At 72.2% G+C, this 56,457-nt stretch carries 50 protein-coding genes and 2 pseudogenes (1 of these 52 only partly in view); 28 read left to right on the top strand and 24 right to left on the bottom strand.

The window, feature by feature from the left end:
• Positions 1-60: 60 nt before the first annotated feature.
• A complete protein-coding gene (locus ACIPJI_RS12855; protein ID WP_402246596.1) occupies positions 61-870 on the top strand; it encodes an SAM-dependent methyltransferase in 810 nt (269 codons plus the stop codon).
• Between the two features lie 149 nt (positions 871-1,019).
• Here the strand turns inward: ACIPJI_RS12855 and ACIPJI_RS12850 are convergent, their stop codons facing one another.
• The gene (locus ACIPJI_RS12850) at positions 1,020-1,922 is read right to left on the bottom strand and encodes a helix-turn-helix transcriptional regulator (protein ID WP_307704678.1); all 903 of its coding nucleotides are present in this window, start codon (positions 1,920-1,922) and stop codon (positions 1,020-1,022) included.
• A 90-nt stretch (positions 1,923-2,012) separates the two neighbouring features.
• Entirely contained in the window at positions 2,013-2,252 is a 240-nt protein-coding gene (locus tag ACIPJI_RS12845; protein ID WP_307704679.1) for a DUF397 domain-containing protein, read from the bottom strand.
• A gap of 150 nt (positions 2,253-2,402) precedes the next feature.
• Between ACIPJI_RS12845 and ACIPJI_RS12840 the strand changes: the two are divergent.
• Positions 2,403-2,819 (top strand): annotated as a pseudogene (locus tag ACIPJI_RS12840) (ATP-binding protein); the annotation flags it as partial.
• A 225-nt stretch (positions 2,820-3,044) separates the two neighbouring features.
• Here ACIPJI_RS12840 and ACIPJI_RS12835 read toward each other — a convergent pair.
• Together ACIPJI_RS12835 and ACIPJI_RS12830 are read right to left on the bottom strand one after the other, a co-directional pair.
• On the bottom strand, positions 3,045-5,462 hold the full coding sequence (locus ACIPJI_RS12835; protein ID WP_356621774.1) for a glycosyl hydrolase family 65 protein: 2,418 nt from the start codon (positions 5,460-5,462) through the stop codon (positions 3,045-3,047).
• Positions 5,463-5,464: 2 nt separating this feature from the next.
• Positions 5,465-6,304, bottom strand: coding sequence for an HAD family hydrolase (locus ACIPJI_RS12830; protein WP_402246100.1), 840 nt, complete (start codon positions 6,302-6,304; stop codon positions 5,465-5,467).
• 384 nt (positions 6,305-6,688) lie between these two features.
• On the opposite strand from ACIPJI_RS12830, the gene ACIPJI_RS12825 reads away from it, so the two are divergent.
• Positions 6,689-8,017, top strand: coding sequence for a PP2C family protein-serine/threonine phosphatase (locus tag ACIPJI_RS12825; RefSeq protein WP_402246099.1), 1,329 nt, complete (start codon positions 6,689-6,691; stop codon positions 8,015-8,017).
• Between the two features lie 57 nt (positions 8,018-8,074).
• Here the strand turns inward: ACIPJI_RS12825 and ACIPJI_RS12820 are convergent, their stop codons facing one another.
• From ACIPJI_RS12820 to ACIPJI_RS12785, 8 genes are all read right to left on the bottom strand, one after another.
• Positions 8,075-9,898, bottom strand: a complete 1,824-nt coding sequence (locus ACIPJI_RS12820; RefSeq protein WP_402246097.1) for a SpoIIE family protein phosphatase — start codon at positions 9,896-9,898, stop codon at positions 8,075-8,077.
• 225 nt (positions 9,899-10,123) lie between these two features.
• On the bottom strand, positions 10,124-11,839 hold the full coding sequence (gene ptsP, locus ACIPJI_RS12815; protein WP_356621778.1) for a phosphoenolpyruvate--protein phosphotransferase: 1,716 nt from the start codon (positions 11,837-11,839) through the stop codon (positions 10,124-10,126).
• Complete coding sequence (locus ACIPJI_RS12810; RefSeq protein WP_189473000.1) at positions 11,836-12,114, bottom strand: HPr family phosphocarrier protein; 279 nt, start codon at positions 12,112-12,114, stop codon at positions 11,836-11,838. Before ACIPJI_RS12810 ends, ptsP begins: the two co-directional genes overlap by 4 nt.
• Before the next feature lie 250 nt (positions 12,115-12,364).
• Positions 12,365-14,377 carry a fructose-specific PTS transporter subunit EIIC gene (locus ACIPJI_RS12805; protein ID WP_402246094.1) on the bottom strand — a complete coding sequence of 671 codons (2,013 nt, stop codon included), beginning with the start codon at positions 14,375-14,377 and terminating at the stop codon, positions 12,365-12,367.
• Between the two features lie 130 nt (positions 14,378-14,507).
• Positions 14,508-15,455 carry a 1-phosphofructokinase gene (gene pfkB / locus ACIPJI_RS12800; protein ID WP_356621780.1) on the bottom strand — a complete coding sequence of 316 codons (948 nt, stop codon included), beginning with the start codon at positions 15,453-15,455 and terminating at the stop codon, positions 14,508-14,510.
• A complete protein-coding gene (locus tag ACIPJI_RS12795) occupies positions 15,452-16,213 on the bottom strand; it encodes a DeoR/GlpR family DNA-binding transcription regulator (protein WP_307704689.1) in 762 nt (253 codons plus the stop codon). The genes pfkB and ACIPJI_RS12795 overlap by 4 nt, the downstream gene beginning before the upstream one ends.
• A gap of 114 nt (positions 16,214-16,327) precedes the next feature.
• The gene (locus tag ACIPJI_RS12790) at positions 16,328-17,062 is read right to left on the bottom strand and encodes a polysaccharide deacetylase family protein (RefSeq protein WP_356621781.1); all 735 of its coding nucleotides are present in this window, start codon (positions 17,060-17,062) and stop codon (positions 16,328-16,330) included.
• A gap of 5 nt (positions 17,063-17,067) precedes the next feature.
• Positions 17,068-17,928: a DMT family transporter gene (locus ACIPJI_RS12785; protein WP_402246092.1), complete on the bottom strand. Its 861-nt coding sequence runs from the start codon at positions 17,926-17,928 to the stop codon at positions 17,068-17,070.
• 318 nt (positions 17,929-18,246) lie between these two features.
• Here ACIPJI_RS12785 and ACIPJI_RS12780 point away from each other — a divergent pair, with 318 nt between their 5' ends.
• The gene (locus ACIPJI_RS12780) at positions 18,247-19,359 is read left to right on the top strand and encodes a glycosyltransferase (protein ID WP_402246090.1); all 1,113 of its coding nucleotides are present in this window, start codon (positions 18,247-18,249) and stop codon (positions 19,357-19,359) included.
• 92 nt (positions 19,360-19,451) lie between these two features.
• Here ACIPJI_RS12780 and ACIPJI_RS12775 read toward each other — a convergent pair whose 3' ends face one another.
• Genes ACIPJI_RS12775 through ACIPJI_RS12765 form a run of 3 tightly spaced genes read right to left on the bottom strand, consistent with a single transcriptional unit; the run spans position 19,452 to position 23,199 of the window.
• Positions 19,452-20,189, bottom strand: a complete 738-nt coding sequence (locus ACIPJI_RS12775; RefSeq protein ID WP_356621784.1) for an SDR family NAD(P)-dependent oxidoreductase — start codon at positions 20,187-20,189, stop codon at positions 19,452-19,454.
• 35 nt (positions 20,190-20,224) lie between these two features.
• Positions 20,225-20,716: a hypothetical protein gene (locus tag ACIPJI_RS12770; RefSeq protein ID WP_356621785.1), complete on the bottom strand. Its 492-nt coding sequence runs from the start codon at positions 20,714-20,716 to the stop codon at positions 20,225-20,227.
• Positions 20,713-23,199 (bottom strand): molybdopterin oxidoreductase family protein, encoded by a 2,487-nt coding sequence (locus tag ACIPJI_RS12765; RefSeq protein WP_402246087.1) that lies wholly within the window; start codon positions 23,197-23,199, stop codon positions 20,713-20,715. The genes ACIPJI_RS12770 and ACIPJI_RS12765 overlap by 4 nt, the downstream gene beginning before the upstream one ends.
• 278 nt (positions 23,200-23,477) lie before the next feature.
• Between ACIPJI_RS12765 and ctaD the strand changes: the two genes are divergently transcribed.
• The 6 genes from ctaD (at position 23,478) to ACIPJI_RS12735 (ending at position 29,187) form a co-directional block, all read left to right on the top strand.
• Positions 23,478-25,238, top strand: a complete 1,761-nt coding sequence (gene ctaD / locus ACIPJI_RS12760) for a cytochrome c oxidase subunit I (protein WP_402246085.1) — start codon at positions 23,478-23,480, stop codon at positions 25,236-25,238.
• A complete protein-coding gene (locus ACIPJI_RS12755) occupies positions 25,235-25,597 on the top strand; it encodes a hypothetical protein (protein WP_356621788.1) in 363 nt (120 codons plus the stop codon). Before ctaD ends, ACIPJI_RS12755 begins: the two co-directional genes overlap by 4 nt.
• A gap of 53 nt (positions 25,598-25,650) precedes the next feature.
• Complete coding sequence (locus tag ACIPJI_RS12750) at positions 25,651-26,532, top strand: oxygenase MpaB family protein (RefSeq protein WP_356621789.1); 882 nt, start codon at positions 25,651-25,653, stop codon at positions 26,530-26,532.
• A gap of 141 nt (positions 26,533-26,673) precedes the next feature.
• Positions 26,674-27,498 (top strand): PP2C family protein-serine/threonine phosphatase, encoded by an 825-nt coding sequence (locus tag ACIPJI_RS12745; protein ID WP_402246083.1) that lies wholly within the window; start codon positions 26,674-26,676, stop codon positions 27,496-27,498.
• 103 nt (positions 27,499-27,601) lie between these two features.
• Positions 27,602-28,648, top strand: coding sequence for an MASE1 domain-containing protein (locus tag ACIPJI_RS12740; protein ID WP_402246081.1), 1,047 nt, complete (start codon positions 27,602-27,604; stop codon positions 28,646-28,648).
• 56 nt (positions 28,649-28,704) lie between these two features.
• Positions 28,705-29,187: a nucleoside deaminase gene (locus ACIPJI_RS12735; protein ID WP_356621820.1), complete on the top strand. Its 483-nt coding sequence runs from the start codon at positions 28,705-28,707 to the stop codon at positions 29,185-29,187.
• A gap of 219 nt (positions 29,188-29,406) precedes the next feature.
• Here the strand turns inward: ACIPJI_RS12735 and ACIPJI_RS12730 are convergent, their stop codons facing one another.
• Together ACIPJI_RS12730 and ACIPJI_RS12725 are read right to left on the bottom strand one after the other, a co-directional pair.
• Positions 29,407-29,913 (bottom strand): transglycosylase SLT domain-containing protein, encoded by a 507-nt coding sequence (locus ACIPJI_RS12730; protein ID WP_402246594.1) that lies wholly within the window; start codon positions 29,911-29,913, stop codon positions 29,407-29,409.
• A 999-nt stretch (positions 29,914-30,912) separates the two neighbouring features.
• Entirely contained in the window at positions 30,913-31,533 is a 621-nt protein-coding gene (locus tag ACIPJI_RS12725) for an L-threonylcarbamoyladenylate synthase (protein ID WP_402246079.1), read from the bottom strand.
• A 202-nt stretch (positions 31,534-31,735) separates the two neighbouring features.
• On the opposite strand from ACIPJI_RS12725, the gene ACIPJI_RS12720 reads away from it, so the two are divergent.
• A complete protein-coding gene (locus ACIPJI_RS12720) occupies positions 31,736-32,272 on the top strand; it encodes a Dps family protein (protein WP_307710239.1) in 537 nt (178 codons plus the stop codon).
• 76 nt (positions 32,273-32,348) lie between these two features.
• Here ACIPJI_RS12720 and ACIPJI_RS12715 read toward each other — a convergent pair whose 3' ends face one another.
• The 4 genes from ACIPJI_RS12715 to ACIPJI_RS12700 are packed head-to-tail and all read right to left on the bottom strand — an operon-like array spanning position 32,349 to position 37,436.
• Positions 32,349-33,134, bottom strand: a complete 786-nt coding sequence (locus ACIPJI_RS12715) for a dipeptide/oligopeptide/nickel ABC transporter ATP-binding protein (RefSeq protein ID WP_356621793.1) — start codon at positions 33,132-33,134, stop codon at positions 32,349-32,351.
• On the bottom strand, positions 33,131-34,165 hold the full coding sequence (locus ACIPJI_RS12710) for an ABC transporter ATP-binding protein (protein ID WP_402246077.1): 1,035 nt from the start codon (positions 34,163-34,165) through the stop codon (positions 33,131-33,133). The genes ACIPJI_RS12715 and ACIPJI_RS12710 overlap by 4 nt, the downstream gene beginning before the upstream one ends.
• Complete coding sequence (locus ACIPJI_RS12705) at positions 34,162-35,940, bottom strand: ABC transporter permease subunit (protein ID WP_402246075.1); 1,779 nt, start codon at positions 35,938-35,940, stop codon at positions 34,162-34,164. Before ACIPJI_RS12705 ends, ACIPJI_RS12710 begins: the two co-directional genes overlap by 4 nt.
• The gene (locus ACIPJI_RS12700; RefSeq protein ID WP_402246073.1) at positions 35,937-37,436 is read right to left on the bottom strand and encodes an ABC transporter substrate-binding protein; all 1,500 of its coding nucleotides are present in this window, start codon (positions 37,434-37,436) and stop codon (positions 35,937-35,939) included. The genes ACIPJI_RS12705 and ACIPJI_RS12700 overlap by 4 nt, the downstream gene beginning before the upstream one ends.
• Before the next feature lie 254 nt (positions 37,437-37,690).
• Here ACIPJI_RS12700 and ACIPJI_RS12695 point away from each other — a divergent pair, with 254 nt between their 5' ends.
• Complete coding sequence (locus tag ACIPJI_RS12695; protein ID WP_356621797.1) at positions 37,691-37,852, top strand: hypothetical protein; 162 nt, start codon at positions 37,691-37,693, stop codon at positions 37,850-37,852.
• A 241-nt stretch (positions 37,853-38,093) separates the two neighbouring features.
• Here the strand turns inward: ACIPJI_RS12695 and ACIPJI_RS12690 are convergent, their stop codons facing one another.
• Positions 38,094-39,437 carry an MFS transporter gene (locus tag ACIPJI_RS12690; RefSeq protein WP_402246591.1) on the bottom strand — a complete coding sequence of 448 codons (1,344 nt, stop codon included), beginning with the start codon at positions 39,435-39,437 and terminating at the stop codon, positions 38,094-38,096.
• A gap of 76 nt (positions 39,438-39,513) precedes the next feature.
• Here ACIPJI_RS12690 and ACIPJI_RS12685 point away from each other — a divergent pair, with 76 nt between their 5' ends.
• Together ACIPJI_RS12685 and ACIPJI_RS12680 are read left to right on the top strand one after the other, a co-directional pair.
• Positions 39,514-40,047 carry a winged helix-turn-helix domain-containing protein gene (locus ACIPJI_RS12685; RefSeq protein ID WP_356621799.1) on the top strand — a complete coding sequence of 178 codons (534 nt, stop codon included), beginning with the start codon at positions 39,514-39,516 and terminating at the stop codon, positions 40,045-40,047.
• A 209-nt stretch (positions 40,048-40,256) separates the two neighbouring features.
• A complete protein-coding gene (locus tag ACIPJI_RS12680) occupies positions 40,257-40,379 on the top strand; it encodes a hypothetical protein (protein ID WP_402246070.1) in 123 nt (40 codons plus the stop codon).
• A 225-nt stretch (positions 40,380-40,604) separates the two neighbouring features.
• Here ACIPJI_RS12680 and ACIPJI_RS12675 read toward each other — a convergent pair whose 3' ends face one another.
• Positions 40,605-41,168: a TetR/AcrR family transcriptional regulator gene (locus tag ACIPJI_RS12675; RefSeq protein WP_356621801.1), complete on the bottom strand. Its 564-nt coding sequence runs from the start codon at positions 41,166-41,168 to the stop codon at positions 40,605-40,607.
• A 96-nt stretch (positions 41,169-41,264) separates the two neighbouring features.
• Between ACIPJI_RS12675 and ACIPJI_RS12670 the strand changes: the two genes are divergently transcribed.
• From ACIPJI_RS12670 to ACIPJI_RS12615, 12 genes and pseudogenes are all read left to right on the top strand, one after another.
• Positions 41,265-41,879 (top strand): DUF2867 domain-containing protein, encoded by a 615-nt coding sequence (locus ACIPJI_RS12670; protein ID WP_356621802.1) that lies wholly within the window; start codon positions 41,265-41,267, stop codon positions 41,877-41,879.
• 6 nt (positions 41,880-41,885) lie between these two features.
• Positions 41,886-42,341 (top strand): hypothetical protein, encoded by a 456-nt coding sequence (locus ACIPJI_RS12665; RefSeq protein WP_356621803.1) that lies wholly within the window; start codon positions 41,886-41,888, stop codon positions 42,339-42,341.
• A gap of 22 nt (positions 42,342-42,363) precedes the next feature.
• Positions 42,364-42,645 (top strand): annotated as a pseudogene (locus ACIPJI_RS12660) (fumarylacetoacetate hydrolase family protein); the annotation flags it as partial.
• A gap of 271 nt (positions 42,646-42,916) precedes the next feature.
• Positions 42,917-43,444: a hypothetical protein gene (locus ACIPJI_RS12655; RefSeq protein ID WP_402246068.1), complete on the top strand. Its 528-nt coding sequence runs from the start codon at positions 42,917-42,919 to the stop codon at positions 43,442-43,444.
• A gap of 394 nt (positions 43,445-43,838) precedes the next feature.
• Complete coding sequence (locus ACIPJI_RS12650; protein ID WP_402246066.1) at positions 43,839-45,971, top strand: hypothetical protein; 2,133 nt, start codon at positions 43,839-43,841, stop codon at positions 45,969-45,971.
• Positions 45,972-46,059: 88 nt separating this feature from the next.
• On the top strand, positions 46,060-47,607 hold the full coding sequence (gene pelF, locus ACIPJI_RS12645; RefSeq protein WP_402246064.1) for a GT4 family glycosyltransferase PelF: 1,548 nt from the start codon (positions 46,060-46,062) through the stop codon (positions 47,605-47,607).
• The gene (locus ACIPJI_RS12640; protein ID WP_402246062.1) at positions 47,604-49,010 is read left to right on the top strand and encodes a hypothetical protein; all 1,407 of its coding nucleotides are present in this window, start codon (positions 47,604-47,606) and stop codon (positions 49,008-49,010) included. Before pelF ends, ACIPJI_RS12640 begins: the two co-directional genes overlap by 4 nt.
• Positions 49,011-49,118: 108 nt before the next feature.
• The gene (locus ACIPJI_RS12635; protein WP_307704715.1) at positions 49,119-50,120 is read left to right on the top strand and encodes a GDP-mannose 4,6-dehydratase; all 1,002 of its coding nucleotides are present in this window, start codon (positions 49,119-49,121) and stop codon (positions 50,118-50,120) included.
• A gap of 33 nt (positions 50,121-50,153) precedes the next feature.
• Positions 50,154-50,867: a sugar phosphate nucleotidyltransferase gene (locus tag ACIPJI_RS12630; RefSeq protein ID WP_307704716.1), complete on the top strand. Its 714-nt coding sequence runs from the start codon at positions 50,154-50,156 to the stop codon at positions 50,865-50,867.
• A gap of 6 nt (positions 50,868-50,873) precedes the next feature.
• Positions 50,874-51,791, top strand: coding sequence for an NAD-dependent epimerase/dehydratase family protein (locus ACIPJI_RS12625; RefSeq protein WP_402246058.1), 918 nt, complete (start codon positions 50,874-50,876; stop codon positions 51,789-51,791).
• Positions 51,788-52,450: a spherulation-specific family 4 protein gene (locus tag ACIPJI_RS12620; protein WP_307704718.1), complete on the top strand. Its 663-nt coding sequence runs from the start codon at positions 51,788-51,790 to the stop codon at positions 52,448-52,450. Before ACIPJI_RS12625 ends, ACIPJI_RS12620 begins: the two co-directional genes overlap by 4 nt.
• Positions 52,447-53,244 carry an endo alpha-1,4 polygalactosaminidase gene (locus tag ACIPJI_RS12615; RefSeq protein WP_356621812.1) on the top strand — a complete coding sequence of 266 codons (798 nt, stop codon included), beginning with the start codon at positions 52,447-52,449 and terminating at the stop codon, positions 53,242-53,244. The genes ACIPJI_RS12620 and ACIPJI_RS12615 overlap by 4 nt, the downstream gene beginning before the upstream one ends.
• Before the next feature lie 32 nt (positions 53,245-53,276).
• Here ACIPJI_RS12615 and betA read toward each other — a convergent pair whose 3' ends face one another.
• Positions 53,277-54,935, bottom strand: a complete 1,659-nt coding sequence (gene betA / locus ACIPJI_RS12610) for a choline dehydrogenase (RefSeq protein WP_402246056.1) — start codon at positions 54,933-54,935, stop codon at positions 53,277-53,279.
• Positions 54,936-55,294: 359 nt separating this feature from the next.
• Between betA and dhaK the strand changes: the two genes are divergently transcribed.
• Both dhaK and dhaL read left to right on the top strand, forming a co-directional pair.
• On the top strand, positions 55,295-56,287 hold the full coding sequence (dhaK, locus tag ACIPJI_RS12605; protein ID WP_402246054.1) for a dihydroxyacetone kinase subunit DhaK: 993 nt from the start codon (positions 55,295-55,297) through the stop codon (positions 56,285-56,287).
• A gap of 53 nt (positions 56,288-56,340) precedes the next feature.
• Positions 56,341-56,457, top strand: the 5' portion of a protein-coding gene (dhaL, locus tag ACIPJI_RS12600) for a dihydroxyacetone kinase subunit DhaL (RefSeq protein ID WP_402246052.1). It continues 510 nt past the right edge of the window; 117 of the gene's 627 nt are visible here — the first part of the coding sequence; the start codon lies at positions 56,341-56,343; its stop codon lies off the right edge, out of view.

Here is a 56,457-nt window from a genome sequence, read left to right as displayed (position 1 = left end):
CGTCTCCCTAGCATGTGGATCCCACAGAACCGGATCTCCATCAACGCGGGTGAGGACTGGATGCAGAGTTCGTGGCGCCCCGACGCCATCGACACCAAAGTGCCCAGCGTGGCACGTATGTACGACTACTTCCTGGGGGGCGACGACAACTACCAGTCGGACCGCGACGCTTGCGAAGAACTTCTGAAGCAGGTCCCCAGCACGAAGACACTCGCCGTCAACAACCGCCGCTTCCTGCGGCGTGTCGTGCGGATGCTGGCGGCCGATTACGGCATCCGCCAGTTCATCGACCACGGATCCGGTCTGCCGACCCAGGACAACGTCCACCAGGTCGCGCAGTCGGTCGATCCCGCGTCCAGGGTCGTCTACGTCGACAACGACCCCATCGTGCTCGCGCACGGCCGGGCCCTGCTCGACGAGAACGACCGCACCACGGTCATCCAGGCCGACATGCGCGACACCGACAGCATTTTCGGCCACGAGGAGACCCGGCGGCTGATCGATTTCAGCCAGCCTGTCGCGGCTCTCTTCGTGTCGGTGATGCACTGCATCCCGGACGAGGACGATCCGGCCGGTCTGGTGCGGCGGGTCGCGGAGCGACTGGCGCCGGGCAGTTTCCTGGTCGTCTGCCAACTGGTGAGCGACCGGCCGGAGATCCGCAAGTTCGTCACCGAATTCATGGCGCAGGCCACCGACAACCACTGGGGCAGGGTCCGCGAGGAGCACGAGGTCGCCGCCTACCTCGACGGCATGGAGATCCTGGAGCCCGGGCTGGTGGAGGTCTCCACCTGGCGTCCTGACAACGATCTGGCGCCGGTGCAGCAGACCGACGAGTGGATCGAGTGGGGCGGGGTCGCGCGCATCCCGTAGCGCCACGGCAGTACGCGCGAGCGGCTGCCCGGCGAGCCGGCTCGAGGGAGCGGCTCGCCGGGCCGGCCGCTGTCGTCGTGGCGGCGCGGGCTTCGAAGGCGCGCACACCGCAGGGCAGATCACGGACTCGGGGCCCGACGCCCCGGCGCTCAAAGACTCTTGATGCGCTCCTGGAGCAGTTCCAGTGACTGCTTGGGAGTGAGGGCGCACGCGCCGAGCCGGTCGAGCATGTCGCGGTACTGCTCGACGGCCTGCGGCTTCTGGGAGAAGGTGCTGTCGGTCAGGTGCTCGATGTAGACCGCGTCCTTCAGGTCGCTCAGCGCGAAACGCAGATAGGTCACGCCCGTACCGACGCCGACGGAGGCCGTCACCTCCAGCGGCGCGACCTGCAGGGTCACCCGTGGCCGCTCCATCATCCCGACGAGGTGCAGCAGTTGCTCGCGCATCACATGCGTCCCGCCCACCGTACGCATCAGCACGGACTCGTCGATCACGGCCCACAGGCGCGGTGCCTCCGGTGTGTCGAGCTGTCGCTGGCGTTCCTTACGCAGCTCGACCCGGCGCCGCACATCGTGGGTCAGGAGGTGCCCCGGCCCTGACCGGACGACGGCCTCGGCGTACGCGGCGGTCTGGAGCAGACCGGGCACGTAGAACGGCTCGTACGTACGGATCGTCGCCGCGGCGCCCTCCAGGGCGACCAGTGGCTCGAAGAAGTCCGAGAGCACGTCGCTGAACGAGCGCCACCAGTCGCTCTGGCGGGACTGCGTCACCAGCCGCATGAACTCGTCGACCTGCTCCTGCGCCCCCACGCCGTACAGATTCAGCAGCGCCATCGCGTCGGCCGGCTTGCAGCCGTGGCGGCCCAGTTCGATCCGGCTGGTCTTGGAACGCGAGAAACCCAGCCGGGCGTCGACGTCCGCAGGGTCCAGTCCGGCGTTCACCCGCAGTTGGCGCAATTTGCCACCCAGGATCAGCCTGAGGGCGGTCGGGTTGTTCTCGACCGCTCCCAGCGGCCGGACGAACAACGACGGACTCGGTTCGACTGCAGCCATCAGGCGCTCCTGCGGAGAAATAGGGACGACGACAGTATCCAGCACTCGCGCGGCGAGGCCATGGGGAAGTCGCCCACTCACCGACTGTTTTCAGCCGATTACCGCGTCGAAACCACCCTCACGGGCTCCCGCCACGAACCCCGCGAACTCGTCGCGTGTGCAGACGAGCGCCGGCCCGTGCGGGTCACGTGAGTTCCGGATCGCGATCCGGCCTCCCGGCAGCGCCGCCATCTCCACGCAGTTCCCCGTGGCGTTGCTGTGACTGCTCTTGATCCACGTCACCGACTCCAGCGCACTGGCCTGCATTCCGTTGACGAACTCCACGCCCATCAACTCCTCACTGCTCGCACACGTTTGGCCCGGATCCCACCGATGCAATCCCATCTGCAATTGCATCCGCCGGTCGGCTCGACAATACTCGCCCTGCGTCCGCTGTCGAACGGCAAAGCCCGCAGGGAGACATGACCAGTGACGACTCACATGCCGGCGCTCCCGGGAACCGATGTACGGCACGGGTTCGGGAGTGGTCTGACGCAATCTGGCGTGAAACGCCCGCCCGGCATGCTCTCCGACGCGCCGGAGTGCGCTCCGGAGGAAGCTGTCGTTCCCGGCGGCTTCTCCGCATGCGGGCTGGACGGCCGCCCGAGGAACGCGGGGCAGGCGAGGAAGTTCGCCGCGAGTACCCTCCACAACTGGGCCCTGCGGCCCCTGGTGGCGGACGTCGAGCTGATCGTCAGCGAGCTCGTCGGCAACGCCGTGCGGCACGCCCTTCCGCCCGCCGCGCCGCGCACCGACGAGTACCCGGTCTGGCTCGGTCTCTTCCGCTACAGCAGCCACCTCGTCTGCGCGGTGACCGACCCCAGTCCGGCGCCGCCGCGCCTGGGTGATCCCGGCCCGGACGCCTCGGGTGGCCGCGGCCTGTTCCTGGTCAACTCGCTGAGTGACAGCTGGTCCTGGCGGCTGACACTCCCGCGGGCAAGACAGTCTGGGCGTGCCTGCCCCTGCCGGGACAGCAGGACCCCACCTGAGTCGCGACCGCCGACGGCCCCCGCCGGTCGGCGCAGAGGTCCGCAAGGGCGAGAGCCCCGTGCGTCCCGTTCGGGCGAGGGCCGGTCGGGGCGATCAGGGCGAGGGCCGGTACCCGTCGTCGGGCAGCATCAGCAGCCGGGAGCCGCCCGGCTCGACCGACACCGCCCGGTCCGGGAGCCGCACCTCGATCGGTCCCCCGTCCGAGGCCGGCACGCCGATGTGCAGTTCTCCCGGCCGCATCCGCACCCGCACCCCCCAGTGGCCGTGGTAGCGGACGGAGAAGCCGTACTCGGCGAGCTGCGGCGAATGCACGGGGTCGAACCACAGCGCCCCGCCACGGGTCTCCATCCCGGTCAGACCACGCTGCACCAGGTCGAGCGTGCCCGCCATCGCCCCGAGGTGGATGCCTTCCTCCGTGGTGCCGCCCTGAAGATCGGCGATGTCGCCCTCCAGTGCCTCCTTGACGTAGGTCCACGCGTCCTCGCGCCGTTGGCGCGCCAGCAGCCAGCCGTGGACCAGGCCACTGAGGGTGGAGCCGTGACTGGTGCGCTTCAGGTAGTAGTCGACGGTCCGGTGCCAGGTCTCGTCGTCGAGTTCGTAGCCCAACCTCCGGAAGAGGCCGCTCAGTTCGGCCGGTGAAAAGAGGTAGCCGAGCATCAGGACGTCGGCCTGCTTGGATGCCTGGTAGCGGTTGACGGTGTCGTTCTCGGCCTCCAGCACCCGGTCGAGGCGGCGGATGTCCCCGTGCCGGGCGCGCAGGCCGTCCCAGTCGAGCTCCTCCAGGTCGCCGTAGCCGTGGAACTGGCTGATGACACCGTCATGGAACGGCACGTACATCCGGCGCGACACCTCCTCCCAGCGGGCGAGCTCCCCGCGGTCGAGACCGATGCGCTCGTACAGCTCACGGCGGCGCGGCTCCGGCAGTTCGCGCACCACCTCGAGGGCGCGGGCCAGCACCCACACGGCGGTGACATTCGTGTACGCGTTGTCGTCGAGCCCCGGCAGGCAGGAGCCCGGGTACGCCTCGTGGTACTCGTCAGGACCGACCACGCCACGGATGCGGTAGCGCTCCAACTGCTCGTCGTACTGCGCGGATCCGGCCCAGAACCGCGCGATCTGGGTGAGCATCTCCGCGCCCTTGGTGTGCAGGAACTCCGCGTCGCCGCTCGCCTCGCAGTACTGCCACACGTTGTACGCGATGGCGGACCCGACATGGTGCTGGAGGCGGGAGTGGTCCGGCAGCCAGCGGCCGGACCGGGGATTGAGGTGCAGCTCCTGCGTCTCCTCGCGGCCGTCGCTGCCGCTCTGCCACGGGTACATGGCGCCGGTGTGGCCGGCGCCGCGGGCCAGCACGCGGGCCTGTTCCAGCCTGCGGTACCGGTACATGAGCAGAGCCCGGGAGACCTCGGGGAAGTGCAGGTTCAGATACGGCAGGACGAACAGCTCGTCCCAGAAGATGTGGCCGCGGTACGCCTCGCCGTGCAGACCGCGGGCCGGCACACCGACGTCGAGGTCGGCCGTGTGCGGCGACAGCGTCTGCAGCACATGGAAGAGGTGCAACCGCAGAATGCTGCCCGCCTCCCCCGGCACGTCCAGCTCACCCCTGCGCCACAGCTGCCGCCACGCCGTCCGGTGCGACTCCAGCAGCGCCTCGAAGCCCGGCGCCCGGCCGACCCGGCCGAGGGCCGCGTGCAGCGGGTCGCTGATCGCGGCGTCCCTCGAGGTGTGCAGCGCGACGGTCTTGTCGACCGTACGGGTGACACCTCCCGGGAGCGTCAGCCTCAGCAACTGCACGGCCCGCAGCGGTTCATGGGCGGTTCGGGCCCGTTCCTCGTCGGTGGGCTCGTCGGCGACCGTGCGGGCCGCCATACCGATCCGGATGTCGGAGGTGGTGGTGCGGCAGCGCAGCCACATCGTGTCGGGCTCGCCGTCACCGGCGTTGACGTGGACGAGATGACTGCCGTTGAGCTCCCGGTAGCGTGCCACGCCGCTGTTGGTCACCGCCCCGTCGAGCGCGGCCTCGACCTCGATGTCGCCGGACCAGCCTTCTGCGGTGAACTGGGTGCGCAGCACGGCGAGGTGGGGATCGGCCATGTGGACCAGCCGCAGCTGACGCACGGTGAGGGAACGGCCGTCCTCTGCCACGTAGCGCATGGTGCGCTCGAGGGTGCCGGCCCGCAGATCGAGGCTCTGGCGGTGTTCGGCCAGCGCCGTGCTGTCCGGGGTGAACCAGGCCGCGTCGCCGGCGACGCGGTACAGACGGAAGCGCAGGGGCAGCCAGTTGGGCAGGTTGACCATGTCCTCGTTCTCGACCTGACGGCCGGCGACGGTCGAGGTGAGACGGTTGTAGCAGCCCGCCGCGTACGTGCCCGGGTAGTGAATCTCGTCGGCGGTGCACTCGGGGGCGGCTCCCCGTGTGGCGAAGTAGCCGTTGCCGAGTGTGCACAGCGCCTCGCGCAGGCGCTCGCGCGCGGGGTTGTATCCCTCGTACGTCCAGATCCACTCGTGCATGGTCAGTCCTCCGGGGGCACTGGGGGCTCGGGGGCGGCCGGGGCTGTGTGAGGTTTTGCGGGGACGTCCGGTCCGCCGGACCGGTCCGGGCCGGCGGGGAGCAGTTCGGCGAGGTCCCGTACGACGAGGTCCGCGCCGTGCTCGAGCAGGGCGTCGCCCGTCCCCGGGCCCCCCGTACGGTCCACGCCGATCACGAGGGCGAAGCCGCCGCGTCTGCCCGCCTCGACGCCGGCCAGGGCGTCCTCCACGACGGCCGCCCGCCCCGGGGGGACGCCGAGCCGCCGGGCCGCTTCGAGGAACAACGCGGGCTCCGGCTTGCCCGGCAGCCGCAGGCGGGCCGCCTCCGCGCCGTCGATCAGGACATCGAAACAGGGCAGGACCCCGGCCCGGGTGATCAGTTCCCGAGCGTGGCGGGACGCCGACACCGCCGCCAGGGGAACGGCACGGTCGCGCAGCATCCGCAGCAGTCGTGCGGTGCCCGGGTAGGCGTCGATGCCCTGCTCGCGCAGCCGCTGGGTGAAGAGCCGCTCCTTGTACGCGGCGACGGCGCCCACCGTGTCCGTGCCCGGCGCGTCGTCAGGGCTCCCCGTGGGCAGCCGCAGCCCGCGCGAGGCCAGGAACGCCGCGGCCCCGTCCTGGCGTGAGCGGCCGTCGACGTGGCGCAGATAGTCGTCCCGGACGTCGAAGGGCCGGCGGGCCGCCGGGTCGTCCGGCGGGTGGGCCCGCAGGCAGGCGTCGAAGGCCGTCTTCCAGGCTGCGGCGTGGATCCGGGCGGAGTCGGTGATGACGCCGTCCGTGTCGAGGACGACGGCGTCGACACCGCGCCAGCGGGGGCCGGTCACGGCCGCGGGTCCGGGTCGCCGGCCCGGGCGGACGGTGCGGGGCCCACGTGTACGTCCATGTCTGTCCTCCCTGCTCAGTGGCCCCGTGGGCGCGGGCCGCACTCGCTGCCCGGTGAAGGGAGCCATGCGATTCAGGATGGCCGCGTACCCCGTGCTCTGCGCGCTGAAGCCTGTGGCGTGCATGTGCTCGCGGGACGGTTCCGGACGCGCCGTGACGACGGGCGGCCGCCGCAGCCCTGTTCCGGGGCGCCCATGGGCGGCCGACCCCGCCGTGGGCGCCGGGAAGGTCCGTGTCTCCCCCGCCGCCATGAGTCGCCCCCGGGCGGATGGGTACCCGCCGCAGGAAGAGCGGCCCGCCACGAAACCCGGGCGAAGGGCTTTTCGATGGCACAACGAGTTCCGGACGGTCCGGAGGACCCGCACTCCCCTGCTCCCGCCCTCCCGTCCCCGCAGGGCGACTACCTGGACCAGATCCAGGACGGCCTCCAGCAGGTCGCGCACGCGCACGGACGCGTGCGGGAACTGCTGGGCGCGGTGCTCGCGATCAGCAAGGAACTGGAGCTCGACTCCGTGCTGCGCACCATCAACGAGACCGCCCGGCAGCTGGCGCATGCCCGCTACGCCGCGCTCGGTGTGCTGGACGACGCCGGTGAGTTCACCGAGCTGATCACCTCCGGTTTCGGCCGCGACCAGTTCGCCGCCCTCGGCGACCGGTTGCCGCACGCAACCGGCCTGCTCGGCGAACTGGTGCGCGATCCGCACCCGCTGCGCGTCGATCGTGTGGCGGAACATCCGCACGCGATCGGCTTCCCGCAGGGCCACCCGGCGATGACCAGCCTGCTGGGGGTGCCGATCCGCGTGCGCGACAAGCTCTACGGCACGCTCTACCTGGCCGACCGGAGCAGCGGCGAGCCGTTCACGGACGACGACGAGAACATCGTTGTGGCGCTGGCCGGGGCCGCCGGTGTGGCCATCGAGAACGCCCGCCTGTACGACCGGTTGAGGCACGCCACGGAGGACTTCCAGCGCAGGCTGCTGCCCCGGATGCCCCGTCGTGGGGACCTCGAGCTCGAGGCCAGGTACCAGCCCTCCACCGAAGCGCCGCGGATCGGCGGCGACTGGTACGACCTGGTCCGGCTGCCGGGCCGCGTGCCGTGCCTGATGGTCGGGGACGTGATGGGCCACGGCCTCGAAGCGGCCACGGTGATGAGCCAGATCAGCAACATGTTGCGGGTGATCGCGTTCGAGGAGGAGGAGCCGCCGAGCCGCATCCTGCGCCGGCTCGACGAGGTCCTGCACGAACTGCACGGCGGCCCGATGGCCACTGTCATCATCGCAAGGCTCGAGCCCAGCGCCCACGGCAAGCGGCTGTGCTGGTCCAGTGCGGGCCACCTGCCGCCGCTGCTGGTCACACCGGACCACCGGGCCCGCTACCTGGAGACGGACACCGGCCTGCCGCTGGGCGTCGATCCGGCGATGGACCGCGAGGACCAGGCGGAGATACTTCCGCCCGGCAGCACACTGCTGCTGCACACGGACGGGCTGGTCGAGCACCCCCGCCGGTCCATCGACGAGGGGATGGACGACGCCACCGGCATCGCCGCGGTGCGCGCCTCCGCTCCGCTGTCCGAGCTGTGCGACGCGCTCCTCGCCCACGGCCACGACGCGTTCCACGACGATGTCGCCCTCCTCGCGGCGCGCCTGGCCTCCTGACGCGGGCCCGCTCCGCCTCGGACGCGGACCGCCCGGTGATCCCGGCGGCGCCATGGGTCAGGACGTGTCCCGTACCTCGGTGTCCTCCACCTGGGACCCGGGTGCGGCGCGGTTGGGCGCGGCCGGGCTGTGCGAGTGCTGTCGCGGCGGCGGCTCGCCGTCCCGGCCCTCTCCCCACTCCGGGATGCGCAGGGCGAGGAGGGCGACGTCGTCGCCGCTGGGCGCCATGCGGGCGAGGAGTTCGTCGCAGAAGTCCTCGACGTCCCGGTGGGCGAGTTCGGCGGCGTGACGGCGGAGCTGGGCGAGTCCTCCGTCGATGGAACGGGTCCGGCTCTCGACCAGGCCGTCGGTGTAGAGCAGCAGGGTGGAGCGCGCTGGGAGCTTCTCGCGGGCGTCGGGCCACCCCAGGCCCAGATGCAGCGCGGAGTCCATGCCGAGGAGGGGTCCGTGGCCCGCTTCGAGGTAACGGGCGTGTCCGTCGTAGGTCACCAGGAGCGGCGGCGGATGGCCGGCGTTGACCCAGTGCAGCTGCCACGGCCCTCCCTCCTGGCCCTCGATCCGGGCGAAGACGGCGGTCGCCATCGGGGCATCGCTTGTGTTCGTCATCGCCTCGTCGAGGCGTCGCATGATGAGGCTGGGCGGCTCCTGCCGGTCCCAGGCCAGGGCACGGAGCATGTTGCGTACCTCGGCCATGTGGGCAGCGGCCTTGAGGTCGTGGCCCACGACGTCGCCGATGACCATCGTCGTGACGCCGTCGGCGAGGAGGAAGGCGTCGTACCAGTCGCCCCCGATTTCGGCGGCGCTCTCCGCGGGCTGGTAGCGGGCGGCCATCTGAAGGTGGTCGACCTGGGGCAGCGGCGTGAGGAGCTGACGCTGCATGGTCTCCGCCAGCTGCCGTTGCTGGTCGAACAGCTGGGCATTGTCCAGCACCAGGCCGGCCCGGCGGCCGATGTCGGCCAGCACCAGCAGGTCGGCCTCCGTGCAGGGCCGGCGTTCACCGCTGCGCGCCACGGTGAGCGCCCCGAACACCTGGCGCGTGGTGCTCAGCGGCACCACCACCGCCGAGTGCCCGCCGAGCCGGTCGAACAGGTCCCGGTGCGCCCGCGCGAGCGGCGCCTGCGGGGTGAGGTCCTCGGCTTCCAGCCGCAGGGGCCGGCCGCCCCGCATCACACGGGCGAGGGCCGACGCGGAGGGTGTTTCGGTCAACGGCGGCAACGGCCCCAGCAGCGTGTCCTCCCCGCCGTCGTCCTCCCCTCCCTGGTCCCCGCTCCGCACGACGATCCGGCGCAGATCGTCGGCCTGAGGGTGCGTACGAAGATCGACCGCCGCCCAGTCGCCCAGCTCCGGCACCAGCAGACGCACCAGCCGGTGCAGCATTTTCGGGACGTCCAGGGTGGAGCTGAGCACCGCGGAGATCTCCGCGACGATCGTCAGCCGCTCGGTGAGCTCCTCCAGTGCCATGAGGTGCGTCGCCTGCTGGTCGGCGGCACGCCGGTGCAGGCTGAAGTCGTGGAAGACGATCACCGCGCCCTCCACCTTCCCCTGCCGTACCAGGGGCGTGGCGGCCCAGATGATCGGGACGGTCGTGCCGTCGGCCCGCAGGTAGAACTCGTCGCTCCCCTCTGCGGGGCTGCCGGTCTTCAGTACGGAAAGGACACGGCACTCGTCCCGGGAGAGCGTCCTGCCGTCGGCCTGCCGGTGCAGCAGGTCGTGGAGGTCCTCACCGAGCATCTGCGCGGTGTCGCGGTCGAGGAGTCGGTCGGCCCACGGGTTCGAGGCAGTGAGCCGCCCCGAGGTGTCGGTGATGAACAGCCCGGCACCCACGCTCTCGAACACGGCACGCAGGAAGCCGAGCTCCAGCGGCCGGTCAGCGCCGTTCACGCCCCACCATCCCCGGGTCGCCCGTTCCTCCTGCGCCGCACCGGCGCGGGCGCGTCCTCGACGGCCCTCTCGTCATGCTCGCATCCGTGGCGGCAGTGCGCTGCTCCACCGCCCGGGCCGGGCGGGGAGGCCGCGGGGACCGTTCCCGCCGGGCCGGGACCGGGACGCACCGGGGCTGCCCGTGTCCGGCGGACAGGCCGCCCTGCCCGCCGGACACGGGCAGGGCTACGTGAGGGCCTCTCGCACCGCGCCCTCCCGCACGGCCGTGCGTGCCGCCGTCGCGTCCGTGGCCGCCAGTGCCAGTCCGGCGAGCCGCCGGCAGTCGTCCAGGGTGTGCGCCGCCAGAGTGGCGCGGACGTCGCCCAGGCAGCTCGGCGCGACCGAAAGGCTGCTCACGCCCAGACCGACGAGGACCAGGGCGAGCAGCGGGTCGGCCGCGGCTTCGCCGCAGACCCCCACCGGGCGGTCGCAGGCCGCTCCCGCCCCGGCGGCCGTCCGCACCAGTTCGAGCAGGGCCGGCTGCCAGGGGTCCAGGAATTCGGCCAGCGTGCCCAGGGTGCGGTCGGCTGCGAACGCGTACTGGGCCAGGTCGTTCGTGCCGATGCTGAGGAAGTCGCACTGCCGGGCAAGGTCTGTCGCCCGCAGGGCCGCGGCCGGGACCTCGACCATGGCACCCGCGGTCCGCAGTCCGTGGGCCCGCACCCGTGCCGTGAAGGCCGCCGCCTCACCGGGCACGGAGACCATGGGCGCCATCACCCATACGTCGGCCTCCGTGTCCTGCGCCGCCGCGGCGATCGCGGCCAGCTGCGTCTCGAGCAGCTCCGGGTCACGGCGCGAGGTCCGCAGGCCGCGCACACCGAGGGCGGGGTTCTGCTCGTCGGCCGCGGTGACGAACGGAAGCGGCTTGTCGGCCCCCGCGTCCAGGGTCCGTACGACGACCCGGCGCCCGGCGAAGGCGTCGAAGACCACCCGGTAGGCGTCGGTCTGCTCCTCCGCGGTGGGGGCCTGCTCGCGGTCGAGGTAGAGGAACTCGGTACGGAACAGCCCCACGCCCTCGCTGTCGGACGCCGCGGCCACGTTCAGTTCTTGCAAGGCGCCCAGGTTGACCAGCAGTTTGACCGCGTGCCCGTCGGCCGTCCGGCCGGGGCCGCTGACCCGGGCCGCGGCCTGTCGACGTCGTTCGTCGCGCGCGGCGGCCTCGGCGACGGTGTCCGGGTCAGGGTCGGTCACGACCGTGCCGGCCGCGCCGTCGACGAGCACGGGCGTGCCGTCGGTCAGCTCCGCGGCGGCGGCGCAGCCGACGACGGCCGGCAGGCCGAGGATCTTCGCGAGGATGGCGGTGTGGCTGGTGGGGCCGCCGCGTTCGGTGACCAGGGCGAGGACCTCGGCCGGGTCGAGGAGGGCGGTGTCGGCGGGCGCGAGATCGTCCGCGACGAGGATGTACGGGTGGCCGGGGTCCGGCAGGCCGGGCGTCGCGAGGCCCTGTACCGCCGCGACCGACCGGTTGCGGAGATCGTCGAGATCGGCGACGCGTTCGGCGAAGTAACCGCCGGCCGCCTCGAGCGACGTGCGGAAGGCGCGGAACGCCTTGTCGAGCGCGTGGGCCGCGTCGGCCCCGCCGGCCACGAGTTCGCCGACCTGGTCGGCGAGCGTCGGGTCGGCGGCCATCAGCGCCTGGGCGGAGAGTACCTGCGCCGCGTCGCCGCCGACGGCGGCCGCCCGCTCCTCCAGGTCCGCGGCGACGCGTGCCAGCGCGGCCCGGGCCGCTGCCGCCTCGGCCGGTACGTCGGCCGGATCCACGGTGCGCGGCGGCGGCAGTACCGACGGCTGGGCCATCCGGGCGACGGGCCCGGCGGCGCTGCCGCCACCGACGCCGATGCCGTCCAGCACCCCGGTGACCGCGGTCGCGGGTGCGGCGGAGGTCGTCGTGCCGGTCGTCACCGCTGCTCCTGGGCGTCGAGGTCGGCGGCGACGAGCGTGGCCAGTTCCTCGATGGCGGCCTCGGCGCCGTCGCCTTCGGCGGACAGCACCAGGGGTTCACCGTGCTTGGCGCCGAGTGCGAGCACCGACAGCAGGCTGCGGGCGTCGACCGGTGCGCCTCCGTCGCGGGCCACGGTCACCCTGACGGGCTGGCGGGCGGCGGCCTGGACGAAGACCGAGGCGGGCCGGGCGTGGAGTCCGGAGCGGGAGCCGATGACGACAGTGCGCTGGGGCATGGGGATGACACTCCTACGGGATGGGGTACGAGGGCTGCCGGTGGGGGTGTGTGTCCGCCGTGGAAAGGCACAACGCTGGGCCGGTGGGCGGTTCCTGGGCCGGGACGGGTCCGGGTGTCCGTGCGGATCTGGCCGGGACCTGTCCCCGGACCGGTCCGGATGGGCCGGTCCTGAGGGGGCGGTCCGGTCCCGCCGTCCGGGCCTGCTGGGAACCGTTCCGGCAGGCCCGGGACGGACCGGGCCAGGGGTTTCAGGCGGCGGCCGGGACCTTGGGGTCCGCGGCCTCGGTGACGGCCGGGGGCGTGGCCGCCGGGCCGGCCGGCTTGCGGCGGCTCTTGAGGAGGACCACCAGGGCGGCGGTGACCACGGTGCCGGCGGCGATGGCCAGCAGGTACAGCAGCGGCCGGCCGATCAGCGGTACGACGAAGATGCCGCCGTGCGGGGCCCGCAGCGTGGCGTCGAACGCCATCGACAGTGCGCCGGTGACCGCGCCGCCGGCCATCGCGGACGGAATGACCCGCAGCGGGTCGGCCGCGGCGAACGGGATCGCACCCTCGCTGATGAACGAGGCGCCGAGGACCCAGGCCGCCTTGCCGTTGTCCTGCTCCGCCTTGGTGAACAGCTTCGCGCGCACGGTCGTCGCGAGGGCCATGCCGAGCGGCGGGACCATTCCGGCGGCCATCACGGCGGCCATGACCTTGAGGCTGCCGTCGGTGGGGGTCGCGAGGCCGCCCACCGCGAAGGCGTAGGCCACCTTGTTGACCGGGCCGCCGAGGTCGAAGCACATCATCAGGCCGAGCAGGACGCCGAGCAGCACGGCGTTTCCGCCGGACAGGCCGCTCAGCCAGTCGGTCATGGCCTTCTGGAGCGAGGCGATCGGCTTGCCGACGACGATGAACATCAGGAATCCGACGACGGCGGCGGAGACCGGCGGGATCACGACCACCGGCATCACACCGCGCAGCACGGTCGGCACGTGGACCCGCTGGATCGCCATCACCACCGCGCCCGCGATGAGACCGGCGGCGAGTCCGCCGAGGAAGCCCGCGTTGACGGTGACGGCGATGGCGCCGCCCACGATGCCGGGTACGAGTCCGGGCCGGTCGACCATGCCGTACGCGATGTATCCGGCGAGGACGGGAACCAGGAAGCCGAACGCGGCGCCGCCGACCTGGAAGAGCAGGGCGGCCCAGCTGGCGGCCTCCGTCCACACGAAGTGCTCGGCGACCGAGGGGGCGCTGTTGATCTCGTACCCGCCGATGGCGAAGGCCAGGGCGATGAGGAGACCGCCCGCGGCGACGAACGGCACCATGTAACTGACGCCGGTCATCAGCCAAGTGCGCAGGCGGATGCCGAAGTGGTCGCCCGGCGCACCGGAGTCCATGGGCGCGGTGGTGGTGGCCAAAGCGGTGGTCTCGCCCCGCTCGGCCTTCGCCCGCACCTCCGCGACGAGTTCGGAGGGCCGGTTGACGGCCGCCTTCACGCCGACGTCGACGGTGGGCTTGCCGGCGAACCGGCCCCGCTCCCTGACCTCCACGTCGTGGGCGAGGATCACGCCGTCGGCCGCCGCGATCACGGCCGGGTCGAGGCGGGTGAAGCCGGCCGAGCCCTGGGTCTCGACGACGACTTCGACGCCTTCGGCCTCGCCCGCCTGGCGGAGCGCCTCGGCGGCCATGTAGGTGTGGGCGATGCCCGTGGGGCAGGAGGTGACGGCCACGATCCGGAAGGGAGCGGCGGCGGACGCCGGGGCCGACGGTGCGTGGGCCTCCACCGGGGCCGCGCTCTGCGCACCGGCCGCAGGGGCTTCCTCGGGGGCCGGGGCCTCCTCGCCGCGGATCAGGGCCGCGACCGCCGCCGGGTCGTGCTCGGCGCGCAGCGCGGTGGTGAACCGGGCGTCCATGAGCCGCCGGGCCAGGGCGGACAGAATCGTCAGATGGTCGTCGTCGGCTCCCGCCGGCGCGGCTATCAGGAAGATCAGGTCGGCGGGCCCGTCCGGAGCGCCGAAGTCGATTCCCCGGGCGCTGCGACCGAAGGCGAGGGTCGGGGCGGTGACATGCTCGCTGCGGCAGTGCGGAATGCCGATGCCGCCGTCGAGGCCGGTCGGCATCTGCGCCTCGCGGGCCGCCACGTCGGCGAGGAAGCCGTCGAGGTCGGTGACGCGGCCGGCCGCGACCATCCGCTCTGCGAGGGACCGCGCGGCGGCCTGCTTGGTCTCGGCGGCCAGGTCGACGTCGACCAGTTCTGCGGTGATCAACTCACTCATCACGCGGCTCCTTGCTCGCGAACCGCCCGAGGGCGGTGGTGGGACGTGGGTGGGCGGACCCCGGCGCCGACACGGCCGCAGGGCAGCGCGCCGGTACGAGGGGGACGGTGGGCCCGCCCGGGACGGACGGTCATGACGCCGACTCCCCGAGGACGCGGTCGAGGGGGACGGAAGCGGTGACCGTCACCGCTTCGGGGTCCAGGTCGGCCGGTGACGGCATGACGCTGCCCGGCAGTTGTACGGCGGCGGTGCCGTGGGCCACGGCGGCCGCCAGGGCGGCGGGGCCACCGCCGCCCGCGGTGAGGAAGCCGGCGAGGGAGGCGTCCCCGGCTCCGACGTTGCTGCGGACGGCGTCGGCGGGGGCGTGGCCGAACCAGACACCGGTGTCGTCGACGAGCAGCTGGCCGTCCGCTCCCAGGCTGGCGAGCACCGCACGGGCGCCCCGGTCGCGCAGTTCCTCCGCCGCCTTGACGGCGTCGCCGACGGTGGCGAGAGGGCGGCCGACCGCTTCCGCGAGTTCCTCCGCATTGGGTTTGACCACGTCGGGCCGCTCCCGCAGGGCTGCGGTGAGGGCGGCTCCGGAAGTGTCGAGGGCGACACGGGCCCCGGCCCGGTGGGTCCGGGCCACGAGTTCGGCGTACCACTCGGGACGCAGGCCGCGCGGCAGGCTCCCGCAGCAGGCGATCCAGTCCGCCTCCGCCGAGCGGGTGCGGACGGTCTCCAGCAGCGCCTCAGCCTCCGCCGGTGCGAGGTCGGGTCCGGCCGCGTTGACCTTGGTGAGGGTGCCGTCACGCTCGACGAGCGTGATGTTGACCCGGGTGGAACCGGTCACGGGGACGCCGGCGGCCTCGATGCCGTGCTCGCCGAGCAGCCGGTCGAGCAGCGCGCCCTCCGGCCCGCCGAGCGGTACGACGGCGACCGTGCGGTGGCCTGCGGCGGCCACCGCACGGGAGACGTTGACGCCCTTGCCGCCGGGGTCGACCCGGTCCACGGTCGCGCGCAGCACGGCTCCGCGGTCCAGGGACGGCAGTTCGTAGGTGCGGTCCAGGCTCGGGTTGGGAGTGACGGTGAGGATCATGCGCGGACGACCTCCGTGCCCTGCTGCTCGATGGAGCGGGCGTCTTCGGGGCTCAGGCCCGTGTCGGTGATCAGCAGGTCCACGTTCGCCAGGTCACCGAAGCGGGCGAAGTGCTGCTGCCCGAACTTGGTCGAGTCCGCCAGGAGGACGACCCGGCGTGCCGCGGCGATCGCGGCCTGCTTGACGGCCGCCTCCGCGAGGTCGGGGGTGGTCAGGCCGCCCTCGATGTCGAAGCCGTTGGTGGCGAGGAAGACGACGTCGGCCTGGATCTCGCCGTAGGCGCGCAGGGCCCAGGCGTCGACGGCGGCACGGGTGCGGTGCCGGACCCGCCCGCCGACGAGATGGAGAGCGATGCCCGGGTGGTCGGCAAGGCGGGCGGCGACGGGCAGCGCGTGGGTGACGACCGTCAGCTGGGACTCCACCGGGATGCCGGCCGCCAGTCGTGCGGACGTGGTGCCCGCGTCCAGGATCACGCTGCCGTCCACGGGCAGCTCACCCAGCGCGGCCCGCGCGATCCGTTCCTTCTCGTCGGCGGCGACCGCGTCGCGCTCCGCGAGGTCGGGCTCGAAGTCGAGGTTGCCGGCGGGGATGGCGCCGCCGTGCACACGCCGCACCAGCCCCGCCCGGTCGAGGGCCTTGAGGTCGCGCCGCACGGTTTCCGCGGTGACCTGGAACTCCTCGGCGAGGGACAGCACATCCACCCGACCGCTTTCGCGGGCCAGGCGCATGATCTCTTGCTGACGCTCCGCTGCGAACATGTGGTTTTACATCCGTTTCCATGACCGAGCCTGTGGTTTTCCCCGATGCTACGCACGAACCACGGGGAAGTAAACAGATTCGGGCATGCAAGCGGACAGAAACAGGCCCGAGGGTCAGCGCGTGGGCAGGCCGTGGTCGCGGAGCCGGCCGACGGACAGGCCGCGGACCCGGCAGTCCTCCACGACCGGGGCGAGCGCTCCCAGGGCCGCTCGCCACGAGCCGCGAGCGCTCATCGCGTCGGAGTCGTGCAGCAGCACCGTCGCCCCTCCCCTCAGCGTCCTGCCCAGCTCCGCGCGTACGCTCCCGGGCGTCGCCGCGGCCGTCCAGTCGCGGCCCCAGGAGGTCCACAGCACCGGGCGCAGCGCGTTGGCCCTGGCCGCGTACCACCGTCCGCCGGTAAGGATCCCGTACGCGGGCCGGTACCAGAGGGGCCGATCGCCGGAGACCTCCGTGACCAGGTCCGCCGTCCGCGCCAGGTCCCGTACGTCCCGCGACGGCCGCGGGTACCACGGCCTCTCGTGGCACCAGCCGTGCACGGCCAGTTCATGGCCCTCCGCTGCCATGCGCCTGCCCAGTCGGGGGTGCTGTGCGAGCCGGCTGCCGAGCACGAAGAAGGTCGCCCGTACGGAGAGTTCGTCCAGGGCCCGCAGGAAATGCGGCGTGGTGCCGGGGTCGGGGCCGTCGTCGAACGTCAGCGCCACCCGGTCCTGATGCCCCCGCCCGTCGAGGACCGGGGCGAGGGCGCCGCGTACACCGGGGAGCCAGGTCGCCGCGGGCCCGATGTGCGCGCCGGCCGCGAGGAGCGCCGCGCCCGTCACCGCAAGCGCGGCGGTGGATCCACTGTTCATGGGCATCACCATTTCCCTGTACCCTCCGCGCTCTCCGGGTCCTCCGCCAGGAGCGGGGACCGGGCCAGTTCCACACAGCCGCCGATCAGCAGCCCGAGGGCCACCACTTCCAGCGGCGTACGCCACCCGAGGTGCACGCTCTCCTGGAACAGCACCACCCCCAGCACCACGCTCAGCAGCGCGTCACCGAGTGTCAGAGCGGGCTGCGAGGCGGCCAGCGAGCCCGCCCGGAGCGTCACCTGGAGCAGCAGGAAGCTGCCGAGGCCGACGGCCATGGCCGCGTACAACTGCCATGTCGCGAACACCGCGCCGACACCCTCCGGCAGCCTGCCCAGCGCGTCCTTCATCAGGACGGCGGTGCAGGAGAAACCGATCGCCGTCGCGGTGCCCAGCACGGCCGCGCGGGGGGCGGACGGAAGCCGGAGCGAGACCGCGACGAGCACGGCGACCGCTGCGGCGAGCGAGAGCCCTGCCCATGCCCAGTGCGCGGTCGGTACCGTATCCCGGCCGCCGGACGGGGCGGCCAGTGCGAGGAAGCCGCCCAGGCCGACCGCCATCGCCACGAAGGCCACCCGGGTCCGCGGGTCGGGTCGACGCCGGAAGGCGATGCCTCCGACCACCAGGGTGAACAGCAGCTCCGTGCTCATCACCGGTTGCACCACGGCGAGCGGCCCGGTCGCCAGCGCCAGTGCCTGGAGGGCCCCCGACAGGACGAGCATCGCCGCGCCCCACACCCACCCCGGCCGGCGCAGCAGCGCCATGGCTGTGGCACCGGCGAGGTCCGCGAGGGCCCGTCTCTGCAGCACCGAGGCCGCGGCGTTGGCGAGCGCGGCAAGCAGCGCGAGGCAGACGGACAGTGCCGTCATCGCGCCAGGTCCCGCCCCTGCGCCGGGCGGTCCCCCCGCCCCCTGCTGTCCGCTGGGCCCCGCACGGGGATCGAAGCGGCGTGGGACCGACGGAACATGCGGACCTCCCGGATCACGGACCGAGCGGGTCCAGCCTGTCGAGTAACGGGTCCAGCCTGTCGGGGAACGGCCCGGGCGCCGCCCGACAGCAGGCGCCGCGGTCGCCGGTTCACTCGATCGGTCCCCCCGGCCCCCTTCCCGGGCACCGGCGGCTCCGGTCCGGGGCCACCATGGACCGGACGGATCTGTCCGGCGCACGCGTGCCGAGGAGGTGGCCCCATGGGTGGGCGCTTCATGGTGCTCAGCGCGGGCATGGGGGCCGGCCACGACGCGGTCGCCGGTGAAATGGCGCGCAGGCTCGCCGCGGCGGGCCACGAGGTGCTGGTGCGTGACGTACTGACACTCCTGCCGCCCGGCGCCGGGCGGGCTCTGCGGTCGTCCTACCGGTTCTCCGTACGGCACGTTCCGGGCCTCTACGCGGGCGTCCACGCGCTGTTCCTCGAGCAGCGCAGCGGCGCGGGCCGTCCGCCGTCCCGGCGCGGCACGGTCACGGACGTGGCCCCGCTGGCCACGCTGGCGGAGGGCCGGCTGAGGGCGCTCGTCCGCGACCGGCGCCCCGACGCCGTGGTCTCGACCTTCCATCTGGCCGGTCAGATCACCGGCCGACTGCGCGAACGCGGCACCCTGGCGGTCCCGAGCGCCGTGTTCGTCACCGACTTCGCCGTCCACCGCGGCTGGCTCCATCCCGGCAACGACCTGTACCTGTGCGTCACGCAGACGTGCGCGGAGGCGGTACACGCGGCGACCGGCCGGCCGGCGGGCGCCCCCGGGCCGGTGGTGCCGCCGGAGTTCGGCCGTCCGGCCGCCCAGGACCCGCCCGGCTGGGCCGACGGCCGGCCCCCCGTGCTGATCTGCACCGGCGCCTGGGGCGTGGGGTCGGGGCTGACGCGCACCGCGGAGGTGCTCGCGCGCCACGGCTGCCTCCCCGTACTGCTGTGCGGCCGCGACGAACGGCTGCGCCGCCGGGCGGCCGCGGTACCGGGCGCGGTCGCCCTCGGCTGGGTGGACGATCTGCCGGAACTGATGGCCCACTCACGGCTGTTGATCGACAACGCGGCCGGCCAGACAGCGGTACAGGCACTCGCCGCGGGCGTCCCCGTCATCGGCTACCGGCCGATCGCCGGCCACGGCGTCAAAGGTGTGCTCGCGATGGCGGCTGAGGGCGTGACGGCGTGGGCGGACGGCATCGGCGAACTACTGGCCCGTGTGGACGAGTTGGTCGCGCCGGGTCCCGTGAGGGACGGCCAGGTCGCACGCGCCGCGGCCTTGTTCCGTGACGACGCGGCACGCCTCGTCGCCGCCCTGCCCGGCGGCGGTCCGCCGGGCGCCTGAGGCCACTCGGCCGGCGGCGGACCGCGCCGGCTCAGCCGAAACGCTCGGCCGGGCCCGGGCCGCGGCCACCGCGGTGGCGACAGCCCGACGGCTCAGCCGAAGCGCTCTGCCAGGCGCCGGAAGACGAGGGGCACCGCTCCGTGGATACGCGCCGGCAGCCGCAACCACCGCGGCAGGAAGATCTCGGCCCGGTGCCGCCGCATCACCGCACGCCAGACCGCTTCGGCCACCTGCTCCGGGGTGAGGAGCTTCAGTCCGGTGCGGCGAGGCGGGGTTCCGCGCCGTTCGAAGAACGGCGTGTCGACGATGCCTGGCAGCACCAGGGAGATCGTCACGCCCGTCCCTCTCAGTTCGTACGCGAGACTGTCGGCGAACGTGCCCAGCGCCGCCTTGGCCGCCGAGTACACCGCCTCGTCGCCGACGCCCACCGCACCGGCGATGGAACCGAGCAGCACGATCCGTCCCCTGCCCCGCTCGACCATCTGCGGCAGGAGGTGACGCACCAGGTGCACGACGGACGCCAGGTCGACTGCCAGCACCTCGTCGATCGCCGAAGCCGGTATGGCGGTGAACGGCCCTGCCCAGCCGACGCCGGCCGCCGCCACCAGGACGTCCACCCGGCCGGCGGATCCGATGGCCTCAGCGGCGATCCGGTCGGCGCTCGCCGGGTCGCTCAGGTCGGCCCGCAGCGGGGTTCCGCCCGTGCGCGCCGCCACGTGGTCCAGTCGCTCGGCGTCGCGTCCGTGCAGGAGCAGCCGCCAGCCGGGGGCGGCGGCGAAGCGGGTCGCGACGGCGGCCCCGATCCCGGAGGACGCACCGGTGATCAGCATCACCGGCCCTTTCGCTGTTCCCTGTCCTTCCGCCATCACAGGCTCGTCAGCAGTTGCGGCGAGATGTTCTTGATCATGGTGTTGGTCCAGCGCATCTGCCGGAGCGTCTGCGGGTGGCACGAAGAGACGAGCTCGAGCAGCCGGGTGTCCTTCGATGCCTGCGCCACCTGCGCGAGCATCTCCCAGTAGAGCGAGTTCTCGGCGGCGTCCAGGTGTAGATCGCGCAGGTCGCGCAGGAGCAGCAGGCCGGGCTCCGGCCGGTGGCCGACGGCCTGCGCAGCCTTCTCCCGCATCATCGTCAGCAGTCCGGGCGAGGGCTTCGCCGGGGAGTCGTCGAGTTCGAGCCCGTGGGCGCGGCCGGTCACGGCCAGGCGTTCGACGTGTTCCCGGGACCATCCCGCGAGGTCCTTGGCGACGTGGTGGACCTCGTGCTCCGTGCTGTGCCGGTCTGCCACGGTGAGCAGTTCCTCCGCCAGGTGCCGCTCGCCGTGGTGGAGGACGCGCAGGGTGAGGCTGATGCCGTTCACTGCCGGCTCCCTTCCCGCGAGGGCACGTCGTCCGTCGTCTGCCGCACGCGGGCGTCGGGGCCGCCTTCCGTGGCGGGGACGCCGGCGTCACGGCCCGGCTCGGAGGCGGTGGTCGTGGGGGCGGGTGAGTGTAGCCCGGCGCCCTTCTCCACGAGGGTGAGCGTCGCGGCGGCGGTCTTGAACAGTGGCTGCTTGGAGGCCGCGTCCCAGTCGGTGACGGTGGTCTCGTTCGCGGCCCGGCCCGGGACCGTGGCATTGGGGCCGAAGCCGGCGGGGGTGTCCCAGTAGCCGTAGTGGAAGGGAACGAACAGCGTTCCCCGCCGCAGTCCGGTGACGCGCAGCCGCCCCCGCAGGGAACCGCGCGGGGAGCCGACCTCGACGAGGTCGCCCTCCGCGAGGTCGCGTGCGGCGGCGTCGGCCTCGGAGATCTCCACCCACACATCCGGTGCTGCCGCGTTCAGTTGCGGTGTGCGGCCGGTCTTGGTGCGGGTGTGGAAGTGGTAGACGGTGCGACCGGTCGTCAGCTGGAACGGGTACTCCTCGCTCGGCGCCTCGTGCAGAGGCAGGAACTCGGCGGCCTTGAGCATGGCCTTTCCGTCCGGGTTGAGCGAGCGGTACTCGACGACGCCGGACGACGCGCCGGTCACCAGGTCCTTGCCGTAGGACTCGCAGCGGTCGGGGTGCGCCCAGCTGATCCCGTCGGTGTACAGATGCGGCGTGCCGGAGGGATCGTCCTCGGTGCAGGGCCACTGGATACCGCTGCCGCCACGCAGCAGGCCGTACGAAAGACCGGTGTAGTCACAGGGCCGGCCGGCGCTGCAGCGCTTCCACGCCTCGAACGCCGACTCGGGGTCGCGCCAGGGGATCAGCGGGCCGCCGTCCTTGTCGCGGAAGTCCATACGGGCGGCGTAGTCGAGGAAGATGTCCAGGTCGGGCCTTGCCTCCCCGGGCGGTTCCACGGCCTTGTCGGACAGGTGCACCGTGCGGTCCGCGTTGGTGAAGGTGCCGGTCTTCTCGCCCCAGGTCGCCGCCGGCAGGACGATGTCGGCCAGTTGGGCGGTCTCGGTCAGGAACAGGTCCTGCACGACCACGAACAGCCGTTCGCCGGAGAGGATCGAGCGGATCCGTGAGAGCTCGGGCAGTGAGACGGCCGGGTTGGTGCCGCTGATCCACAGCATCCGGATGGAGCCCTGCTCGGCGTAGCGGAACATCTGCATGGCGTGGGTGGGCGGTGCGTAGTGCGGGATCGTGGCCGGTTCGACGTTCCACACCCTGGCCAGGTCGGCCACGTGCTCGTCGTTCTCCCAGTTCCGGAATCCCGGCAGGTCTCCGTCGGCGCCGCACTCCCGGGTGTTCTGGGCGGTGGGCTGCCCGTTCATCTGCAGCACGCCGGCGCCCGGCCGTCCGAGCATCCCGCGGATCAGGTGCAGGTTGTTGATCTGGACGGCGGCCGCGGTCGCCTGATGGGACTGGTAGACGCCCTGCAGCACCGTCGAGAGGAGGCGGTCGGCGCCCCCGAGGACTTCCGCCGCCTCGACGATCAGCCTGGCGGGAACGTCACACACGGCGGCCGCCCACTCGGCGGTGCAGTCCTTGACGCGGGCCGCGAGTTCCTCGAAGCCGACCGTGTGCGCCTCGATGTACGCGTGGTCCACCCGGTCGTGACGGATCGTCTCGTGCAGCAGCGCGTTGAGGAGCGCCACGTTGGTGCCGACGCGCGGCGCCAGATGCACCGTGGCGCGGCGTGCCACCCGGGTGGGCCGCGGATCGACGCAGACGAGCCGCGGCGGGTCGGCCCCCTCCAGCCGGTCCAGGACGCGCATCCACTGCACCGGCTGGGTCTCGGCGAGGTTGTGCCCGAACAGGGCGATCACGTCGGCGTGGTCGATGTCGTCGTAGCTGCCCGGTTGTCCGTCGCAGCCGAAGGACTCCTTGAGGGCCTCCGCGGCGGTGGAGGTGCACAGGCGGGTGTTGCCGTCGAGGTGGTTCGTCCCGATGCCGGCCCGGGCGAGGACCGCGAGGGTGTAGCACTCCTCCAGGAACAGCTGGCCGGTGGTGTAGAAACCGATGGAGCCCGGGCCTCGTTCCTCCAGCAGCTCGCGGGAGCGGGCGACGACCCGGTCCATCGCGGTCGGCCAGTCGGTCTCCACCAGCCGTCCGGCCTGGCGGATCAGCGGCCTCGTCAGCCGGTCGGGCGAGGCGTTCGCCTGCCAGGCGAAGAGGTCCTTGGGCCCCAGCCTGCCCCGGTTGACCCGGTCGACCGCCCTTCCCCGCACACCGACCATGCGACCGTCCTTGACGGCGATGTCCATGGCGTCCCCGTCGGAGTGCAGGATCGAGGCCGACTGCACCCACTGCTGCACCTCGTCCTCCTTGACGCCCTCGGCGAGGTATGTGTCGACGCGGGTCGGCCATGCCCCGTGCCGCGGATACGGGGTCCGACCGCCCCAGGGCTCGGCGATCCGGTCCACCGAATCTTCCACGTCGACCTCCCTCGTCGTGCGGTCGGTACGGGGCGTACCGACCGCACAGAAGTACCCGGGATCAGCGGGCCGTAACGCCCGTCGCTCGCGGGGCGGGTGCCGACGAGGGCCCGAGCACGCGGGCCCGACGGGTCGTCACCCGAACAGCGGATGTCGCAAATAGCCCCTTGGGTCCCACACATATACATTGCACCGGTATATGTCCTTGGGGTCGCCGCCTGTGGGTGCAACAGCGCCCGGAGCCAGGGCAGACGGCACCCGAACGTACGGGAGTTCGTGTGGCATCTCAGTCAGGTTCTCGCCTCGATGTGCAGTCGGAAGACGCCTATGAGGACGAGCTGCCCGTACACCGCAGGCAGCCCGGCAATGTCGTCGTGAAGTGGCTGACGACCACCGACCACAAGACCATCGGGACGCTCTACCTCGTCACGTCGTTCATGTTCTTCCTCATCGGCGGCGTGATGGCGCTCTTCATGCGCGCCGAGCTGGCCCGGCCGGGCACGCAGATCATGTCGAACGAGCAGTTCAACCAGGCGTTCACGATGCACGGCACGGTCATGCTGCTGATGTTCGCGACGCCGCTGTTCGCGGGTTTCGCGAACTGGATCATGCCGCTGCAGATCGGCGCTCCGGACGTGGCGTTCCCGCGTCTGAACATGTTCGCGTACTGGCTGTACCTCTTCGGTTCGCTGATCGCGGTGGCCGGCTTCCTCACCCCGCAGGGTGCGGCCGACTTCGGCTGGTTCGCCTACGCCCCGCTGTCGGACGCCATTCACTCCCCCGGGGTGGGCGGCGACATGTGGGTGATGGGTCTGGCCTTCTCCGGCTTCGGCACGATCCTCGGCTCGGTCAACTTCATCACCACGATCATCTGCATGCGCGCTCCGGGCATGACGATGTTCCGGATGCCGATCTTCACCTGGAACGTGCTGCTGACCGGTGTGCTGGTCCTGCTCGCCTTCCCGGTCCTGGCGGCAGCGCTGTTCGCCCTGGAGGCGGACCGCAAGTTCGGCGCCCACATCTTCGACGCCACGAACGGCGGCGCTCTGCTGTGGCAGCACCTCTTCTGGTTCTTCGGCCATCCAGAGGTGTACATCATCGCCCTGCCGTTCTTCGGCATCGTCACCGAGATCCTGCCGGTCTTCTCGCGCAAGCCCCTCTTCGGATACATCGGTCTGGTGGGTGCGACGATCGCGATCGCGGGTCTGTCCGTGACGGTGTGGGCGCACCACATGTACGTCACAGGCGGCGTGTTGCTGCCGTTCTTCTCGTTCATGACGTTCCTCATCGCGGTACCGACCGGTGTGAAGTTCTTCAACTGGATCGGCACGATGTGGGGAGGATCGTTGTCGTTCGAGACACCGATGCTCTGGGCGATCGGCTTCCTCGTGACGTTCCTGTTCGGTGGTCTGACGGGCGTCATCCTCGCGTCGCCGCCGCTGGACTTCCAGGTCTCCGACTCGTACTTCGTCGTCGCGCACTTCCACTACGTCGTCTTCGGCACCGTGGTGTTCGCGATGTTCGCCGGATTCCACTTCTGGTGGCCGAAGTTCACGGGCAAGATGCTGGACGAGCGGCTCGGCAAGATCACGTTCTGGACGCTGTTCATCGGCTTCCACGGCACGTTCCTGGTGCAGCACTGGCTGGGCGCCGAGGGCATGCCCCGCCGGTACGCGGACTACCTCGCGGCCGACGGCTTCACCGCACTCAACACCGTGTCGACGATCGCGTCCTTCCTGCTGGGCATCTCGATGCTGCCGTTCCTGTACAACGTCTGGAAGACGGCGAAGTACGGCCGGCAGCTCACGGTCGACGACCCGTGGGGCTACGGACGTTCGCTCGAGTGGGCGACCTCCTGCCCCCCGCCCCGGCACAACTTCACCACGCTCCCCCGGATCCGCTCGGAATCGCCTGCGTTCGACCTGCACCACCCCGCCATCGCCACTCTGGACGAGGTTTCGGACACCGGTCGGCGGGATGTCGTCGAACCGGGGAAGGGAATCGCCCCGCCCCTCGGCGAGGGGAAGGACAACCGGTGAGGGGCCCGGTGCGGCAGACGGAGTCGGAGGTCGCCGCGGGGCTCGTCAGGCTCGAGGGCTATCTGCTCGCGCAGAGCCGGCTTCAGGAGGCCCAGCAAGAGGCGGAGGCCTTCGCCGGGCGGATGCCGTGGCTGACCAGCGCGCAGCGCGAGGAGGTCGTCCGCGCCTACACCCAGGACCGCATCGCCCTGTCACGGCGCGTGCTGGAGGCCCTGGTGTCCCGGGCCGACGAGCTGCGGCTCGAGTACACCGCGCGGTACGAGGAGCTACGGCGCCGGCTGCTGTGCGCGGGCGTCGCTGCGGTCCTCGTCTCCGCGGTCCTGTGCACCTTCGCCGGCCTTCTGGCCGCCCACCGCTGACAGAAGGACGGCAGACCGGGATCCCGCCCGCCTCCGGGCGGGATACTGGTGGTGTGAGCAACTCACCGCCCCGGATCCGCGGTCTGCGGCGGCAACTCGGCAGCAGCATCTTCACCCGGGTCGCAGGCCCCGCGGCGGCGCAGACGCGTGCCCGTATCCATGACACACCCGGGCCCCGCTGGTTCGGCCCCGAGCGGCCCATCCGTACCGTCCACGGCGACGCCTCGATGTTCATCGGCGGGCTGAGCGCCCTGCTGCTGCAGTCGCTCCATCCGCTGGCCATGGCGGCCGTCGCCGCCCACTCCGGGTACCGGGGCGATCCGTGGGGACGGTTGCAGCGCACCAGCACGTTCCTGGCCGTGACGACGTACGGCACGGCCGACGACGCCCAGGAAGCGGTGGACACGGTCCGGGCCGTCCACGAGAGCGTGACGGGCCGGACCGTTGCCGGCGAGCCGTACCGTGCCGCGGACCCGCACCTGCTCGGCTGGGTGCACGTCGCAGAGGTCGACAGCTTCCTGCGCGCCCATCAGCGCTTCGGCGCCCGTCCCCTGGACGCCGACGGCTGCGACGGGTACATCGCCGACACCGCACGGGTCGCCGCCGCGCTCGGAGTGAGCGACCCGCCGCGCGACCGGGCCGGGCTGGCCGAGCGGATCGCCGCGTACCGCCCCGAACTGCGCCCTTCGCCAGAGGCCCTGGAGGCGGCCCGTTTCATGCTGCTCCATCCCCCGCTGCCCCTGCCCGCCCGGGTCCCGTACGCGGTGCTGGCCGCGAACGGCGTCGCCCTGCTGCCGCCGTGGGCGCGGAAGCCGCTCGGGCTGCCGTACGCGCCGACGTTCGAAAAGTGCTGTGTGAGCCCGACCGGAACCCTGCTCACCGGCGCGATCCGGTGGGCCATGGCCCCGTCTCCCCCGCCCCCGGAGCCGTCCTGACCCGGCCCCAGGTCGCACCCCGAGCGGGTCCGGGGCCGCGGAAATACAATGAACGCGGGCTGTACGGCCCAGCCGGCCGATGCCCCTGTGCGCCGCACAAGTCCGGGCCGGTCGATCTTGCAAGGCAGTTCGGAGAGGTCCATGACCCGGCGTCGTCCCGTGCGATCGGCGACCGCGGACGAGATGCTGGCCACGCTCGGCCGCCTCACGGACCGTGCCCGGGAAGGCGCGGAACGGCAGAAGGCACGGGTCGAACTCGCCGAGGCCCTGCAGCGGTCGATGCTGCCGGCCGACCTTCCCACGGTGCCCGGTCTACGGGTCGCGGCCCGGTACACGCCAGCCAGGAACGGTCTGGACATCGGCGGCGACTGGTTCGACGGCTTCTTCCTGCCGGACGGCTCACTCGGTTTCTCCATCGGCGACGTGCAGGGTCACGACGTGGATGCCGCAGCCTTCATGGGGCAGGTCCGGATGGGGCTGCGCGCCGTGGCCACCGCCACGACCGACCCGGGCGAGGTGCTGCGCCGCGCCAACGAGCTGCTGCTCTCCGTCGACCACGGGCTCTTCGCGACGTGCAGCTTCCTGCGCTACGACCCGGCCACCGGCGCACTGCAGAGCGCCCGCGCGGGTCATGTGCCCGCCGTGTGGGCGACGGCCGGCGGCGACGGCGGGATCGTGGCGGACGAGGCGGGCGTACCGCTGGGCATCCTGCCCGGCGAGGTGTATCCGGTGGCGAACCGGCGCCTGTCCGAGGGCAGCGCGTTCGTGCTGCTCACCGACGGCGTCGTGGAAGGCCCCTCGTATCCGATCGAGGCGGGCCTGGACGCGGTCGCCGAGCTGGTCCGCGCCGCGGTCCGGGAGAGAACGGACGTGGGGGAACTGGCCACGCAGGTGATGGGTACGGCGGCACTCACCGACCACACGGACGACGCGGCCGTGCTGGTCCTCCTCCACGAACCCGCGTAGGCGGCCGCGGCGGTCCGGCGCGCGGCGGCTCCCGGCAAGTTCGGGCGCCTCGGCAGCGCGTGTCACGAGGACGCGGCGCCGACGCTCCTGTGTGATGACGTGCGTGGTCCGCAGCGAACAAGTCCGGGGTCCGGCCGCAGCAGTGCTGTGTGTGCTCGCCGTCGCGGCCGCCTACTGGGCAGGCGGCCGGATCGGCCTGCTCCAGCAGGTGGTCGTGGAGGGAGCTGTGGTCACACCCCTGTGGCCACCCACAGGGATCTCGCTGGCCTGTCTGCTGTGGATGGGGGCGCGGGTCTGGCCCGGCATCCTCCTCGGCGCGCTGCTGACCATCGCGACGATCGACTCCGTCGGCCTGGCCACACTGGGCATCCTGGCCGGCAACACGTTCGCTCCGCTGGCCGCGTATCTGATGCTGCGACGGGTCGGTTTCCGCATCGGCCTGGACCGGCTCCGGGACGGGCTGGCGCTGGTGTTCCTGGGGGCGCTGGGCGGCATGCTCGTCAGCGCGACGTTCGGCGCGTGCACCCTGGTGCTGAGCGGTGCGCTGCCGCTCGGTGAGTTCTGGCCGGTGTGGTCCGCGTGGTGGGCCGGGGACGCGATGGGCGTCCTGGTGATCACACCGCTCCTGCTGGTGCTGCGCCGGGCGCGCCTGCCGCGCGACACACGGGCGTGGTGGTGGACGGAGGCGGTGGCCCTCGGTCTGGCGTCGGTCGCCGTGACGCTGCTCGCCACCCGGGTGAGCCTGTCACTGCTGTTCCTGGTCTTCCCGATGCTGATCTGGGCGGCGCTGCGGTTCCAGCTGCCCGGCTCGGCACCGTGCGCGCTGCTGATCTCGGTGCTGGCGATCTCGGCGGCGACCGACGGCATGGGCCCGTTCGCCGGCCGCAGCGTGCTGGAGGTCATGGTGGTGCTCCAGGCGCTGAACGGATGCGCGGCGCTGACGGGCCTGCTGCTGGCGTCGGTCGTCACGGAGCAGATCGCCGTGCGCCGCAAGATCGAGAAGGCCTGCGCCGACCTCGCGGAGGTCGTGGAGCAGCTCGCGCCGGGCGACGCGACCCATCTGTGGACGCCGCTCGACGACGGCCGGCCTCCCGGGGACCCGCCCCGGACCGAGCAGGGGCCCGGCCGCCCGGGCACGACCCCGGGGTAACGTCGCCGGACGGGCCCGCGGACGCGGGCGGAACGGAGCACACCATGGGGGTTGCGATGACCGACGAGTCCGAGCTGCGGCACCTGAGGCGCTGCGTGGAACTGGCCGCCGAGGCCGTGGAAGCCGGTGACGAGCCGTTCGGTTCCGTGCTGGTCGACGGCGACGGCAGGGTCCTCGCGGAGGACCGCAACCGGGAGACGTCGCTGGCCGACCAGACGCAGCATCCCGAGTTCGCGCTCGCCCGGTGGGCGGCCGAGCACATGACGGCAAGGGAACGGCGGGCGGCGACGGTCTTCACCTCGGGCGAGCACTGCCCGATGTGCGCGGCCGCCCATGGCTGGGTGGGGCTCGGCCGCATCGTCTACATCGTCTCGTCGCGGCAGCTCGGCGAGTGGCTCGCCGAGCTGGGGGTGCCCGCCCCGCCCGTGCGGACCCTCCCCGTCCAGGAGATCGTGCCCGGCCTCGAGGTGCACGGTCCCGTACCGGAGCTCGCCGGACAGGTGCACGATCTGCACCGGCGCTTCCGCGCGGGACGCTGACAAGCGCGAGGCGCATCACGCTCCGGCTGCAGCCGGGGTGTGATGCGCCTTGCTGCGCCCATCGCGTCGGAAGGACGCGGACTGCCGCGTCGTGCCGAGAGAAACGGCTCGGAGAACCCAAAGACGCCGCGGCCGCGCAGAAGCGCTGACCGCGGCGTCGGACCCGTGACGCTGCGCCGCCACGGGGCGGGTGCGGGCGTCCGCGCGTCGTGGCGCGGATCAGTAGGCGGAGTCGACGTTGTCGATGGAGCCGTACTTGTCGGCGGCGTAGTTCGCGGCCGCGGTGATGTTGGCGACCGGGTCGGTCAGGTCGTGCGGGGTGCCGTCGACGTGGTAGGCGTCGAAGGTCGGCTGGATGACCTGCAGCAGACCCTTTGAGGGCGTGCCGTTCTGCGCGTTGATGTCCCAGTTGTTCTGGGCGTTCGGGTTACCGCTGGACTCACGCATGATGTTGCGGTGCAGGCCCTCGTAGCTGCCCGGGATGCCCTTGGACTTCATGATGTCCAGGGCCTCCTTGATCCAGCCGTCGAGGTTGTCGGCGTAGACCTTCTTCTTCTTGGCCTTCTTGGCCTTGTCCGCGTCCTTCGCGCTCTCCGCCGTCTTCACCGCAGGCGCGTCGGCCGCCACCGAGACCGCGACCTTCGACGCGTCCGCTGCGGCCGGGGCCGCACTGGCGGGCGAGGGGGCCAGAGTGAGCGCCACGGCAGCGGCGCCGGCGGTGGCCATGCCGGTGATCGAGAGCTTGCGGAGACGGGCGGTACGGCTGGTCTGGGTGAAGGCGGTGATACGGATGGGACTCTCCAAACGATGGACATCAGGGCGGCCGACCTTCGTGCGGTTCGGCGGGGCGGAGACCTCTCCGCCATGTGGCCCGGCACGGTCGGACGGGCGGGACGCCCTGTCCGGTTGTGCTTCCCGGGACGTCAGCCATGGTTAGGGGCGGTCGTAGCGCGGCGCAAGAATGTGACCTACTACCCCACTTAAGAGAAATGACCGAAACGTCGCTTCTCGGCCCGCGCCCTGGCGCATCGGGTGGGCGGTGTCCACTACCGCCTTTAGGAAGTGATCTGGCCCCTATGCGCGGCATCACAACTCAGGGCGTCCCGGGGGGGGTCCGGAATCACGGTGAGCGGGCAGATCTCACGCTCCGTACGCACGGCGGCGGGTCGGTGCGGGGCCCTGTTTCTCGGCGTGGGGCGATCGGCCCGCGCGGGTCCGGCGTAACCCGTGGAGAACCGCAGCGCAGGCAGGGCCATGGCTCTGGCGAGGCGGGCGCCCGTGCGGCGCTCGAGGCACCCGTGGGGGGGGCGGCCGCGCCGGGGGAGGCGGTGGCGGGCGCCGACGCGGTGGTCACCGGCTCTGCGGCGGGGGCTGTCGCCCCTGGCGCCTCCGACGCCCCTCGGCATCCCCGCCGGCGCGGTTCGGCTGCGGACGAGGACGGTCGGGGCCGCGGGCGCGTGCAGGAACTCGCCGCACCGGCCGGCGGGATCCGCATGCTGCACGCGCCGGTCCTCTGCACCAAGGCCCTGCGGGAAGAGACAGTGGGCCGCGCCGGCCGCGGGCCGAGGGAATCCGCACCCGTCTCGAGCCGGTGCTGCGGGCGGCCGTACCCCGTGGGCGCTCGACGCGCGGCGGCCACAGCGGTGCGCCCGCGTGTGCGGACCCGCCTGCCTGTGAGTCGGTCCAGGCGGGTGCCCGTGGCCCCGGCCGCCGGGGAGGGGCCCGTTACTCGAACCGCGAAGGGTCTCCCGCTCCTCGGCGCACGATCTCGGGCTCGCCGCCGGAGAAGTCGATGACCGTGGTGGGCTCGGTGCCGCAGTCGCCGGAGTCGACCACCGCGTCCACCGCATGGTCGAGCCGTTCCTTGATCTCCCAGCCCTGGGTCATCGGCTCGTCCTCGTCGGGAAGCAGCAGGGTGCTGGAGAGCAGCGGCTCCCCGAGCTCCGCGACCAGGGCCTGGGCGACGGCATGGTCGGGGATCCGTACGCCGACCGTCTTCTTCTTCGGATGCAGCAGCTGACGGGGCACCTCCTTCGTCGCCGGGAGGATGAAGGTGTAACTGCCGGGGGTCGCCGCCTTGATCGCGCGGAACACATCGTTGTCGACGTGCACGAACTGCCCGAGCTGCGCGAAGTTCTGGCACACAAGGGTGAAGTGGTGGCGGTCGTCCAGGTTCCGGATCGACCGGATCCGGCCGATGCCATCACGACTGCCCAGCCGGCACCCCAGTGCGAAGCAGGAGTCCGTCGGGTACGCGACCAGCGCCCCCGATCGGATGCTGTCGGCCACAGTGCTGATGGTGCGCCGCTGAGGATTCTCGGGGTGCACGTCGAAATACTTCGCCATCCGCCGAGTCTAGGCCGTTGAGCCCGGCAGCTCCGCCTTCGGGCACCGCCAGCGGCGGGCCGGGCCCGGTGTCCCCTGTTCGGAGCAGCGCCGACTCGTTCTGGCCGGGCGCGACGGTGCCGCCGGTGATTGCCTGACGGGAGGAACCGCAGAGCAAGGAGCGATCGTGACATCCGAAACCCCCGACTACACCGTGCCGGGCATGTCGACGAAGGACGGCGCAGCGATCATCAAGATGCTGCAGATGCGTCTGCACGCACTCAACGACCTGGCCCTCACCCTCAAGCACATCCACTGGAACGTGGTGGGACCCCACTTCATCGCCGTGCACGAGATGATCGACCCGCAGGTCGACCAGGTCCGGGAGATGATCGACGACCTCGCGGAGCGCATCTCCACGCTCGGCGGCGAGCCGAAGGGAACCCCTGGCGCACTCGTCTCGGACCGCTCATGGGACGACTACTCGATCGGCCGGGCGGAGTCCATCGAACACCTCGGCGCCCTCGACCTCGTGTACACGTCGATCATCGAGGAGCACCGCGCAGCGATGAAGGCGACCGACGAACCCGACCCCGTCACACAGGACATGCTCATCGAGCAGCTGCGCGGCCTCGAGCTGTTCCAGTGGTTCGTGCGCGCACACCTCGAGAGCGGCGGCGGGCAGCTGAGCACCGCCAACGCCCGGACCGAGCGGAAGGCCGCCGAACAGGCCGCCGAACAGGCGCGCGGACGCCCCTGACTCCCGGCCGCGCCCTTCCGCGTGGCGCGGCCGTACCGATTCAGGCAGGTCCGCTTTCGTGGCGAGCCCGCTCCGCTCAGGAACGTGCGCGGGCCCCGGCTGCGGACCTGCTGAACGGCTCCCGGACCAGGGGTCGCGCGCTCGTGTACAGGGCACTCGCGGGCAGTGTCTCCACGATGCGGGCACTGTCCATGACCGCCACACGGTGCGCGAAGTGACGCACGAGGGGCAGGTCGTGGCAGATGAACAGATACGCCAGCCCCAGCCGTTCCTGGAGATCGGTGAGCAGGTTCACGACACCCGCCCGGACGGAGGGGTCGAGGGCCGACACCGGCTCGTCCAGGACGAGCAGTCGCGGCTCGCTCGCCAGCGCCCGTGCGATGCCGACACGCTGGCACTGGCCGCCGGACAGCTCGTGGGGCAGCCGTTCCCCGAGCCGCGGGTCCAGTTGGACCGTCTCCAGCAGTTCGGCGACCCGACGCGGACCGGCCACGGGATCCCACCGGCCCTGGACGCGCAGAGGTTCGGCCACCGCGTCGCGGACGGGAAGGCGCGGGCTCAGCGAGCCGTACGGGTCCTGGAAGACCGGCTGGACCGCCGGGCGCACGGACCGCAGCGTCTTTTCGTCGAGTGTGGTCAACTCGCGCCCCTCGAACCGGACTTCGCCGCCGTCCGGCCGGCGCAGCATGAGCACCGCAGCCGCCGTACTGGACTTGCCGGAACCCGACGGGCCGATCAGTGCCAGGGTCTCCCCCGCGGACACGTCGAAGGAGACACGGTCGACGGCGAGGACGGGCGCGGAACGCCGTGCGTGTCCCGGGTAGCGCACGGTGAGGTCCCGTACGCTCAGCAAGGCGTTCATGAGGCACCGTTGACGGAGAAGAGGTCGCGGGCGGAGTCGGGTACGTCGGTCCGGTGGTGGCAGGCGACCAGGTGTTCCGCGCCGGCCGTCGCCACCGGTTCCGGTTCGTGCGTGCGGCATCGCTCGCCGGCCAGCGGGCAGCGCGGCGCGAAGACGCATCCGGTGAGCCGGGACAGCTCCGCCGATGAGGGCGGTGCCCCGCCGATGGACGGGAGCCGCCGGTCGGTGACCGGTCGATCGGGCGGCAGGGAGGCGAGCAGCCCGGCGGTGTACGGGTGCCGTGGGCGGGTGAGCACCTGTTCGGCCGTGCCGGACTCCATGGGGCTCCCGGCGTACATGACCACGATCCGGTCGGCGTGCCGGGCGACCACGTCCAGGTCGTGCGTGACGAGCACGAGCGCCGCGCCGGTCGTTTCACGCAGCGAGGCCAGGACACCGAGGACCTGTTCCTGTACGGCCGGGTCGAGCGCGGTGGTCGGCTCGTCGGCGACGACGAGCTCCGGTTCGTTGACCGTCGCCATCGCGATGACGGCACGCTGGCGCATTCCGCCGGAGAACTCGTGGGGGTACGCGGAGGCCCGCCGGGCCGCGTCCGCGATGCCCACCCGGTCCAGCGCGGCGACCGCGGCGGCCCACGCCTGTCCCCGGCGGAGGCCGCTCACGGAGCGCACGGCGGCGGCCAGTTGGTCGCCGACGGTGTGCACGGGGCTGAGCACCGACAGCGCGTCCTGGGGTACGAAGGCGATGCGCCGGCCCCAGAGGCGGGCGTACGACGACCGGGGCGCGCCGAGGAGTTCCTGGTCGCGCAGGCGGACGCTGCCGCTGGTCGCCGCACGGGGCGGCGCCATGCCGAGGAGGACGCGCGCGGTCAGGGACTTCCCGGCCCCCGACTCGCCGACCAGGGCCAGTGCCTCGCCCTCTCGGACGTCGAACGACAGACCGCGTACGGCGGTCAGTTCCGCGTCCCGGCCGTCGGCGGGGAAGCTCACCCGCAGATCGCGGACGGACAGCAGCGTGGAACGGCCGGTCATGCCGCCACCCCCGCTCGTACGGTCCCGGCGCGCCGTCCGGGCGCCGTCACGGAGGCGAGCGAGACGGCGAAGCCTGCCAACAGCGCAAGGGCGGCGGCCGGGGCGAGGGCCGCCCAGGGCGCCCGCTCGACATACGCCCTCGACTCGTCGAGGAGCAGGCCCCATTCGGGCGCGGGCGGCTGTGCGCCGAGGCCCAGGAAGCCGAGCGAGGCGAGGGCCAGGGCGATGCCCGGCAGGCGCAGCAGCGCGTGCCGGGCCACGGGTCCGGCCACGGCCGGCAGGATGTGCCGGGTCAGGATCCACCGCGGGGTCGATCCGATCGCCTTCTGGGCGGTGAGGAATCCGGCTGCCCGCGTCTCCTGCACCAGGGCGGAGGCGTGTGCGGCCAGCGGGGGCCAGGAGATCAGCGCCACGGCGACGGACGCTCCGGCGGTTCCGGGGCCGAGGGCCGCGGCGACGAGAATGCCGACGATGACCGGCGGCAGGGCGTTGGCGATGTCCGCCGCACCGGCGGAGAGGGACGGCAGGAAGCCGACGGCGAGAGCGAAGAGACAGCTGATCAGGCAGACCGCCAGCGCCACGCCCACGGTCGCGGCAGCCCCGTGACCGAGTCGCGCGAGCACGTCCCTGCCGAGGCCGTCCGTGCCCAGCGGGTGCGTCCAGGACGGGGCGAGCAGGCGCGCGGTGACGTCCACGGTCAACGGATCGCGCAGCAGACCCCATCCCGTGCCCGCCGTCAACAGCCCGGCGAGGACCACGGGCACGGCGCGCGCCGCCCTGCCCGCCGGTGCCGGCGGCGGGGCCGGGAGCGCGAGGGCTGCGTCCCTCAGCCCGGGCCCGAGCAGCCGTGCGCGGACGAGGTGGGAGAGGACGCCGGCCGTGAGGCCGAGGACGAGCAGCGCCAGCACCGCACCCTGCAGCAGCGGCAGGTCCTGCGCCTTGGCGGCGCCCAGGGCCGTACGGCCGATGCCGGGCACCGCGAAGACGGTCTCCACGGCGACCGCGCCACCGGTCAGCCCGACCCCGACCAGGCCGAACTGCGGAACGATCGCCGGCATGGACCGGCGCAGCACCGCGCACGCGATGCGCCACGGGGAGACGCCCGACGCCCGCCACAGTACGACCCAGCGCTCCCCGGACACGGCGGGCAGGGCGTCGTCGACGAGCCGGCCGAGGAGGCCGCCGGCGGGAACGCCCATGGCCAGCGCGGGCAGCACCATGGACGACGGGCCCTGCCAGCCGGACGTCGGCAGCAGGCCCAGCCACACGCCCAGCGCGATCAACAGCACTGTCGCCAGCAGGAATTCGGGTACGGAGGCGAGCATCGCCGCGGGTGCTCCGCCGCTGCCGCCGCCGCGCAGCGTGCCGCGCGCCGCGCGGACCAGTGTCCCCGTACAGAGCGCGAGGGCCACCAGCAGCGCCACGGCCAGCGAGGCGCCCATCAGCGCCAGTGACACGCCGAGCCCGGAGAGCACGGACGGCAGCACATCGGTGCCGGACACCCATGAGACGCCGAGGTCGCCTTGGAGGGCGCCGGCCGTCCAGCGACCCAGCAGAGTCAGTGGTCCGGCGCCCAGGCCGAGGTCGTCGCGGATCGCCGCCAACGCCTCCTCGGTCGGCACCTGTTCGGCCGACCGGGCGCGCAGCACACTGAGTGCCGCGTCCTTGCCCGACAGCCACGGCAGGAGGCCGATGGTGGCGACGACGGCGGCCAGCGCGGCCGTTCGAGCGGCTGCGGTGCGAGCGGCCGCGGTACGGGGTGCTGTGGTGTTCACTTGACGTACGTCTCGACGGTGACCAGCAGGCGCTCGCGAGGGTCCTTGGCGGAGCCCACGACATCGGTGGCATCACCCTGGACGACGCGTTCGTGGAGCATCGGGATCGCGGCGTCGGTGTTGAGGACCGCGGTCTCCGCGTCGAGGACGGCCTTGCGGCGCGCCTCCCCCGACGCCGTGGTGGTGGCCTTCTCGAGGGCCTTGTCGACGCTCTTGTCGGAGAGTTGGGAGAGGTTGAAGGAGCCGTCGCTCGCGAAGTCGCTGTACATGTACGCGGCGGGGTCACCGGAGTCCAGGACGGTGGCCCGGGACAGGATGAACGCGTCGAACTTCCCGGCCAAGGCGTCGGACTCGATGTTCGCGTACTCGCGTATCTCCAGCTTCACCGTGAAGCCGGCCTTCCGGAGCTGCTGTTGGAGAGCGGCGGCGACCTCGGGGAGCTCGGCACGGTCCGTGAAGGTGCCGATGGTGACGGTCTTGCCCCGCGGGTTTCCGGCCTTGACGTCACGGGTGCGGCCGGCGCGCTCCTTCGCCCAGGGGAGGGCGGGGCCGAGCAGGCCCTCCGCCACGTCCGCCCGGCCCTCGTAGACGCCCTCGACCAAGGGCCCGGCATCGATCGCGGCGCGGGCGGCGGCTCGTAGGGAGGGATCCTTGAAGGTGCCGCGTGCCGTGTTGAGGTAGAGCGTGTTGGTGCGCGGCATCGGGACCTCGGTGATCTGGTCCTCGTCCAGCAAGGAGGCCTGCGAGACCGGCACGGACTCGACGATGTCGGCCTCGCCGCTGCGCAGCGCGGCGGCACGGGCGGTGCCGTCGGGCACGAACCTCACATCGATGCCGGCGGCCTTCGCTGTGCCGCCCCAGTAATGCTCGTTCCGGTCCAGCGTCGCGGCGCTGGTCCCGTTCACCTTCTTCAGGACGAACGCGCCCGTGCCGGCGCCGATCGGGTTCACCGTCCTGCCCCGGTACGCCTTGGCTGCGAGGACGGCAAGCTGGGGCGAGGAGAGCCGCTGCGGGAGCAGCGGGTCCTCGGTGGCCGTGGTGACGGTGACGGTGTCGCCGTCTGCGGTGACGGTCAGTTCGACGCCGTCGAGGATGCGCGGTCTGGGCGCGGCCCGGGTCGCCTCGGTGAGGGAACGCACGACGTCCGCGGCGGTGAGCTCGGTGCCGTCGTGGAAGGTCACGCCGTCGCGGACGGTGAAGGTCCACGATCTGTCGCCCGAACGTTCCCACTTCTCCGCGAGGGCCGGACGCGGGTCGCCGTTCGCGTCGAGAGTGACCAGGGTCTCCGCGGTGCTCCAGCGGGACAGCTTGAAGGCGTCGTCGCTGAGCGGGGAGAGACCGGAGCGCGGCGGTTGCATCATCACCACGCGGATGCGCTTGTCACCGGAGGCCGGACCACCGGATGCGCCGGGCGCACCGGAGGCGAAACAACCCGTCAGGAGCGACGCGGAGGCGACCGCCACGGAGACGACAGGCAGGGACTTGGGGCAGCGCATGGGGTTTTCCATCTCCGTCGGACGGGTGACGTGTGCGACGAGGACGCTAGCAGATGATAATCATATTCAACTATTCGCCGAGCCCGCCTCCGGCCTGGTGAGGCGAAGGCGAGGTTCGGCGGATGGCATGCACGGTGGCGGAAACGCGCGAGGCCGACATGCGGGTTACCCCGTTCGGCTCCACACTGATGAATGGTCCGCCGGCTCTCGCGTCGGCCCCAGGCAGAAAGTCCGCGCTTCCCTAGGGAGGCTCCATGGTCTTGCTGGCCCTGTGCGTACCGATCGTGATGATGCTGCTCCTGCTCGGGATGGAAGCGTTCGAGGACTTCCTGTACCGGTCCTCCCCGAGCCCGTCCCCGGACCCTTCCACGACCCCCGAGAACCGCGACGACGAGCTGGACAGCGGTCAGGAGTGACCGCTGCCCATCGGGCGTCACACCCGTCGGTGGTGGCCGCCGGCCGCCCGGTGACCGAGATCGACGGGGCCGGGCACTACCCGCAACTCACCCACACCGCGCAGCTCGCCCGCCACCTCGGCGCCGCCTCCGCTCCGGTCGGGGGGTCATACGGGCCGGGGAAGCCGGACCGACAGGCCGACGGATCCGCGCCTGCCCGCCGGTGTCCGGAGGGAGACGCCTGTAGCGTGCTTCCTCCTCCTCACGTGTCCACGGCGTCGGCTTCGTGCGGTCGGTGAGCGGCGCCGGGCTCCTCGGCGGGCTCCGTACCGCGCGGGGCGCGGCCTGCGGTCGCGAGCAGCACCGCTGCCGCCAGGCCCAGGACGCCGGCGGCGAGGAGCTGGACCCGGTGGTCGAGGGTGGCGACCATGGCTGTGCCCGCGAGGAGGGCCAGGCCGGTCGGCGCGAAGACCAGAGTGTTCGCGGTGGCCGCGACCCGGCCGAGCAGTTCGTCCGGGGTCTCCTTCTGAACCGTGGTCAGTGCACTGATGAGCGGCCATGGCAGGCCCAGCCCGATGAGCAGACTGCCGACCGACACGACGGGCACCGAACCGCTGATCCGGGCCAGTACGCCGACGGCGAAGACAACGAGGCCGATCGCCGAGAGGGCGCGTGCAGGTATGCGGCGCAGGAGTGCGCCGGCCACCAGACCGCCGACGACCGATCCGAGCCCTTGGATCGAGCTGAGGACGCCGGCGAACGCGGCGGCTTGACCCAGTCCGATGTCGAGGAGCGCGAACGTGGCCGTGCTGCTGAGGCTCGACGCCGTCATGGCGCAGCCGCCCGCGACCACCAGGGGCCGCAGCGTGGGATGCCGCCAGAGGTAACGGATTCCGTCCGCGGAGGCGGCGGTCCAGCTCTGCCGTGACCGAGCTGCGGGCGCGGGTTCACGCGCGCGGATGAGACTGAACGCGGCTGCGCCCAAGAGGAAGGAAAGGGCGTTCAGGAGGGCGACGGTGGGTCCGCCGAGAACGGTGAACAGACCCGCACCGATCAGCGGGCCGAGCAGGCTGGTGCTCTCGATCGCGGTCCTGGCAAGGCCGTTGAAGTCCCCGCGGAGCTCGCTCGGCACTGCGGAGGCGATGAGCGCGGTCTCGGCGGCGTCCATCAGCACGGTTCCCGTGCCCACCAGGGTCAGTACGGTGAAGAGCAGCCACACGTCCTCGGGCGAGCGCACGGCGACAGGTGCGGTCATGACGACCGCCAGTGCCAGGCTCGTCGCGACGAGGAGTGTGCGGCGACGCATGCGGTCCGCCAGGGTGCCGATGAACGGTCCGGCCAGGGCCGGGGCCCAGGCACAGAAAGTCACCAGGGCGGCGAGGCTGTTGGAGCCCGTGAGCTCCTTCACCCAGACCGCGGAGGCCAGAAGCATGGCCGAGTCGCCGAAGCCGGAGATGATCACTCCCGCCAGGTAGACACGGGCGTTGCGATTCCGCAGCACCGTGAACACGCCCGCGGCCATGCCCGAACCCCCTTGATGCCGTGCCTCGTTCGACGCTGCACCTGGTTGCCCGCTGCGCCATGTCGCCCCGACGTCTCGGTCCAGGTTGAGCGGCAGCCTACCGCCAATCACTTGGTTGGGGGTAGGGATGCACATACCGGCATGCGCTTTACTTGCCGGTGTGACTGATCCGGACCCCGTGCTGAGAGCGCTCGCCCATCCCCTGCGGCTGCGGATGCTCACGCTCATGTGGACCGGACCGATGTCCGCCGCCGAACTCGCGCGGGAGCTGGACGTCTCGCACGCCCTGGCCAGCGGGCACCTGCGCAGACTGGACGCCGCGGGCCTGGTCGAACTGGCCGAGGAGCGCACTCGACGCGGGGGCCGCGAGCGCCGCTACCGCACCGTTCACGGATCACCGCTGTCCGACCAGCGCGACGGGACCCAACTGCTGGCCGCCACCCTGGCCCACACGCTCCAGGAGCGCGCGGTGCGCCGGGCCCCGGAGAGTGAGGGTGTGACCGTCGATGCCGAGCTGTGGGTGGAACCGGAGATCTGGGAAGCGGCCAGGCGGCAGCTCGCCGGCATCGCGGCCGACCTCCACGACGCCGCACGCCCGCCACGCACGCCGGGAACGATGCCTGTGGGCATGAGCCTGATGGCCTTTCCCCTGCAGGAGGCACCGCGCTCCGCCGACGACGGGGAGCCGTCCTGAGCGCCATGCGGGCCGACCCCGGACCGCTGCGTGGTGCGACGGGGCGCCCACCGGAGACGTATGGGCTGCGCAACGGGCTACGCTCGCACGGGAGTTGAGTCCGCGGACCGAGGGTACCCACGCCTGGGAGCACGAGTACCGCGGCGGCGACCACTGAAGCTGGACGGGCTCCAGCCGCCACTGGGACGGCCTGCCTTGCCCGGGGCGACATGTGGCTGGACCTCTCCCTCGGCTGGGAGAAGTTCAGCCACAAGAGCTGGCTCAACAGCGGCGGGTACGGCGAGAGCCTCCAGGACAACATCTCCTCCCACCAGTGGGTCGAGAGCTGCTGACACGCGGCGACGACCGCGGCCGTCCCGGAGAGACCGGGACGGCCGCGGCTGTTCCGGGCGGCGGGCGCCCGGGAGTTGACGCCACGGGCGGGACCGAGCACGGCCGTCCGCGACACGCGCCGGAGCGAGCACGGCCGCCCCTACCACGCGCCCACAGGCCGGTTGCGCACCGGTGGCCTTGAGCCGACAGGCCCGCGCACGCCCGTGCGCCATGAGCCGACAACCTCAGACGTCACGGCCTGGGCGCAGGAGGAATTCTCCGGCCAGGTGGATCGCTTCGCGTTTGGTGCGTCCGGGATGGTCCGCGGCGATGAAGTGGCGGCCGATCGCGAGCGCGAAGGCCAGGGTGCATCGTGCCTCGACCTCGTCGGGGTCCGCGACGAAGCTGCCGAACATCGAACGAAGGAAATCCATGCGGACGTTGTCGATCCGCCGCAGGCGTGCGGCGACCGCCGGGTCATGACGGGCCCACTCACGGACCGCGAGATCGATCCGGTGAAGGTCGTCGGAGAAGGTCAGTCGGCCGGCCCGCCGGACCCTTTCCGCAGGGTCCCCGCCTTCGGACTCGACCTGCTCGAGGACGCTGTCGGTGCAACGGCGTTCCCACTCGTCGAGCATCTCGGCGAGCAACGCGGTGCGACCGTCGAAGTATCCGTAGAAGCCGCCCTTCGTCACGCCGATCTCGGCAGCCAGAGCCTCTACCCGGACAGCGTCCGGTCCGCCCCGGGCGAGGGCGTCAAGTCCCGCTTCGATCCAGCGACTTCGCGGGGTGCGAGCGACGGGGGGCACCTGCTCACCTGCTCTCGGGGGGGTGTCGTGCGGCGGGTTCCGTACGGTACCGTACAGATGAAATGTACGGCTGCGTACAGAACGAGAGGTCGAAACGTGGCACGACTCGCGAAGTCCACCTGTACCGAGCATCGGTGGCGCATCCACGAATTCACCTCCGACTTCGAGGTCGAGGACGTGTGGGCGTTCCGGACCCCCGGAGCCGGGCCTGACGACTTCCCCAAAATGCTGACGGCGATGCGGACGGCCGGCAGGCTCACCGAACAGCCCTGGCCGGTGCGGTTCCTTTTCGCCGTACGGTGGAAGCTCGGCGCGCTCCTCGGCTGGGACGACCCGGCGGCGGGTGTCGGTGGGCGGGTCGCCTCGCTCCGCGACCGCCTCCCCAGCGACCTCCGCGACGCACCCCGGGGCGAGGACGACGACAGCATGCCCCTGAAGGGGCTCTACGAGCTTCCCACGGAGTCCGCCCGTGAGCTGGCGAACAAGACCGTGCACACCGTGATGCACCTCAGCTGGGTGCAGGGGGCGGACGGTGACCACGAGCTGCGGATGGCCGTACTCGTCAAGCCGAATGGAAGGTTCGGACGGCTCTACATGGCCGCCATCGCGCCCTTCCGGTATCTCATCGTCTACCCGGCGCTGACCCGGCAGTGGGAACGGGCCTGGCGCGACCGCGTCGGCCTTGCGGCGAAGCACGGGGAACGGGGCTGACCGACGATGAACTCCGGTAAACGACTGCTGCGTTGGGCGAGCGGCATCATGATCGGGCTGGGGACGGGGCACCTGTTGCTGCTGACCCTGTTCGCCTGGGGGGACATCAAGGGCTGGGCGGATCGGGGGGTGTGGGCAGCCGTCCCGCTCGCGCCGACCGAGGGGGCGGCCGATCGGACGGTGGAGTCCCTGCAGAACGAGGTCACCTTCTGGGCCGGTCCGGGGAGCTTCGCCGTGCCCCTGATACTGCTGGGCTGCCTGACGTGGCACCTCGCGGGCCGCGGGGTGGCCGTGCCCGCCTGGGCCGGCTGGGGCCTCGCGGCGTGGTGCTTCGTCGGCGGCGTCCTGCTCGTGCCGTCCCCGTACTTCGCGGGCGTCGTCTCGGGCGTGCTCGTCGTCCTGGCGGCGCGGAAGGAGGACCGCTCACGGACGGCCCACGCCCGGGAGAAGGAACCGGCGTGACGCGCGCGTCCCTGCGGACCCGGACTCCCTCGGCCTGCGCTGCGACGTGGGCGGCACCACCCGACAGCGCACCGACACGACGGACCTGATCTTCGGCGTCCGTGAACTGATCGCCTACACCTCCTCCGTCATGACGCTGCACCCGGGTGACGTGACAGCGACGGGCACGCCGGCCGGAGTGGGGCCGCTCAGCCACGGGGACCGTGTCGTCCTGGAGATGGAGCGGGTCGGCAGGCTGGAGGTGGGCGTCGACGGGTCCCGGGCCACCTCCTACGAGCACCGCCCTGGGCGCCGCGACCGCTGACGCGGCGAAACGGGGGCGCACCCGCACGTGCCGGAGGCGCGCAACAAGTACACGCCAATAGCTCCACCTCCGTCCCGTCGAGGCGTCGGGCGCGGCCTCCGCGCCGGCCGGCCCGCCGTACCGGCTCCACCGTGCACGTATGCGATCAACGATCGTCCGTCACACTTTCGCCGCACCTCCTTCACGCGAGGCGCACTTTCGGTCGCTCCAGGCTCACGGGCTCCGGCGGGGGGCAGACGCTGCGCCCGCCCCCTGCCTAGCCTCCCGGGCCATGCGATCACCTTTGACGAGACGCCTCGGTCTCACCACCGTCCTCGCCCTCTTCCTCGCCGTGTTCGGCCTGGCCCCTTCCGCGAGCGCCGCCGATCCAGGCCCCGCCGAGCTGACGTTCACCACCGACACGGCCACCACCACGCCGGGCGGCACGGTGAACCTGTCGATGACGCTGACGAACAACAAGACCTACGACATCTGGTTCGTGTACCAGACCATCGACCCCACCTGGCTGACCACTCAGCGCCCCGATCTCAAGTACTCCGTCACGGGCTGCAGTCTCGCCACAGCCACCGGCAGCTCCGCCTGTTCCGGCACCGGCCCCACGAACCTCGGCACCAACTACGGCGCCCCCGTCCCACCCGGCCAGAGCCGGACCGTGACGCTGACGCTCCAGATCGCCGCCGACTCCGGCTGCAACGGCAACATCGGCTTCTACTCGTACTTCTACGCCGAGTTCAGCGACAGCACGAACACCAGCGGCGGCCCGGTCCACACACCCGAGACCCGCGTCCTGTGCTCCTGACCTCACGCCGGGCAGGGCGGTGACCTGAAACCGGCCCACGACCGCCCGGCGGACCGGTCTGTACCAACGGCAGTCACGCCGGCGGGCCCCAGCGGTCCGCCGGCGCACCGCAATCCCCCTCCAACCTGGGCGGCACCTGCTGAAGCCGGACGCCGACGGGCGACCGCGGCGGGCCTCCGGAGGCCCCGATCACCTCGGACGACCGCCTGTTGCACACGTGCACTTTTCCGTCAGGTTTCGCAGCAGGACCACAAAAGCTACACAGACACCTCACGATGTGACGCGACGGATGCGTCGACGAACGGCCTCTGAGGGGGAAGCCGGCGTCGCGCAAGGGGGTGCGTCCGCTCCGCGGAGCAGTGCTCACCCCTGCCCTGGGAGGGGACAGCACCGCATGAAGCGGACCATACGCACCACCCTGCTCACGACGGGCGCGCTCATCGCAGCTCTCGGCGTACCGACCACGGCGGCACACGCCGACGCCCCGGCTCCCCGCATCGATCTGCGGGTGCTCATCGTGAGCGACGGCGGCCCGTCCACCGACGCCATCGCGGCCGAACTGGACGCCGCGGGAACGCCGTACACGGAGATCGACCTCGCTCGGGCCGACCGGCCCGTTATCGACGCCGACTACCTCGCGGACACCGTGGACGGTCGGGAGCGCGCCCGGTTCCAGGCCGTCGTCCTGCCCGACGACAACCCGTTCCCGGCCAACTCGCCGGAGATGGCCGCGCTCGTGGCCTACGAACAGGCCTATGACATTCCGCAGGTCGACGCGTACACGTACGCCCGCCCCGAGGCCGGACTCCAGTACCCGGTGTACGGCGGCTACTCCGGCAGCGTCGACGGCGCCCGCGCCGAGGTGACCGACGCCGGCCGTTCCGGACCGTTCGGCTACCTCGAAGGACCGGTGCCGTTCGAGGACAACTCACCGACCGTGGGCGAGAGTTACGCCTACTTGTCGACCCCGGTGGCCGGCGCCGACTTCACCCCGTACGTCGAGGCACCGATCCCGGGGACGGCCCGGCGGGGCTCCCTGGTGGGCGAGTACCGGCACGACGGGCGGCGCGAACTCGTGGTCACCTTCGTCTACAACCGGTACCAGCAGCAGTTCCGGCTGCTGGCACGCGGCATCGTGCAGTGGATGACCGGCGGTGTGCACCTCGGCGCGTCCCGCAACTACTTCGCCGTGCACGTCGATGACGTGTTCGCCGCCGACGACCGCTGGAACTCCGCCCTCAACTGCACACCCGGCGACGTCGACTGCACGGATCCGAACGCCACCCCTGACCCGATCCGCATGACGCCCGCGGACGTCGACCACGCCACCGCCTGGCAGCGCGAGCACGACTTCACCCTCGACCTCGCCTACAACGGCGCCGGCAGCGTCGACCACCGCGAGGACAACAACGGCGCCGACCCGCTCGCCGACAGGCTCATCACCGAGCGCGGCGCGTTCCGCTGGATCAACCACACCTACACACACGCCTTCCTCGGCTGCGAGCAGGACACCACGGTGGTGCCCTGGCGGTGCGCCACCGATGCGGACGGAAGGACCAAGTGGGTCGGCAGGGACGACCTCTCCGACGAGATCGCCCACAACCGCGTCTGGGGCCTCATCGCCGGACTGCCCCTGGAGAAGGGCGAGTTGGTCACGGGTGAGCACTCCGGGCTGCGGGTCCTGCCCCAGCAGCCGGCCGACAACCCCAACCTGGCACTCGCTCTCGCCGACAACGGCATCACCTGGCTGGCCTCGGACAACTCCCGCGAGCCCGGCCAACGTCAGGTCGGAGCGGCCACGACCGTCCCCCGCTACCCGATGAACATCTTCTACAACGCCGGGCGGGCGGCCGAGCAGGTCGACGAGTACAACTGGATCTACACCAGCCGCGCGCAGGGCGGCAGCGGCATCTGCGAGGACAACCCGGCCACCACCACCTGCCTGCCCGCCCCGCTCGACACCGCCACCGGCTACACGGAACACATCGTGCCCCTGGAGCGGCAGATCGCCCTCGGCCACGTCCTCGCCAACGACCCCAAGCCCCACTTCATCCACCAGTCGAACCTGGCGGAGGACCGCATCGCCTACCCGGTCCTGGACGGTGTCCTCCACACCTACGACACGCTCTTCACGGAGAACACCCCGGTGGTCAATCCGCGGATGAAGGACATCGGAAGCGAACTCCGGCGGCGCGCCGCATGGCGCGCGGCCGTGCAGAGCGGAGAGGTCACGGCCTTCCGCATCGGCGGCACCGTCACCGTCGAGGGCCCCGACGGGGTGGCGGTTCCCGCGACGATGCCCGAGGGCACCACGCGGGCCGGCTCTCCCTTCGGCGAGGCCTACGCGGGCGGACGGTCCGGGTGGACGTCCTCCGCGACCTCACCGCTCACCCTCACGCTGCCGTCGTCCGCGGCCACGACCACGGCCACCGACGCGGGCGGCTCCGCACCGGCCACCGGCCCGGCACCGGACACCCGCGTGCCCGAGGGCGTGGCCGTGCCGGTCTCCCCCGCCGCGGGGAGCTGACCGGCGCGCATCCGGCAGCGATGTCCCGGCCGCCCACCCGCGGCCGGGGCCGGCACGACCACCCACACCTCGGCCGTGGAGCACACCGATGCACGTTCACCACGGCGCGCGACGCTCCGGCGCCACGCGCGTCACCCTGCTCACCGAAGGCACCTATCCGCACAGTCACGGCGGGGTGAGCGTCTGGTGCGACCAGCTCGTCACCGGCATGCCCGACGTCGACTTCGACGTCATCGCCGTCACCGGCACCGGGCGGGAGCCGCTCGTGTGGGACCTGCCGGGTCATGTCTCGGGCGTGCTCTCCGTCCCTATGTGGGGCGAGGCGCCGTCGGGCCGGCCGCCCCGCGGCCGTTCCCGCCGCCGGCTCGCCGACGCGTACGAACGGTTCCTGACCGCACTGGTCGACCCCTGCGCCGAGGACGACTTCGCGCCCGCCCTGCACACCCTGGCGCGGGCGGCTGCGGACGGACTGCTCAGTCCTTTCCTGCGTGGCGACACGGCGATCGCGATCCTGACCGCCGTATGGACGCGCCCCGGGACGGCCGTGCGCGAGGCGGGGCCGACGCTGCACGACGCGCTCACCGCCACCGCCCTGCTCGAACACGCCCTGCGCCCGCTGGCCGCGCCGCCTCCCGATGACGGCGTCGCACACGCCGTCAGCGGCGGCGTCGCCGTGCTGCCGGGGCTGACCGCCCTCGAACGGCACGGTGTTCCGCTGCTGCTGACCGAGCACGGCGTCTACCTGCGCGAGCGCTACCTCGGCTACCGCACCGCCCCCTACCGCTGGCCGGTCAAGGCGGTGGTCCTGGGGTTCTTCCGGCTGCTGGCGGAGGAGAGCTACCGCAGGGCGGCGCTGATCACGCCGGGCAACCGCTACAACCGGCTCTGGGAGGAGCGGGGCGGTGCCGACCCGGCGTCGATCCGCACCGTCTACAACGGCGTCGACCCCGCCGCCTTCCCGCCGGCCGGACCCGAGCCGGAGACGCTCACCCTCAGCTGGGCCGGGCGCGTGGACCCGATCAAGGACCTGGAGACCCTGATTCGCGCGGTCGCCCTCGTCAGGGCCGAACGGCCCGGCGTGCGGCTGCGGTTGTTCGGCGGAACGCCTCGGGGCGGGGAAGGTTACCGGGAGCGGTGCGAGGCGCTGGCCGCCGAGCTGGGACACGCGGACGCCGTGACATTCGAGGGGCGCGTCGAGGACATCAAGGACGCCTACGCGGCCGGGAACGTGGTGATGCTGTCGAGCATCAGCGAGGGCTTCCCCTTCACTCTGATCGAGGCCATGTCGTGCGGGCGGGCGACCGTCTCCACCGACGTGGGCGGAGTACGGGAGGCCGTCGGCGACACCGGTCTCGTGGTGCCGCCGCGCGACCCGGCCGCGATGGCCGCCGCCGCGCTGGAGCTGCTGGGCGACCCCGTGCGGCGCCGGGCGATGGGCGAGGCGGCGCGACTGCGGGTGATCGAGCAGTTCACCCTCCGCCGGACCATCGACACCTTCCGCTCCATCTACCGGGAACTGTCGGCGGCCCCGCGGCAGCCCGGCGTCCTCGCGCCCGCCCGGCCCCTGACCACCGCCCCTCCCCCGCCGGACCCACGGTCCCCGGCGGGCGCGAGGACGAGGAGCGTGGCGCTGTGAGCGGACCGATGGCCCTGGAACCGGGCGGCGCGGAGCAGGACACGCTGGCGCTGCGGCTTGCCGGGCCCGGCCCGGCGCTCTTCGGCCGGGGCGACGACAGCACTCTCACTCTGCGGCTGCCCGGACAGGGCCCGGACGAGGACGCGGTCAACCGGCTCGCCGCCGACCTGGCCGACCGTATCGGCCCGGCCGTCCACCCGTACGAGGTTGCCGCGCTGCTGGAGGCCGAAGGGCTCTCCGCCGAGGTGATCCGGCACGGGTACGGACACGAGAACGTCTTCTCGCTCGCCTCGGCGCTGTACGAAAGGGTGCCCCGGACCTTTCCCGAACCGCCCGCCGCGGCCGACCCCTGGCGGCCGGACACGCTGCGATGCCTGCTGCGGGGGGTGCTGTTCGCACTGCCGGCCCTGGCGTATCTGCTCATCGCTCCGCTGTGGCGTGTCGACCGGCACGCCCCCGTCCTGATCGTGGCGGCTGTCGCCTCCTGGGCGTGGGGGCAGGCGCTGGGACACCGGGCGCACCTGCGGCTGGTGACGGGACGCCGGGAAGCGGCCCGCACTCTGCTGGCCGGGTCCGTGCCGGGCGCGGCGGTGGCGACGGGACTCGCCGCGCTGCCCGCCGGCGGCGGTCCGGTGACCGCGGTGGCCGCCGCCCAGTCGCTGTATCTGGCGGCGGCGGGCGTGCTGCTCGTCCTGGGCCGGGAGCGGCTGCTGCTGGCCGCGCTCAGCCCGCTGATCGCGGGCGCCGCGGTGCTGCCGTGGTGGGAGCCCGGCCCCCTGCTGCGCACGGGCCTGCCCCTGCTGGCGGTGCTGGCCACGCTCGCCGCCTGCGCACGGGTCCTGTGGGCCGGCCTCGCCACCCCGGCCGTCTCCGACGGTCCGCGGCCGGGCCTGAACTCGTCCCTCCCCTACGGCCTGTTCGGGCTGGCGGCGGCGGTGCTCGTCATGCTGGAGGGCCGGCGGCACCCGTACGCGGTGATCGCGCTGACGCTGAGCATGGGCCCGGCGGAGTGGCTGCTGTACCGCTATCGCGGATGGTCCCTCGCCGCACTGCGCGTCAGCGCGACACCCGGGGCGTTCCGGCTGCGCTCGGCCGGCGTGCTGGGCCTGTGCCTGACCGGCTACCTCCTGCTGTTGCTGCCTCCGGCACTGCTCACCGGCTCCGACCCGGCCGCGCTGCTGCTGCTCGCGGCGACCCTGTGGACCGCCCTGCTCCTCCAGGCGTTCGGTGTGGCCTGGCCGCCGGCCGTGCTCTGCCTCCTCGCCGCGGGCGGCGCCGGGGCGGTCACCTGGCTGGGCCTGCCGCCGGGCCCGGCCGTGCAGCCCCTGGGGTGCGGCGTGGCCGCGGTCTGTCTCACGGCCTGCGCGATCGGCCTTCTCGGCAGGCCCTCGCGGCACGCCTGACCACCGGTCACCGCACCGGTGCGTGCCGCTCACCCGAAGAACACCGGCAGTCCCGCTCAGCCGGAGAACACCAGCCTTCCCGCTCAACCGGACGAAAGGAACCATGAGTTGACCTCCGCACCGCTCGCAGCCGTCACCGGAGCCGAAGGATTCATCGGCTCGCACCTCACCGAGGCGCTCGTCGCCTCCGGCCACCGCGTCAGAGCCATGGCCCAGTACAACTCGTTCTCCTCCTACGGCTGGCTGGAGAGCCTGCCCGCCGACGTCCTCGACCACGTGGAGATCGTCCTCGGTGACGTACGGGACCCCGGCTCGGTGCGCGGCCTGCTCGACGGCGCCGACTGCGCGTACCACCTCGCCGCGCTCATCGCGATCCCGTACTCCTACCAGGCCCCGCACAGTTACGTGGACACCAACGTCACCGGCACGCTCAACGTGCTGGAGGCGGTGCGCGCGCTGGGGACGCCGCGCCTGGTGCACACCTCGACCAGCGAGACGTACGGCACCGCGCAGACCGTGCCGATCACCGAGGACCATCCCGTCAACACCCAGTCGCCGTATGCCGCTTCGAAGGCCGGCGGGGACCGGCTGGCCGACAGCTACCACGCCAGTTTCGGCACGCCCGTGGTCACGCTGCGGCCGTTCAACACCTTCGGCCCGCGCCAGTCGATGCGCGCCGTGATCCCCACCGTCATCGGCCAGGTGGCGGCCGGGCAACGCACCATCACCCTCGGCGACCTGCGCCCCACCCGGGACTTCACCTTCGTCGAGGACACCGCGCGGGCGTTCCTCGCGGTGGGCACCGCACCGGCGGAGCGGGTCGTGGGCCGCACCCTCAACGCCGGGACCGGCGGGGAGATCTCCGTCGGCGACCTGGTCGCGCTGATCGGCAAGGTCATGGACGCCCCGCTCGACGTGCGCGAGGACCCCGAGCGCCTGCGGCCCGCGGGCTCCGAGGTGATGCGGCTCGTCGCCGACGCGACCCGGCTGACGGCGGCGACCGGCTGGCAGCCCCGCCACACGCTGGAGGAAGGGATCGCGCGGACCGTGGAGTGGTTCGGCGATCCGGCCAATCTGGCCCGCTACAAGACCGGCATCTACAACATCTGACCCGACCGGCTCCCACTCGCAGGAGGTACTCCCATGCACGTAGTGATCCTGGCCGGAGGAAAGGGTGTCCGGCTGCGGCCGTACACCACCGCGCTGCCCAAGCCGCTCGTCCCCATCGGCGACCAGCACACCATCCTGGAGATCGTGCTGCGCCAGCTGTCCACGGACGGCTTCACCCACTGCACCATCGCCATCGGCCATCTCGGCGAGATCATCCGCGCCTACGTCGGCGACGGTTCGCAGTGGGGCATGGACATCGACTACGCCACCGAGGAGAGCCCGCTGGGCACCATGGGCCCGCTGCTCACCCTCCGCGACCGTCTGCCGGAGAACTTCCTGGTCATGAACGGCGACGTGCTCACCGACCTCGGCTACGCCGACGTGCTGCGCCGGCACGAGACGTCCGGCGCGCCCCTGACCATCGCCACCTACGCCCGCAAGGTGCACATCGACTTCGGGGTGCTGACCACGGACGCGAGCCGGGTCGTCGCGTTCACGGAGAAGCCGAGCATCGACTACCGGGTGTCCATGGGGGTCTACGGCGTCTCGCGGGCCACGCTCGACGGCTACACGCCGGGCCTGCCTCTGGGCTTCGACGAGCTGGTGCTGGACCTGCTCGCCGCCGGGCGGCCGCCGCACGCCTACGAGTTCGACGGCTACTGGCTGGACATCGGCCGCCCCGACGACTACGACCGTGCCAACGCGGAGTTCACCAGCCGCAAGTCGCTTCTGCTCAAGGGAGCCTGAGCACACATGCGCATCCTCGTCCTCGGCGCCACCGGTTACCTGGGCGGCCACGTCGCCGAGCGGCTGCGTGCCCTGCCGGGCACCCAGGTGCTCGCCGGCGGCCGCTCGGCCGCCGCCGACGTCACCGTCGACCTCGCGTCCGACCACCCGCGGCAGCTGGCGCAGGCGCTGGCGTCGGCCGCGCCCGACGCCGTCGTCAACTGCGCGGGCGCGACCGGCACCGACGCCGTCACCCTCGCGGAGGTGAACGCCCGCGGCCCCGCCGTGCTGTGCGCGGCGCTGCACCAGGCGGCCCCCGCGGCCCGCCTGGTGCATCTGGGCTCGGCCTCGGAGTACGGCCCCGGCACGCCCGGCAGGCCGGCGGCGGAGTCGGCGGCGACCCGCCCGTCCGGCCCGTACGGTGCGACGAAGCTGGCGGGCACCGTGGCGGTCGCCGCGTCGGGGCTGGACGCGGTGGTGCTGCGGGTGGGGAACCCGGTGGGCCCTGGAGCGCCGCCCACCGGGCTGCCCGGCCGGGTCACGGCCCTGCTCACGGACGCCGGGTGCGCTCCGGACGCGACCTTGAGCCTCGGTGACCTGTCCGCCCACCGCGACTTCGTCGACGTCCGCGACGTGGCCCGGGCGGCGGAGCTCGCGGCCACCACGCCGGGGCCGCTGCCGCCGGTCCTCAACATCGGCGGCGGCGAGGCGGTCCAGGTGCGTGAGTTGGTGCGGACGCTGGCCGGCGTGGCCGGCTTCCGGGGGCGGATCGTCGAGGAGGGCGCGAGCGGCTCCGCACGGTCCCCGCGGGTGTCGTGGCAGTGCTCGGACATCACCGCCGCCCGCGACGCTCTCGGCTGGCGGCCGTCGTATCCCCTCGACGCGTCACTTGCGGCGCTGTGGGCGGCCCGGTCCCGCAGCGAGGAAGGGGCTTCGGCGCGGTGAGCCTGCTGATCCCGCTGTACGTCCATCCGGCCGAGGACCCGGCCGCGTGGCACCGGCTCATCACCCGGGCCGCCCGCACCTGGGCCGTCGTGCTCAACCCCGCCAGCGGGCCCGGTCACGCTCCGGATCCGGCGTTCGCCGCCGCGGCCGACGCACTGCGCACGGCGGGGGCCCGGCTGCTCGGCTACGTCGACACGGACTACGGCGCCCGCGACCCGGCGCAGATCACGGCCGACCTGCGCAGGCACCAGGAGTGGTACGCCATCGACGGCTGCTTCCTGGACCAGGTGACCGCCGGGCCGCACGGGCTGCCGGCCTGCCGCCGGCTGGTGCGGTCCGTCCGCCGCCTCGGCGCCTCGACCGTCGTGCTCAACCCGGGGGTGCATCCCGCTCCCGGCTACGCGCGGCTCGCCGACCTGACCGTCACCTTCGAGGGCCACTGGTCCACGTACGTGTCGGCGTTCAACCGCCCCTCGTGGACCGCGCGACAACCGCCCGAGCGGCTGTGCCACCTCGTCTACGGGGTGCCCGAACTGCTCGTGCCGCTCGCCGTGCGCACCGCACGCGAGCGGGGCGCGGCCGTGTGCGGTCCCGTGACGGGAGAACCGCCCAACCCCTGGTCCGGGCTGACCCCGGCGCTGACCGCGACGGACCGATGAGGCGACTCCCACCGAAGGTCGTCGCCCTGGTCGCCGTGGCGGCCCTGGCAGCATGCTCCGGCGGCCACGATCGTGCTGCCGGCACCCGCGCCGGCCCCGTGTGGCAGCCGCGCCCCGGACTGGCCTGGCAGTGGCAGCTCGACGGCAAGGTCGACCCGTCGGTCGACGTGCCCGTCTACGACATCGACGGCTTCGAGAACACCGCCTCGGACGTCGCCCGCCTGCACCGGGACGGCCGCAAGGTGATCTGCTACGTCAACGTCGGGGCCTGGGAGGACTTCCGCCCCGACCGGCACGACTTCCCCCGCTCGGTGCTGGGCAGGCCCAACGGCTGGCACGGCGAGCGCTGGCTGGACATCCGCCAGGTGTCGGCCCTGCGGCCCGTCATGGAACGCCGGTTCGACATGTGCCGGGACAAGGGCTTCGACGCGGTGGAACCGGACCTGGTCGAGGGCTACGGCAACGACACCGGCTTCCCGCTCACGGCGCACGACCAGCTCCGGTACAACCGCATGATCGCGGACATCGCGCACGAGCGCGGACTGGCCGTGGGTCTCAAGAACGACCTGGCGCAGATTCCGCACCTGCTGGACGACTTCGACTTCGCGGTCAACGAGGAGTGCGCACAGTACGACGAATGCGCACTGCTCGAACCGTTCATCGCGGCGGGCAAGGCGGTCTTCCATGTGGAGTACGCGGAGCCCACGGCCGGGTTCTGCCCGGTGGCCCGGGGGCTGCGGCTGTCGTCGATGCTCAAGAAGCCGGAACTGGACACCTGGCGCGAGCCCTGCTGACCGAAGGAGCCGGCGCGTCGAACGACACGGTGTCAGCTCTCCTGGGCGCTGTGCCGGTAGAAGTCGACCGTGGCCGGGGGCAGCGGGGTGTTGCCGAGGATGAGGTCGGCCGACTTCTCCGCGAGCATCATCACCGGCGCGTAGATGTTTCCGTTGGTGAGGTACGGCATCGCGGACGCGTCGACCACGCGCAGCCCCTCGACCCCGTGCACCCGCATGGAGGTGGGGTCCAGCACCGACATCTCGTCGACACCCATGCGGGCGGTGCAGGACGGGTGATACGCGGTCTCGGCGTCGCGGGCGACCCACTCCAGGATCTCCTCGTCCGTCTCGACCCCGGGACCGGGCGACAATTCGCCTCCGTCGTACAGGGCGAAAGCAGGCTGGGACAGGATTTCGCGCGCGACATGGATCGCCTCCACCCACTCCTTCCGGTCGTTGGGTGTGGACAGATAATTGAACCGCAGCGCCGGATGCACCCTCGGGTCCCGGGACTTGATCTTCACCGAACCGCGCACATCCGAATACATGGGCCCGATGTGCACCTGGTAACCGTGCTCCGCGCCTACCGGTGTGCCGTCGTATCGCACCGCGATGGGCAGGAAGTGGAACATCAGATTGGGATAGCGCACCACGTCGTTGCCGCGTACGAACCCGCCTGCCTCGAAATGGTTGGTGGCGGCCGGTCCGGTGCGGAAAAGCAGCCATTGGAGACCGATCGCGGGCCGTCGGGACCATTTGAGTGACGGGTTGTACGAGATCGGCAGCTTGCAGGCGTGCTGCACATAGACCTCGAGGTGGTCCTGGAGGTTCTCGCCGACACCGCGCAGCTCGTGCACCATGTCGACGCCCAGCGGCCGCAGTTCGTCGGGATTGCCGATTCCGGACAGTTGCAGCAGCTGCGGCGTGTTGATGGCGCCTCCGCAGAGGATCACCTCGCCGCCGAAGGCCCGCCTGCGTTCCCGGCCGAACCGGCGGAAGTCCACACCCACCGCGCGCTTGCCCTTGAACAGCACCCGGTCCACCTGCGAGAAGCACTGCACCGTGAGGTTCGGCCGCTTCTTGACCGGGTGGAGGTAGGCGCGCGCGGCGGACCAGCGCCGTCCGCGCCGGATGTTGCGGTCGAAGCGGGCGAAACCTTCCTGTCGGTAGCCGTTGACGTCGGAGGTCAGCGGGTGGCCGGCCTGCTGCGCGGCCTCGAGGAACGCGGAGAACAGCGGGTTGGCCGCAGGACCGCGTTCCAGCCACAGCGGGCCGCCCTGGCCCCGCCAGTCGTCGGCACCGGCCACGCAGTGCTCCATCCGTTTGAAATACGGAAGGCAATGCGCGTAGTCCCACGTTTCCATGCCCGGGTCGGACGCCCAGCGCTCCAGGTCCATCGGATTTCCACGCTGGAAAATCATCCCATTGATGGAACTCGACCCGCCGAGCAGCTTCCCGCGGCCCTGGGTGACGCGCCTTCCGTCCATGAACGGTTCCGGTTCGGAGACGTAGCACCAGTCGTAGAAACGGTTGCCGATGACCATCGTCAGCGCGGCGGGCATGTGCGTGAAGATGTCCCAGATCCAGTCGGGCCGGCCCGCCTCCAGGACCAGGACCTTGTTTCCCGGATCAGCACTGAGCCGGTTCGCCAGTGCGCAGCCGGCCGAGCCCCCGCCGACGATGATGTAGTCGTACTCCGTCCGGCCCATGCCGCTCCTCGGGTTCTTTGCACTCCCCATCGTGACGCGCTCAACATAGACAACGGGGAATTCCGGGGCGCAACGGTGCGGCTGCATTCGGCTCAACCGGGGAAGCGTGGCTCGGATGGCCCTCCTGGCCGCCGCGGCCACGATCCGAACTGCTGCACACGCAGGCCCACGGAAGGAAGGGCAACGCCCCCCTGCCTGCGACGATGGTTACGTGGCCGCGACTCGGTGCCGGGCAGCGACGTGCGGCCGTCGGTCACCTGCCGGACGGGAGCCGCCCGGCAGCAATCTTGCGCTCCTTCGCGGACCAGCGAGAACGTAGGCCGGAAGCCACACCCTGCCGAGCTTCCCAGGAGATACCCATGAGGATGCTGATCAACGTTCCCGAGACCGTGGTCGCGGACGCCCTCCGCGGGATGGCGGCGGCCCACCCCGACCTGGCCGTGGACGTGGACAACCGGGTGATCGTGCGCCGTGACGCGCCCGTCGCGGGGAAGGTGGCGCTCGTTTCCGGCGGCGGCTCGGGGCACGAGCCGCTGCACGGCGGGTTCGTCGGGCACGGGATGCTCGACGGCGCCTGCCCCGGGGAGGTGTTCACCAGCCCGGTGCCCGATCAGATGGTGCGGGCCGCCGCCGCCGTCGACAGCGGCGAGGGCGTGCTGTTCATCGTGAAGAACTACACCGGTGACGTGCTGAACTTCGACATGGCGGCCGAGCTCGCCGAGGACGAGGGGGTGCGGCTGGGAAAGGTCCTCGTCAACGACGACGTCGCGGTGACCGACAGCCTGTACACCGCCGGGCGGCGCGGCACCGGAGCGACCCTGTTCGTGGAGAAGATCGCCGGGGCCGCCGCGGAGGAGCGGGCACCACTGGAGCGGGTCGAGGCGATCGGCCGGCAGGTGAACGACTCCTCCCGCAGCTTCGGCGTGGCGCTCAGCGCGTGCAGCACGCCGTCGAAGGGCAGCCCTACCTTCGATCTCCCTTCCGGCGAGCTGGAGTTGGGCATCGGCATCCACGGAGAACCGGGGCGGGAGCGCCGCCCGATGATGACGTCGCGGGAGATCGCCGACTTCGCCGTCGACGCCGTGCTGGAGGACCTGCGTCCCACCGGCCCGGTGATCGCGCTGGTCAACGGGATGGGCGCGACGCCGCTGCTGGAACTGTACGGGTTCAACGCCGAGGTCCAGCGTGTGCTGTCGGAGCGGGACGTGCCGGTGGCCCGTACGCTCGTCGGCAACTATGTGACCTCTCTGGACATGGCCGGCGCCTCCGTGACGCTCTGTCAGGTGGACGAGGAACTGCTCAGGCTGTGGGACGCGCCGGTGCAGACGCCGGCGCTGCGCTGGGGACGTTGAGAGCCTGAAGCATCGAGATCACCGTTCGAACCGACTGATCCCAGGGAGTTCTTGTGCTCGACGCCGAATTCTTCCGCCGTTGGCTGGCCGCGGTCGCCGCCTCGGTGGACCGGGAGGCGGACCGACTGACCGAGCTGGACTCGGCGATCGGCGACGCGGACCACGGCAGC

Source organism: Streptomyces sp. NPDC086835, assembly GCF_044745705.1.
GTDB lineage: Bacteria > Actinomycetota > Actinomycetes > Streptomycetales > Streptomycetaceae > Streptomyces.
Note: the sequence above shows the minus strand (reverse complement) of the source record. Positions and strands in the feature narration are given on the sequence as shown.

Bases quoted from the DNA above. Each gene is read 5' to 3' on its own strand.
- ACIPJI_RS12855 (WP_402246596.1), top strand. From the start codon at position 61: ATGCAGAGTTCGTGGCGCCCCGACGCCATCGACACCAAAGTGCCCAGC.
- ACIPJI_RS12850 (WP_307704678.1), bottom strand. From the start codon at position 1,922: ATGGCTGCAGTCGAACCGAGTCCGTCGTTGTTCGTCCGGCCGCTGGGA.
- ACIPJI_RS12845 (WP_307704679.1), bottom strand. From the start codon at position 2,252: ATGGGCGTGGAGTTCGTCAACGGAATGCAGGCCAGTGCGCTGGAGTCG.
- ACIPJI_RS12835 (WP_356621774.1), bottom strand. From the start codon at position 5,462: ATGCACGAGTGGATCTGGACGTACGAGGGATACAACCCCGCGCGCGAG.
- ACIPJI_RS12825 (WP_402246099.1), top strand. From the start codon at position 6,689: ATGGCACAACGAGTTCCGGACGGTCCGGAGGACCCGCACTCCCCTGCT.
- ACIPJI_RS12810 (WP_189473000.1), bottom strand. From the start codon at position 12,114: ATGCCCCAGCGCACTGTCGTCATCGGCTCCCGCTCCGGACTCCACGCC.
- ACIPJI_RS12805 (WP_402246094.1), bottom strand. From the start codon at position 14,377: ATGAGTGAGTTGATCACCGCAGAACTGGTCGACGTCGACCTGGCCGCC.
- pfkB (WP_356621780.1), bottom strand. From the start codon at position 15,455: ATGATCCTCACCGTCACTCCCAACCCGAGCCTGGACCGCACCTACGAA.
- ACIPJI_RS12795 (WP_307704689.1), bottom strand. From the start codon at position 16,213: ATGTTCGCAGCGGAGCGTCAGCAAGAGATCATGCGCCTGGCCCGCGAA.
- ACIPJI_RS12790 (WP_356621781.1), bottom strand. From the start codon at position 17,062: ATGAACAGTGGATCCACCGCCGCGCTTGCGGTGACGGGCGCGGCGCTC.
- ACIPJI_RS12785 (WP_402246092.1), bottom strand. From the start codon at position 17,928: ATGACGGCACTGTCCGTCTGCCTCGCGCTGCTTGCCGCGCTCGCCAAC.
- ACIPJI_RS12780 (WP_402246090.1), top strand. From the start codon at position 18,247: ATGGGTGGGCGCTTCATGGTGCTCAGCGCGGGCATGGGGGCCGGCCAC.
- ACIPJI_RS12775 (WP_356621784.1), bottom strand. From the start codon at position 20,189: ATGCTGATCACCGGTGCGTCCTCCGGGATCGGGGCCGCCGTCGCGACC.
- ACIPJI_RS12745 (WP_402246083.1), top strand. From the start codon at position 26,674: ATGACCCGGCGTCGTCCCGTGCGATCGGCGACCGCGGACGAGATGCTG.
- ACIPJI_RS12735 (WP_356621820.1), top strand. From the start codon at position 28,705: ATGACCGACGAGTCCGAGCTGCGGCACCTGAGGCGCTGCGTGGAACTG.
- ACIPJI_RS12730 (WP_402246594.1), bottom strand. From the start codon at position 29,913: ATGGCCACCGCCGGCGCCGCTGCCGTGGCGCTCACTCTGGCCCCCTCG.
- ACIPJI_RS12725 (WP_402246079.1), bottom strand. From the start codon at position 31,533: ATGGCGAAGTATTTCGACGTGCACCCCGAGAATCCTCAGCGGCGCACC.
- ACIPJI_RS12720 (WP_307710239.1), top strand. From the start codon at position 31,736: ATGTCGACGAAGGACGGCGCAGCGATCATCAAGATGCTGCAGATGCGT.
- ACIPJI_RS12715 (WP_356621793.1), bottom strand. From the start codon at position 33,134: ATGAACGCCTTGCTGAGCGTACGGGACCTCACCGTGCGCTACCCGGGA.
- ACIPJI_RS12710 (WP_402246077.1), bottom strand. From the start codon at position 34,165: ATGACCGGCCGTTCCACGCTGCTGTCCGTCCGCGATCTGCGGGTGAGC.
- ACIPJI_RS12700 (WP_402246073.1), bottom strand. From the start codon at position 37,436: ATGCGCTGCCCCAAGTCCCTGCCTGTCGTCTCCGTGGCGGTCGCCTCC.
- ACIPJI_RS12695 (WP_356621797.1), top strand. From the start codon at position 37,691: ATGGTCTTGCTGGCCCTGTGCGTACCGATCGTGATGATGCTGCTCCTG.
- ACIPJI_RS12680 (WP_402246070.1), top strand. From the start codon at position 40,257: ATGTGGCTGGACCTCTCCCTCGGCTGGGAGAAGTTCAGCCACAAGAGC.
- ACIPJI_RS12665 (WP_356621803.1), top strand. From the start codon at position 41,886: ATGAACTCCGGTAAACGACTGCTGCGTTGGGCGAGCGGCATCATGATC.
- ACIPJI_RS12655 (WP_402246068.1), top strand. From the start codon at position 42,917: ATGCGATCACCTTTGACGAGACGCCTCGGTCTCACCACCGTCCTCGCC.
- ACIPJI_RS12650 (WP_402246066.1), top strand. From the start codon at position 43,839: ATGAAGCGGACCATACGCACCACCCTGCTCACGACGGGCGCGCTCATC.
- pelF (WP_402246064.1), top strand. From the start codon at position 46,060: ATGCACGTTCACCACGGCGCGCGACGCTCCGGCGCCACGCGCGTCACC.
- ACIPJI_RS12630 (WP_307704716.1), top strand. From the start codon at position 50,154: ATGCACGTAGTGATCCTGGCCGGAGGAAAGGGTGTCCGGCTGCGGCCG.
- ACIPJI_RS12625 (WP_402246058.1), top strand. From the start codon at position 50,874: ATGCGCATCCTCGTCCTCGGCGCCACCGGTTACCTGGGCGGCCACGTC.
- ACIPJI_RS12615 (WP_356621812.1), top strand. From the start codon at position 52,447: ATGAGGCGACTCCCACCGAAGGTCGTCGCCCTGGTCGCCGTGGCGGCC.
- betA (WP_402246056.1), bottom strand. From the start codon at position 54,935: ATGGGCCGGACGGAGTACGACTACATCATCGTCGGCGGGGGCTCGGCC.
- dhaK (WP_402246054.1), top strand. From the start codon at position 55,295: ATGAGGATGCTGATCAACGTTCCCGAGACCGTGGTCGCGGACGCCCTC.